55 protein-coding genes, 1 pseudogene and 1 riboswitch (1 of these 57 running past the window's edge) are annotated in these 57,671 nt (G+C 30.9%); of the genes and pseudogenes, 36 read left to right on the top strand and 20 right to left on the bottom strand.

Annotated elements, in window-relative coordinates; all coding sequences use genetic code 11:
* On the top strand, window positions 1–852 hold the 3' portion of the coding sequence (locus tag CD135_RS05960) for a LysR family transcriptional regulator (RefSeq protein ID WP_016998929.1). It extends 24 nt beyond the left edge of the window; 852 of the gene's 876 nt are visible here — the last part of the coding sequence; its start codon lies beyond the left edge, outside the window; the stop codon is at window positions 850–852.
* A 28-nt stretch (window positions 853–880) separates the two neighbouring features.
* Here CD135_RS05960 and CD135_RS05955 read toward each other — a convergent pair whose 3' ends face one another.
* On the bottom strand, window positions 881–1,519 hold the full coding sequence (locus CD135_RS05955; protein ID WP_016998930.1) for an MOSC domain-containing protein: 639 nt from the start codon (window positions 1,517–1,519) through the stop codon (window positions 881–883).
* 133 nt (window positions 1,520–1,652) lie between these two features.
* On the opposite strand from CD135_RS05955, the gene CD135_RS05950 reads away from it, so the two are divergent.
* Window positions 1,653–2,864, top strand: a complete 1,212-nt coding sequence (locus CD135_RS05950) for a sugar efflux transporter (RefSeq protein WP_016998931.1) — start codon at window positions 1,653–1,655, stop codon at window positions 2,862–2,864.
* A gap of 14 nt (window positions 2,865–2,878) precedes the next feature.
* Complete coding sequence (locus tag CD135_RS05945) at window positions 2,879–3,361, top strand: DUF456 domain-containing protein (RefSeq protein WP_103269004.1); 483 nt, start codon at window positions 2,879–2,881, stop codon at window positions 3,359–3,361.
* Between the two features lie 142 nt (window positions 3,362–3,503).
* Here CD135_RS05945 and CD135_RS05940 read toward each other — a convergent pair whose 3' ends face one another.
* Window positions 3,504–4,805, bottom strand: a complete 1,302-nt coding sequence (locus CD135_RS05940; RefSeq protein ID WP_064205074.1) for a PTS sugar transporter subunit IIC — start codon at window positions 4,803–4,805, stop codon at window positions 3,504–3,506.
* 115 nt (window positions 4,806–4,920) lie between these two features.
* On the opposite strand from CD135_RS05940, the gene CD135_RS05935 reads away from it, so the two are divergent.
* From CD135_RS05935 to CD135_RS05900, 8 genes are all read left to right on the top strand, one after another.
* On the top strand, window positions 4,921–6,015 hold the full coding sequence (locus CD135_RS05935; RefSeq protein WP_016998772.1) for a DUF871 domain-containing protein: 1,095 nt from the start codon (window positions 4,921–4,923) through the stop codon (window positions 6,013–6,015).
* Window positions 6,016–6,017: 2 nt separating this feature from the next.
* Window positions 6,018–6,320 (top strand): PTS sugar transporter subunit IIB, encoded by a 303-nt coding sequence (locus CD135_RS05930; RefSeq protein ID WP_064211402.1) that lies wholly within the window; start codon window positions 6,018–6,020, stop codon window positions 6,318–6,320.
* Between the two features lie 9 nt (window positions 6,321–6,329).
* A complete protein-coding gene (locus tag CD135_RS05925; protein ID WP_016998770.1) occupies window positions 6,330–6,644 on the top strand; it encodes a PTS sugar transporter subunit IIA in 315 nt (104 codons plus the stop codon).
* A 183-nt stretch (window positions 6,645–6,827) separates the two neighbouring features.
* Complete coding sequence (locus tag CD135_RS05920) at window positions 6,828–7,631, top strand: SDR family NAD(P)-dependent oxidoreductase (protein WP_245942492.1); 804 nt, start codon at window positions 6,828–6,830, stop codon at window positions 7,629–7,631.
* Window positions 7,632–7,808: 177 nt separating this feature from the next.
* Entirely contained in the window at window positions 7,809–8,651 is an 843-nt protein-coding gene (gene purU / locus CD135_RS05915; protein ID WP_016998768.1) for a formyltetrahydrofolate deformylase, read from the top strand.
* A gap of 244 nt (window positions 8,652–8,895) precedes the next feature.
* On the top strand, window positions 8,896–9,840 hold the full coding sequence (gene corA / locus CD135_RS05910) for a magnesium/cobalt transporter CorA (protein WP_016998767.1): 945 nt from the start codon (window positions 8,896–8,898) through the stop codon (window positions 9,838–9,840).
* A 41-nt stretch (window positions 9,841–9,881) separates the two neighbouring features.
* Window positions 9,882–10,745 carry an ROK family protein gene (locus CD135_RS05905; protein WP_016998766.1) on the top strand — a complete coding sequence of 288 codons (864 nt, stop codon included), beginning with the start codon at window positions 9,882–9,884 and terminating at the stop codon, window positions 10,743–10,745.
* A gap of 24 nt (window positions 10,746–10,769) precedes the next feature.
* Window positions 10,770–11,336 (top strand): GNAT family N-acetyltransferase, encoded by a 567-nt coding sequence (locus tag CD135_RS05900; RefSeq protein ID WP_016998765.1) that lies wholly within the window; start codon window positions 10,770–10,772, stop codon window positions 11,334–11,336.
* Between the two features lie 131 nt (window positions 11,337–11,467).
* Here CD135_RS05900 and CD135_RS05895 read toward each other — a convergent pair whose 3' ends face one another.
* Entirely contained in the window at window positions 11,468–11,662 is a 195-nt protein-coding gene (locus tag CD135_RS05895; RefSeq protein WP_369964520.1) for a hypothetical protein, read from the bottom strand.
* Window positions 11,663–11,746: 84 nt separating this feature from the next.
* Window positions 11,747–12,349, bottom strand: coding sequence for a nitroreductase family protein (locus CD135_RS05890; protein WP_016998763.1), 603 nt, complete (start codon window positions 12,347–12,349; stop codon window positions 11,747–11,749).
* A 181-nt stretch (window positions 12,350–12,530) separates the two neighbouring features.
* On the opposite strand from CD135_RS05890, the gene CD135_RS05885 reads away from it, so the two are divergent.
* Complete coding sequence (locus tag CD135_RS05885; protein ID WP_016998762.1) at window positions 12,531–13,247, top strand: tyrosine-protein phosphatase; 717 nt, start codon at window positions 12,531–12,533, stop codon at window positions 13,245–13,247.
* Between the two features lie 43 nt (window positions 13,248–13,290).
* On the opposite strand, the gene iadA is transcribed toward CD135_RS05885, so the two are convergent.
* Window positions 13,291–14,442 (bottom strand): beta-aspartyl-peptidase, encoded by a 1,152-nt coding sequence (gene iadA / locus CD135_RS05880; protein ID WP_016998761.1) that lies wholly within the window; start codon window positions 14,440–14,442, stop codon window positions 13,291–13,293.
* A 251-nt stretch (window positions 14,443–14,693) separates the two neighbouring features.
* On the opposite strand from iadA, the gene CD135_RS05875 reads away from it, so the two are divergent.
* Window positions 14,694–15,551, top strand: coding sequence for a helix-turn-helix domain-containing protein (locus CD135_RS05875; RefSeq protein ID WP_016998759.1), 858 nt, complete (start codon window positions 14,694–14,696; stop codon window positions 15,549–15,551).
* 59 nt (window positions 15,552–15,610) lie between these two features.
* Here CD135_RS05875 and CD135_RS05870 read toward each other — a convergent pair whose 3' ends face one another.
* Window positions 15,611–16,207: a hypothetical protein gene (locus tag CD135_RS05870; RefSeq protein WP_016998757.1), complete on the bottom strand. Its 597-nt coding sequence runs from the start codon at window positions 16,205–16,207 to the stop codon at window positions 15,611–15,613.
* Window positions 16,208–16,353: 146 nt separating this feature from the next.
* On the opposite strand from CD135_RS05870, the gene CD135_RS05865 reads away from it, so the two are divergent.
* Complete coding sequence (locus CD135_RS05865) at window positions 16,354–17,655, top strand: Na+/H+ antiporter NhaC family protein (protein ID WP_016998755.1); 1,302 nt, start codon at window positions 16,354–16,356, stop codon at window positions 17,653–17,655.
* A 342-nt stretch (window positions 17,656–17,997) separates the two neighbouring features.
* Here the strand turns inward: CD135_RS05865 and CD135_RS05860 are convergent, their stop codons facing one another.
* Window positions 17,998–19,188: an amidohydrolase gene (locus CD135_RS05860; RefSeq protein WP_070044986.1), complete on the bottom strand. Its 1,191-nt coding sequence runs from the start codon at window positions 19,186–19,188 to the stop codon at window positions 17,998–18,000.
* Between the two features lie 164 nt (window positions 19,189–19,352).
* Between CD135_RS05860 and CD135_RS05855 the strand changes: the two genes are divergently transcribed.
* The 3 genes from CD135_RS05855 (at window position 19,353) to CD135_RS05845 (ending at window position 21,744) form a co-directional block, all read left to right on the top strand.
* On the top strand, window positions 19,353–19,784 hold the full coding sequence (locus CD135_RS05855) for a MarR family winged helix-turn-helix transcriptional regulator (protein ID WP_017001145.1): 432 nt from the start codon (window positions 19,353–19,355) through the stop codon (window positions 19,782–19,784).
* A complete protein-coding gene (locus CD135_RS05850; RefSeq protein ID WP_064204618.1) occupies window positions 19,784–20,971 on the top strand; it encodes an MFS transporter in 1,188 nt (395 codons plus the stop codon). Before CD135_RS05855 ends, CD135_RS05850 begins: the two co-directional genes overlap by 1 nt.
* 326 nt (window positions 20,972–21,297) lie before the next feature.
* Entirely contained in the window at window positions 21,298–21,744 is a 447-nt protein-coding gene (locus tag CD135_RS05845) for a helix-turn-helix domain-containing protein (protein ID WP_017001147.1), read from the top strand.
* A 191-nt stretch (window positions 21,745–21,935) separates the two neighbouring features.
* On the opposite strand, the gene CD135_RS05840 is transcribed toward CD135_RS05845, so the two are convergent.
* From CD135_RS05840 to CD135_RS05810, 7 genes and pseudogenes are all read right to left on the bottom strand, one after another.
* Entirely contained in the window at window positions 21,936–22,304 is a 369-nt protein-coding gene (locus CD135_RS05840; protein ID WP_017001148.1) for an ester cyclase, read from the bottom strand.
* Window positions 22,305–22,683: 379 nt separating this feature from the next.
* Window positions 22,684–23,544: a GyrI-like domain-containing protein gene (locus tag CD135_RS05835; protein ID WP_017001149.1), complete on the bottom strand. Its 861-nt coding sequence runs from the start codon at window positions 23,542–23,544 to the stop codon at window positions 22,684–22,686.
* Between the two features lie 444 nt (window positions 23,545–23,988).
* Window positions 23,989–25,461 (bottom strand): catalase, encoded by a 1,473-nt coding sequence (locus CD135_RS05830; RefSeq protein ID WP_017000942.1) that lies wholly within the window; start codon window positions 25,459–25,461, stop codon window positions 23,989–23,991.
* A 332-nt stretch (window positions 25,462–25,793) separates the two neighbouring features.
* The gene (locus CD135_RS05825) at window positions 25,794–26,252 is read right to left on the bottom strand and encodes an NUDIX hydrolase (RefSeq protein WP_103269003.1); all 459 of its coding nucleotides are present in this window, start codon (window positions 26,250–26,252) and stop codon (window positions 25,794–25,796) included.
* A gap of 20 nt (window positions 26,253–26,272) precedes the next feature.
* Window positions 26,273–27,205 (bottom strand): DMT family transporter, encoded by a 933-nt coding sequence (locus CD135_RS05820; protein WP_017000944.1) that lies wholly within the window; start codon window positions 27,203–27,205, stop codon window positions 26,273–26,275.
* 6 nt (window positions 27,206–27,211) lie between these two features.
* Window positions 27,212–28,482: pseudogene (locus CD135_RS05815) on the bottom strand (D-serine ammonia-lyase).
* 162 nt (window positions 28,483–28,644) lie between these two features.
* A complete protein-coding gene (locus tag CD135_RS05810; protein WP_017000946.1) occupies window positions 28,645–30,084 on the bottom strand; it encodes a carbon starvation CstA family protein in 1,440 nt (479 codons plus the stop codon).
* A 213-nt stretch (window positions 30,085–30,297) separates the two neighbouring features.
* On the opposite strand from CD135_RS05810, the gene fdhF reads away from it, so the two are divergent.
* From fdhF to CD135_RS05790, 4 genes are all read left to right on the top strand, one after another.
* A complete protein-coding gene (fdhF, locus tag CD135_RS05805) occupies window positions 30,298–33,237 on the top strand; it encodes a formate dehydrogenase subunit alpha (protein ID WP_103269002.1) in 2,940 nt (979 codons plus the stop codon).
* The gene (locus CD135_RS05800; RefSeq protein WP_103269001.1) at window positions 33,237–33,707 is read left to right on the top strand and encodes a helical membrane plugin domain-containing protein; all 471 of its coding nucleotides are present in this window, start codon (window positions 33,237–33,239) and stop codon (window positions 33,705–33,707) included. Before fdhF ends, CD135_RS05800 begins: the two co-directional genes overlap by 1 nt.
* Before the next feature lie 153 nt (window positions 33,708–33,860).
* The gene (locus CD135_RS05795) at window positions 33,861–34,640 is read left to right on the top strand and encodes an N-acetylglucosaminidase (RefSeq protein WP_369917462.1); all 780 of its coding nucleotides are present in this window, start codon (window positions 33,861–33,863) and stop codon (window positions 34,638–34,640) included.
* A gap of 179 nt (window positions 34,641–34,819) precedes the next feature.
* Complete coding sequence (locus tag CD135_RS05790) at window positions 34,820–35,947, top strand: FAD-dependent monooxygenase (protein ID WP_103268999.1); 1,128 nt, start codon at window positions 34,820–34,822, stop codon at window positions 35,945–35,947.
* 216 nt (window positions 35,948–36,163) lie between these two features.
* Here the strand turns inward: CD135_RS05790 and CD135_RS05785 are convergent, their stop codons facing one another.
* Complete coding sequence (locus tag CD135_RS05785) at window positions 36,164–37,711, bottom strand: solute symporter family protein (protein WP_103268998.1); 1,548 nt, start codon at window positions 37,709–37,711, stop codon at window positions 36,164–36,166.
* Window positions 37,708–38,019, bottom strand: coding sequence for a DUF485 domain-containing protein (locus CD135_RS05780; protein ID WP_017000898.1), 312 nt, complete (start codon window positions 38,017–38,019; stop codon window positions 37,708–37,710). The genes CD135_RS05785 and CD135_RS05780 overlap by 4 nt, the downstream gene beginning before the upstream one ends.
* A gap of 262 nt (window positions 38,020–38,281) precedes the next feature.
* On the opposite strand from CD135_RS05780, the gene CD135_RS05775 reads away from it, so the two are divergent.
* From CD135_RS05775 to gmpC, 3 genes are all read left to right on the top strand, one after another.
* Entirely contained in the window at window positions 38,282–39,301 is a 1,020-nt protein-coding gene (locus CD135_RS05775) for a methionine ABC transporter ATP-binding protein (protein ID WP_017000900.1), read from the top strand.
* Window positions 39,301–39,960, top strand: coding sequence for a methionine ABC transporter permease (locus CD135_RS05770; RefSeq protein ID WP_017000902.1), 660 nt, complete (start codon window positions 39,301–39,303; stop codon window positions 39,958–39,960). The genes CD135_RS05775 and CD135_RS05770 overlap by 1 nt, the downstream gene beginning before the upstream one ends.
* A gap of 53 nt (window positions 39,961–40,013) precedes the next feature.
* Window positions 40,014–40,120, top strand: a riboswitch (SAM riboswitch).
* A 66-nt stretch (window positions 40,121–40,186) separates the two neighbouring features.
* A complete protein-coding gene (gene gmpC, locus CD135_RS05765) occupies window positions 40,187–41,029 on the top strand; it encodes a dipeptide ABC transporter glycylmethionine-binding lipoprotein (protein ID WP_103268997.1) in 843 nt (280 codons plus the stop codon).
* A gap of 36 nt (window positions 41,030–41,065) precedes the next feature.
* Here gmpC and CD135_RS05760 read toward each other — a convergent pair whose 3' ends face one another.
* From CD135_RS05760 to CD135_RS05750, 3 genes are all read right to left on the bottom strand, one after another.
* Window positions 41,066–42,364 (bottom strand): cation:dicarboxylate symporter family transporter, encoded by a 1,299-nt coding sequence (locus CD135_RS05760; RefSeq protein ID WP_017000905.1) that lies wholly within the window; start codon window positions 42,362–42,364, stop codon window positions 41,066–41,068.
* A gap of 228 nt (window positions 42,365–42,592) precedes the next feature.
* Entirely contained in the window at window positions 42,593–42,955 is a 363-nt protein-coding gene (locus CD135_RS05755; protein WP_037539434.1) for a DUF4870 domain-containing protein, read from the bottom strand.
* A 542-nt stretch (window positions 42,956–43,497) separates the two neighbouring features.
* Window positions 43,498–44,058, bottom strand: coding sequence for a CHAP domain-containing protein (locus tag CD135_RS05750; RefSeq protein ID WP_017000909.1), 561 nt, complete (start codon window positions 44,056–44,058; stop codon window positions 43,498–43,500).
* Window positions 44,059–44,436: 378 nt separating this feature from the next.
* On the opposite strand from CD135_RS05750, the gene nhaC reads away from it, so the two are divergent.
* Window positions 44,437–45,837 carry a Na+/H+ antiporter NhaC gene (nhaC, locus tag CD135_RS05745; protein WP_103268996.1) on the top strand — a complete coding sequence of 467 codons (1,401 nt, stop codon included), beginning with the start codon at window positions 44,437–44,439 and terminating at the stop codon, window positions 45,835–45,837.
* Between the two features lie 40 nt (window positions 45,838–45,877).
* Here nhaC and CD135_RS05740 read toward each other — a convergent pair whose 3' ends face one another.
* Complete coding sequence (locus CD135_RS05740; protein WP_103268995.1) at window positions 45,878–46,660, bottom strand: CHAP domain-containing protein; 783 nt, start codon at window positions 46,658–46,660, stop codon at window positions 45,878–45,880.
* 477 nt (window positions 46,661–47,137) lie between these two features.
* On the opposite strand from CD135_RS05740, the gene CD135_RS05735 reads away from it, so the two are divergent.
* From CD135_RS05735 to CD135_RS05685, 11 genes are all read left to right on the top strand, one after another.
* Complete coding sequence (locus CD135_RS05735; protein ID WP_103268994.1) at window positions 47,138–49,168, top strand: helix-turn-helix transcriptional regulator; 2,031 nt, start codon at window positions 47,138–47,140, stop codon at window positions 49,166–49,168.
* A 28-nt stretch (window positions 49,169–49,196) separates the two neighbouring features.
* Window positions 49,197–49,943 (top strand): transcriptional regulator, SarA/Rot family, encoded by a 747-nt coding sequence (locus tag CD135_RS05730; RefSeq protein WP_103268993.1) that lies wholly within the window; start codon window positions 49,197–49,199, stop codon window positions 49,941–49,943.
* Window positions 49,944–49,975: 32 nt separating this feature from the next.
* Window positions 49,976–50,524, top strand: a complete 549-nt coding sequence (locus CD135_RS05725) for a tubby C-terminal domain-like protein (protein WP_103268992.1) — start codon at window positions 49,976–49,978, stop codon at window positions 50,522–50,524.
* 27 nt (window positions 50,525–50,551) lie between these two features.
* Complete coding sequence (locus tag CD135_RS05720) at window positions 50,552–50,917, top strand: hypothetical protein (RefSeq protein ID WP_245942494.1); 366 nt, start codon at window positions 50,552–50,554, stop codon at window positions 50,915–50,917.
* Between the two features lie 161 nt (window positions 50,918–51,078).
* Window positions 51,079–52,128 carry an LLM class flavin-dependent oxidoreductase gene (locus tag CD135_RS05715; RefSeq protein WP_103268991.1) on the top strand — a complete coding sequence of 350 codons (1,050 nt, stop codon included), beginning with the start codon at window positions 51,079–51,081 and terminating at the stop codon, window positions 52,126–52,128.
* A gap of 2 nt (window positions 52,129–52,130) precedes the next feature.
* Window positions 52,131–52,484, top strand: a complete 354-nt coding sequence (locus CD135_RS05710; RefSeq protein WP_017000924.1) for a hypothetical protein — start codon at window positions 52,131–52,133, stop codon at window positions 52,482–52,484.
* Between the two features lie 452 nt (window positions 52,485–52,936).
* A complete protein-coding gene (locus CD135_RS05705) occupies window positions 52,937–53,287 on the top strand; it encodes a transcriptional regulator, SarA/Rot family (RefSeq protein WP_017000925.1) in 351 nt (116 codons plus the stop codon).
* Between the two features lie 70 nt (window positions 53,288–53,357).
* On the top strand, window positions 53,358–53,963 hold the full coding sequence (locus CD135_RS05700) for a C39 family peptidase (protein WP_103268990.1): 606 nt from the start codon (window positions 53,358–53,360) through the stop codon (window positions 53,961–53,963).
* A gap of 76 nt (window positions 53,964–54,039) precedes the next feature.
* Window positions 54,040–55,539, top strand: a complete 1,500-nt coding sequence (locus CD135_RS05695; protein WP_103268989.1) for a DUF6583 family protein — start codon at window positions 54,040–54,042, stop codon at window positions 55,537–55,539.
* An 18-nt stretch (window positions 55,540–55,557) separates the two neighbouring features.
* Window positions 55,558–56,724 carry an ABC transporter permease gene (locus CD135_RS05690; RefSeq protein WP_103268988.1) on the top strand — a complete coding sequence of 389 codons (1,167 nt, stop codon included), beginning with the start codon at window positions 55,558–55,560 and terminating at the stop codon, window positions 56,722–56,724.
* Window positions 56,721–57,641 (top strand): ABC transporter permease, encoded by a 921-nt coding sequence (locus CD135_RS05685; protein ID WP_103268987.1) that lies wholly within the window; start codon window positions 56,721–56,723, stop codon window positions 57,639–57,641. The genes CD135_RS05690 and CD135_RS05685 overlap by 4 nt, the downstream gene beginning before the upstream one ends.
* Window positions 57,642–57,671: the final 30 nt, after the last annotated feature.

Here is a 57,671-nt window from a genome sequence, read left to right as displayed (position 1 = left end):
TTAGTGACTTTAGAAGATGTAAAGACATTGAGGAAAGCTGCTGACATTCTCTATATTTCGCAGCCTGCCGTCAGTCAACGTCTCAAATCTATCGAAAACTTTTTTGGTATAGATATTTTTATAAGGACTAAGAAGCAATTAATAACAACTAATGAAGGTTCGCTCGTTATTGATCACGCTAGAAAAATGCTTAAAGAAGAGCGTCTATTACTGGATAGAATAAGTTCGAAAGTCGGGGAAGTTAATGGGAGTATCTCAATTGGCGTATCTTCGTTAATTGGACAAACAATTTTGCCTCAAGTTCTAGGGCAATATACTAAACTTTACCCTAACGTCGATATACAATTACAAATTGGCTCAAGTGAACATATTAAATCATATCAGAATGAATTTCATGTAACAGTAATTAGAGGTAATGAAGTAATGAATGTACAGAACGACTTATTATTAAATGAACAACATTACTTTATTTATCCTAAAAATAGAAAACATGATTTGCATTTATTACCGATGATTGAATTTCAAGCTGAACCAATATATTTAAAGCAAATTGAAGAATGGTATTCAGATTATTTCAAACAAGAATACCATGCTCTTATAAAAGTAGATCAAATCGCAACTTGTAAAGCATTGTTATTAAATGGTGTAGGCGTTACAGTTTTACCTGAATTAGTTATAGGTGATATAGATACAGACCTTTTTGAAATTAAAAAATTAAATATCATGAAAAAGCCTTTAAAACGGTCAACATATATTTGTTATGAACATAGTGTATTGCAATTACCACAAGTAAAATCATTTATTGAAGTGATTAAAAATTACATAAACCAAATTGATGTTAAAAAGAAGTAACCGATAGAGATTTGTACGATGTTATCATTTATTTTAATAATTTAATAAATATATTTCTTGTTTCTTCATTTATACCATCATGATTTAATACTGATTGTATGCGTTGTTTGTTTTTATTATCTTTAAAACGTGTTTCATTCAATTCAAGTATAGAAAGGGAAGGCTTTTTTTGTTCAATCAATACTAAATCGTCTCCTTGTGATACATAGCCTTCTTTGATTACGCGAAAATAACATCCTGTTTTACAACTGTCTGCCATTCTTTTAACTAAGTCTTTTATGCCATACCTTTGCGCGATTGTAGCGCAAGGTTGTCTTGGACAAGATACTTGTATAGTGGCTTCACCTAACTGATATGTATCACCGATATTTAAATCCGCTTCGGTTAAGCCAGAGACTGTTAAGTTTTCTCCAAAAATTGCATATTCAGGCAACAGGTGAATGATATCGTTCCAATATTGATAGTTATCTTTACTATAGAAACATATAGCTTTTTCAGGACCGCCGTGCCCTTTATATTGTTGTTCATCTTCAACAAACCCTGTTTTTGATAAAAACATACTATTTGAAATAGGGGTTTTATAAATGGCGGTCTTTTTTGTTTTTTGATTATCGAACGTAACGTTAGAAACTTTACCAGTAGAAATATAATCAATTTTAAATACCATGGCTTTTCTCCTTCTTAAATCATGTAAATTTATTTTATAACTTTAGAAAAATTATATCAATTTTAGCATTGACGTAACAGGGGTTTAGCTATAAAGTACAAGCATATAATAAAATAAAGAAAGATGTGAATTCATGTTTTTGAAACTGTTTCAAATCAAAAATTATAAGCTCTTTACAGTGAATATGGGATTACTCGGTATGGCAATCGCAATCACTACCCCGTTCTTAGTGTTATATGCGACACAACACTTAGGAATGACTAGTGGCCAATATGGTCTATTAATGGCTCTTGCTGCTGGAGCATCCTTCACTGTGAATTCTATAGTAGCTAGGTTTTCAGATAATGGTAAAATCAACCGTAAATATCTTATCGCAACAGCCCTTATAATGGGTGCTTTATGTTTCTCCATTTATTTCTATGTACATACTATCTGGATCTTCATTGTATTATACGGAATGTTCCAAGGTCTGGCAGCACCTGCAATGCCTCAAATGTATGCTTCTGCTCGTGAATCTATTAATGAATCAGAATATAAAGATAGAAGTATCTTTGCCAATACTGTTTTAAGATCAACTTTCTCATTAGGTTTCTTATTTGGTCCATTGATAGGTACTGTATTACTTTCACTATTGGGTTATGACGGTCTATTTGGTGGTACGGTTACTATATTCTTAACTGTACTCGTATTACTATTATTATTTTATAAGGAACCAAAGAAAATCTTAAATAATATAGTAGGGAATTTTCCAGAGAAAAAAGCTCCGAACTTAATTAAAGAACCGACTTTACTTATACCATTTTTAGCTTTCATTCTATTGCATATTGGGCAATGGATGTATACTTTAAACATGCCTTTATATGTAACTGAATATTTGAAAGATGACGAGTCTCATGTTGGTTATTTAGCAAGTTTATGTGCAGGCTTAGAAGTACCGCTTATGATTATTCTAGGAGCTATCGCAAGTAAATTCAGAACGAAAACTTTACTCATGGTAGGTTCAATATTTGGCTTTGGTTATTATTTCAGTATCGGGGTGTTTGATAGTTTTACTGCAATGTTAATTGGACAATTAGCTTTAGCATTTTTCTTAGCTATTTTGTTAGGGCTTGGTATCAGTTATTTCCAAGATATTTTACCAGACTTTCCAGGTTACGCTTCGACTTTATTTGCGAACGCTATGGTTATTGGACAACTAGGTGGAAATTTACTTGGTGGTGTCATGAGTGATATAGTAGGATTAGGAAATGTGTTCTTTGTTTCAAGTTTTTCGATAGCACTTGCGTTTGTTCTATTAATTTTCACTATAGAACATAAGGAACAAAACAATACACAAATTAGTTAGGAGTACTAAATTACATGACAACAATTAGTTGGTTACTTATCATTATAATGTTTGTAATTGCATTTATCGGTTTAATCAAACCAATTATCCCATCCGTTTTATTTCTTTGGATAGGGTACTTTATATATCATTTTGCAATAGATTCATCAAAATTATCATGGGTATTTTGGACGGTTATGATACTCTTTACAGTATTTATGATTTTGTCGGACATCATCATGAACAGTTACTTTGTGAAAAAATTTGGTGGTTCTAAATTAGGAGAGATAATGGCAGCAGTTGGTGTTATTATTGGTTGCTTTGTATTTCCACCTTTCGGTATTATTATCGTACCGTTTATCTTAGTATTCGTTTCAGAAATTATACAAAAGAGTGATATCAGTGCTGCACTTAATGCAAGTATAGGTTCACTATTAGGATTTTTAACAAGTACAATAGCAAAAGCACTTATCATGATCGTTATGGTTATTTGGTTCTTTATTGATATTATTTTTTAACATTTAAGAGCTTGAAACATAAATTCTAACTCAAAATAAATAAGCATATCACTTAACGGATTGTTTCAGTTTGAAAGTGATATGCTTATTTTTTATAAAAATCTTCGTGCATCTTTCATCCTTATTTATATCTTCTACATTATTATTTGTTTTCTTCTTCCATATCTTTTTCAATTTCTTCTTTAGATTCGCCACTTTCCTCTAAAATCATTTTACGATCATACATTTTAAAGAATGGGAAATAAATACCGACAGAAATTGCAATATTGATTAATACGAGTATGATAGCCCGCCAATCGCCACCAGTGGCTAAGTATGCACCAATTGGAGCAGGTAAAGTCCATGGAGGCATTACACTGGTCGCATTGACTAATCCTAGGGCAGTTGCGATATAAGTGATAATCGTTAAAACGATAGGTATTAAAATAAATGGAATGACCATAATTGGGTTTAATACAATTGGTAAACCAAATATAACTGGTTCATTGATGTTAAATAAAGAAGGGATGGCAACTGCTTTACCCATTTTTTTAAGGAATTGTGATTTTGCAAATATTAATATACAAATAACAAGACCTAAAGTTGCGCCCGCACCACCAATCCATACAAACCATTGGAAAAATGTTTCGGGTGCAATATGAGGTAGTGCTTCTCCTGCTGCATGTGCTTCACCGTTTTTAGCTAAATAAACTTCCCATAATGGTCGTTCTATCGTACCGACAATAGACATTCCATGAATACCAAATGACCAGAAGAATGTTGTTAAAAATACTGGCACTAAAACACCTGGTAGTGTGTCGCCTGCAAACACAAGCGGTCCGACAATTTTATCTACGAGTGAGTGTAAGTCTAGTTGGAATAGTACTGTAATGATACTCATAAACCCTAGAACAAAAACGACAGGTATAAGAGATTCGAATGAGCGACTGACGGAAGGTGGAACTTGTGGTGGCATTTTAATCGTGATGTTTTTAATTTTACAGAAACGATATATTTCTACAGAAAGAATAGCAACAATCATTGCGACAAATAAACCGTGCCCACCTAAATTTGTCATAGGTAAAACAAAACCTAATTTATCGTCCATAGTAGGTGCGATAGTTAATAGAAAAGCTGCGGTAGAAAGTTGTGCGGCAGATAATGGATCAAGGTCATAGGATTTTGCAAGATTATATCCTATACCAAAAACGATATACAAACTCATTATAAACATAGTCATTCTATAAGGTATTAAAATTTCTTCGGCATGTGCTGTTGCCCACTTAGTAATTGCCCAAGATTCTGGCAATGGTGGTGTTGCAAATATTAAGAAAAATGAACCAAATATAATGAATGGTAACGCTGAAATAACCCCATCACGAATAGCAAGTAGATGTCTTTGGTTTGAAAGCTTAGTCATTGGTCCCGAAAGCTTATTTTCTATCCAAGTTGCAAAATTATTCAATGTTAATCCCCCTTTGTTTGTAAGCGCTTTAATTTTGTTATAGTATAAACTAAATAGTAAAATTATTCAAAATTACAAAAAAAGAAATTAATTGAAAGAATTGTGAGGTTATATCATGAGAAAATTGGGGATATCTCTATATCCGGGGAAATCTAAGGAAGCTGATGACTTAAAGTATATAGAGAAAGCACATGAGTACGGTTTTTCTAGAATATTTACGAACTTATTACAAATTACTGAAGAAAACAAATCCGAAATACTTCCATCTATCAAAAAAATTATTCAATTCGCAAAGTCTTTAAATTTTGAAATATTTGTTGATGTAGCACCTAGAACATTTAAAGTATTAAATATTGAAACTAACGATTTATCATTCTTTTATGAAATGGGTGTAGATGGTATCAGACTCGACGAAGGGGTAGGAGCAAAAGAAACGAGTGATATGACTTATAATCCATATGGAATCAAAATAGAGCTGAATATGAGCGTAATGAATCATTATATAGACAATGTATTAGACTTTGAACCTAATCGAAATCGGCTCGTAGGTTGTCATAACTTTTATCCCCATCGTTATGCAGGTATATCTGAAGCCTTTTTTATAGAAGGCAGTAAGAAATTTAAACAATACGGCTTGAGAACAGCTGCATTTGTATCTAGTAAAGAAGCGGATTTTGGACCTTGGCCTATTACAGAAGGACTTCCTACATTAGAACAACATCGCGGTTTGCCGATTACTTCTCAAGCAAAATATTTATGGGCAACCGGCTTAATAGATGATGTTATTATCAGTAATTGCTATCCATCTGAAAAAGAATTAAAGGAATTGAGTGATTTAATCCATGAACCGATAACTTTTGATATTAAATTAGTGGGAAGCTATACAGATTTAGAAAAGAAAATTATTTTTGAAGAACCACATTTTTATAGAGGTGATGTAAGCGACTATTTGATTCGATCTACTCAAAGTCGAGTGAAATATAAACAAGAATCATTTCCACCTCATCATACAGTTGCTATAAAAAGAGGCGATGTATTAATCGATAATGATGAATATGGTCAATATAAAGGGGAATTACAAATTGCTTTAAAACCGATGCTCAACACAGGAAAAGTGAATGTTGTAGGAAAAATAGAAAATCATGACTTGCAACTATTAGATTACTTAAAACCTTGGGCATTCTTTAAATTTAAATTATGGGAGAGATAAAAATGAAAAAAATATTATTAGTTTGTTCAGCGGGTATGTCTACTAGTATGTTGGTTAAAAAAATGCAAGAAACTGCCGATAAAGAAAATAAAGATTATGAAATTGAAGCATTAGCTTTATCTGAAGCTGAATCGAAAATAGATGAAGTTGATGTCATTTTATTAGGACCTCAAGTGAGATTTCAAAAAGCTCAAGTAGAAAAAATAGCTGACGGAAAAGTTCCAATCGACGTTATAGGCATGCAACAATATGGCATGATGGATGGAGAAGGGGTACTTAAACAAGCAGAAAGTCTAATGGAATAAGGTGATTAAATGGAAAAGTACGAACAGATAGCTTTTCAGATTATAACGAATGTAGGCATGGCTAAAAGTACCTATATGCAAGCAATTCAAGAAGCAAAATCAAATAATTTTAATGATTCTTATGATTTAGTTGAAGAAGGCAACAAATATTTAACTGAAGGACATAAAGTTCATAAAGACCTCATCCAATCCGAATCTGCAGGAGAAGAGATTAAACTTAATCTGTTATTGGTACACGCAGAAGATCAACTTATTTCAACTGAAATTATAAAAGAGATGGCGAAAGAATTAATTTATGTTCATGAAAATTATATAAAAAAGTAATTTTAGAAACTAATCAGGCTGGGACATAAATAAATGACTCAGCCTGATTAGTTATGTTGGCAGTAGACATGACAAATCGATAAAAAATCTTATGAATATAAAGAGCGATTTTTCATTCTCATTTATGTTAATTATACATTTTTTCGGGTAAATATAACTTAATAAATAAAAGGAGTAATTATAATGTCGAATAGAATTCTAGCTATTACCGGGCCTACGTCTGGTATAGGCAAAAGCACTGTAATTGAATTAGCGTCAGAATATGATATTTTAATATTACTTTGTAGAAACGTTGATAAAGGAGAATCAGTTAAGCAGCTAATACAGGCACGACACCCTTATAAGCGTGTTGATATCATCAAATGTGATTTATCTGATCTAGCGAGTGTAATGCAAGCAGCAACTAATATTTTAAATCGTTATACACATGTAGATTGCCTGATTAATAATGCGGGTGTCGTTTCTTTAACAAGGCAAAAAACTGTAGATGGTTATGAGCTCATGTTTGGAACAAATTATTTAGGTCATTTTTTATTAACACATACTTTATTCGAAAAAATAATGGAAAGTGAAGATAAACAAATTATTGTTGTATCATCAGGTGCATACAAATATACAGCTATGGGGAATCATAATTTTGCTTACCCACTAAAATTTAACCCAGTTAAATCATATAGTAAATCTAAGTTAGCAGTACTTTACTTTATGCAGGAATTGGATGAACGTTTTAGTAAACATGGATTAAATGTATCGGCTGTACATCCGGGAGCTGTGTCTACTAATTTAGGCAAAACCAAATACAATAAAAAAATTGGTGACTTCATCTACAAAGTATTTGATTCATTTTTTATTTCGCCAGAAGAAGGGGCGCTCTCAACTATTAAAGTGACAAAAAATCGCACTTTATTTAATGGTAAGTATGTTTACGAAGGTAAAGTTGTTCCAGTTGAAAAATATGGATTAAATTATTTCCAAAGAAAAAATTAATAAGAGATACATTGGAAGAATTGCAATTGGATCAATTTATGTATTTAAATAATAATTATTAACTGAATTCGCTTACATTGGAATAAGTAGGCAAGTTTGATTGTGTTATCTCATATAAAATTTTATAATAGCTATTATCGTAAGAATTTTTACACAATTTATAAAAGGATGAGAAACATGAATAATCATTATATTTTACTTGCAGATTGTAAAGATGAAATAGGAATCACATCTTTAATTTCTACAACTATTAAAAATACAAACTCTAATATATTTCATTTGGATCACTATACAGATGTTCAAGAAAATGAAAATCATTTATATTTAAGAATAGTCTTCGATCAAAATGATGAAGTTAAAGGACTATTAGAAAAAGAACTAAATAGCAGAAATATACATTTCAAAATTTATGACGCTAACACGAAAGTGAAAACTGCGCTACTCGTTTCTAAAGAAGATCACGCTTTAAGTGAGATTATGTTACGAGCAAACAGACAAGAATTTCCTATCGAAATTAGTTGCGTTATAAGCAACCATGAGAATAATAGAAAATTTGTAGAAGACATGGGTATTCCGTTTCATCATGTAGAAGTTACAAAAGATACAAAGCGACAAAGTGAAGAGAAAATAACAGAAATTTGTGAAGGATATGGCGTTGATTTATTAGTATTAGCTAAATATATGCAAATATTATCTCCTGAATTTGTTGATAGACACCATTTGAAAATAATCAATATACACCATTCATTTTTACCTTCATTTATCGGAGCTAATCCATATAAACAAGCGTATACAAGAGGGGTTAAACTAATAGGTGCTACAAGCCATTATGTAACAGAAGACTTAGATGCTGGTCCGATTATCGAGCAAGATGTTGTAAGAGTAAACCATCGCTATACAGCACAAGATATGAAAAATACAGGTCGTCATGTAGAATCAGAAGTACTAGCTAGAGCGGTACAATGGCATTGTGAACATAAAGTTATTGTTAATGGAAACAAGACTATCGTATTTTCTTAATTAAGTATAAAAGGAACAAGACTAATTGTTCTGAAGTTATAATAGTATCAAATATAAACTGTAACGATTTTGCAAAGTGCTGACGTTGAAGCTTGTACTTTCAAAATCGTATACATACATAAATTCTCCTAATCTGTTAATTTAAACTCCAACGAATTAGGAGAATTATTTTGAACAATCAATTTATGTTCTAAACTTTAAAATAATATATAATGAATTTAAATCAATTCTAAGCGGTGAAAATATGATTAAAACTTATTACATAAATTTAAATGATGAGATAAAAGAAACTACCTTTCCTAGTGAAGTTCAAGAAAAGTATAAATGGATATGGGTTGATATGAACGAGTCAACTGAAGAAGAAACAAATGTACTCGCACAATATTTTGATTTTCACCCTTTATCTATTGAAGATGCAACATTGGTACAACAGAGACCAAAATTCAAACAATATGATGGTTATCAATTTTTAGTATTTCATGCTTTAGATTTAAAAACGCTAGAATCAGAAGAAATCGATATATTCATAGGCGAAGATTATATTGTTACTTTCCATAAAGAACGATTTGAGGAAATTGATACAATTAAAAGAAAACTTTTTAATCGTACGGTACAATATGAAGAACCAAAAGATATATTATTAAATATTTTAGATGATATAACAGATAATTTCTTTCCGTTTATATACGATATTGAAGATAAAGTCTTTAACTTTGAAGATCGGCATAATGTAGATAGTTCTACAAAGACTTTGATTGATGATACTTTTAATTTAAGACAAGAGTTGTTATTAATTAAGAGAACTGTTCAACCAATGAAAGATTTAGTTTATCGGATGCGTGAAGGAAAAGTATTAAATTTGAATGAACAACAATTGTTATATATCATGCATATTAATGATCATCTTATTAAACAGATGGAAATGGTTGATGCTTCACGGGAAATGACAAGTGATATAAGGGATAATTATATTTCATTGAATTCATTTAAAATGAATAACATTATGAAAATTTTAACGATTTATTCTGTCGTATTCATGCCATTAACACTTATAGCCGGTATTTATGGAATGAACTTTGAAAATATGCCTGAATTAAATTGGCACAACGGTTATTACATTGTATTATTCATTATGGTAGCAATAGCAGCAATCATGCTAGTTGTATTTAAAAAGAAAAAATGGTTTTAAAATTACAAAAATATTAGATAATGAGAAAGCGAGTGTCAATCATGCAATATTATGGAGCAATTGAAGCGGGAGGAACAAAATTTGTATGTGCAATAGGTGATGAAGCATTAAATGTTATTGAGCGTGTTTCTATACCAACTACATATCCTGAAGAAACAATGACTGAAGTTATTAATTTTTTCAAAAATTATGAATTGAAAAGTATTGGAATAGGTTCATTTGGACCTATCGATATAAATAAAGAGTCAAAAACATATGGATATATTACATCTACTCCGAAGACAGCTTGGAAAGATTTTGATTTTATCGGTTCAGTAAAAAAATATTTTGACGTACCTATAGCATTTACTACAGATGTTAATGCATCTTTATACGGCGAATATCAAAAAGGAATTGCAAAAAACGTTGATTCAGCAGTTTATTACACTATCGGGACAGGTGTAGGCGGTGGAGCTATGATGAATGGTCGTTACATTCAAGGACTAAGTCATCCTGAAATGGGTCATATGTCTATAAAACAGCATGAAGATGATGATTTTGAAGGTAATTGTCCATTCCATCATACTTGTTTAGAAGGATTGGCGTCTGGACCAGCTATAGAAAAACGTGCAGGTATTAAAGCTAAAGATATTGAAGAACAAGATAAGACTTGGGATATGGTAGCATACTATATAGCTCAAGCGGCTTATAATACAACGCTAATGTTATCACCTGAAAAGATTATTTTTGGTGGTGGTGTCATGCATCAAGATCATTTATTAGATAAAATTCATAAGCAATTTGAAATATTGAATAATGGTTATTTAAATTTACCACCAGTTGAAACTTATATTGTGAAACCTAGTTTAAATGATGACCAAGGCGTAATAGGTTGTTTAGCACTTGCACAAAGCGAATATAAATAAAGGTTAAAAGGGGGATTAAATAATATGGACTTACTAGTGAAATTAGCGGAATATCAAACAATGGAAACAGAAAGACTTATATTGAGACCTGTGTCTTTAGAAGATACGCAATCATTATTTGAATATGCTTCTAATATTGAAAATACAACGCATGTCTTTCCAACACATTTGTCTAAAGATGAAACAAGAGAAGTCATTACAAAGTATTATTTACAATCCCCGTTAGGAAAATACGGTATTATATTAAAAGAAAACGATAAATTTATAGGTACAATTGATTTACGATTGGAAGTAGATCATAAGAGGGCAGAAATTGGTTATGTGATTAACCTAAAGTATAGCGGAAATGGTTATGTAACAGAAGCAGCTAATCAATTGTTGAAATTATCATTTGAAGAAATGGGATTAAATCAAGTTAAAGGTGTGCATAGTACATTAAACCCCAAATCAGGACAAGTTATGAAAAGACTTGGCATGAAAAAAGTAGGCGTAATGCCTAAAAATCGTATTCATAAAGATAAAATAGTTGATGATGTAATATATGCAATAACAGATAATATGTATAAAGAAAATAATAAGCCTAAGACGTAAGAATTGTTTTAAGCAAGTATGCACTTTACAAAAACCAAAATAAATTCTCCTAATTCGTTCATAAAAAACGAATTAGGAGAATTATTTTGAGTGAAAGATTTGTACTCTATACTCACATGTAGTAAAGCATCTTATTTAGATGCTTTTTTTAATTGAGTTAGTACCTTCAATCCATATGCAAATATACCATATCCAATTAATGAACTAGGTAACCATGATTTCGTTAATTGAATATCTTTATTTTTGTTAAGCAAAGTATATGGTACTAACGTTGAAATTAAGTAAAGTAATAGAACTTTTTGATAACGTTTGTTCAATTTAAACACCTCACTTTGTTACTTTTATTATAATATAAATTTGAGGTGAAATATTATAATATTATTACAAAGTTTAGACATTATGTATTGTCTTTATTCAAATTTAGCAAATGATGATGCATCATGACGAGATGCTCTATCATTGGACATTTCGCCTTTACCAATTGTAATTAACATTGCTGGTACTAAATTATCATCAATATTAAAAGAATCGACAACAGCTTGTTTGTCAAAACCAATCATTGGGCAAGTAGCATAGCCTTCGTCCTCACTGATTAACATTAAATTCATCGCAAATAGTGAAGCACCACGCACCGCTTCATCTCTCTTATTTGTTTCATCTTCAAAGAAAGTATTAACACTTTGGATTAACCCTTCGCGTTTTTCAGCAGGTATATGATTATGCTTTATCCAGTCATCGGCAATATCACCAATTGTATTATGGGCATTTAAATCACCTAGCACGATGAAAGTAGCGCTGGATTCTTTAATTTTAATTTGTTTGTTCGCTGCTTCGTATAGTTTTTCTTTAGCTTCATCAGAATGTGCTACAATCACTTTCCACTGTTGTAAATTCCAAGCAGAAGGTGATAAAGAAGCTTTGTTTAATAATTTTGTTATCGTTTCACGATCCATTTCGTAAGGTTCGTATTGTTTTACTGAACGACGTTTGTTAATGACATCTTGTAATTCCATTAATAATTCACTCCTAAATGTTTATATATTAATCATGATTAAAGTGGTTGGACTTTTCAAATTCTTTGCTTATACATGAACACAAATCATTTTGATATATTGATTGAGTGAAAATTTGTTACAATAAAGGTAATAAGGATGATTTGTAGAAAAAGTTGATTCATAAAAAGGAGCTGTACATATGATAGATATACACAATCATTTGCTTTATGATGTTGATGATGGACCAATTGACGCTGACAGTATGCTTGAATTAGCTAGAGTTGCAGAAGGGTTAGGGATAACTGATTTAGTAGCTACACCACACTATATAGAACACAGATTTAAAAATGATGCTAATATAGTTAAAAACCGAACAAAAGAAGTACAGGCATTGCTAGATGAAAATGGCATAAATTTAAAAGTTTATCCGAGTCAGGAAATTCATATGTTTGGTAAAGAGCTGGAAGGCTTACAGTCCGGTGAATTATTACCAATAACTGAAGGTTCACGCTATGTATTAATTGAATTTCCGTTCTTTAGTATTCCAGAATTTGCAGATGAAACATTTGATAAATTATTTAATGCTGGCTATAGACCTATATTAGCTCATCCAGAACGAATAATTCCTATACAAGATAACCCGAAAATATTATTTGATTTAATTGAACGAGGTGCGCTATGCCAAGTTACAGCAGGATCATTAGTTAATAGATATGGAGAAGATGCTAAAAAATCTGCGGATTTCTTATTAGACAAAGATGCTATTCATATAATCGGAAGTGATGCACATAATACTTCGAATAGAACATTCCATTTACAAGAAGGTTACGATTATATTGAACGAACAAAAGGCGTCGAAAAAGTAAATGAACTTAAAGAAAATGCAAGGAAAATATTAAATAATATTGATATATAGAAATTAAGGGTCCGGAACATACATAATTGTCCCGGGCCCTTAATTATTCATACATACCTTTACGTATTACTTTGTAATCAGATAACATTTCTTTTCCTTTTGCTAGGACATTTTTAATCTTATTGCTATTCTTATCAATGATTAAAATATCGGCGTCATAGTTTTCATGAATATGTCCTTTATGATGTAAAGTTAATGCATTAGCTACGTTAGAAGTGAACAGTGCTATAATATCATCCCATTTATCTTGATGATAATGTTTGAGTAAATTAAAGAGTTGTTCTGTTAATGTATAACATTTAGCAACATCATACCCAACAAGTTGATTATTGTGGTCAAATTTAGGCAAACTACCGTGACCGTCAGATGAAATAGTGAGTTGAGCGATATCGCCATTATTTTGAAGGTAATAATCTACACAGTCTACAGTATTTGTATCAGCTGTTAAATCTATATAAACACCTTGATTACTTAAAGTGATGCCTTCTTTAAGTAAATCTAAACTTTTGTCGAAATGCGTAATGTATATTTTATTCGCTTTGACATCATAGTTTGCTAGTAAATTATGAATTTGATTTAAGTTATGTTTTCCAGTACCTAAATGAAAGTGAGTAACTCCTGCTTTACCACTCAACATTCCTCCAACAGTAGTTTCTGCAATAATTTTAGCCAGTTCATTTGTGCTAGGTATAGAAGATCTAAAGTCATTAATAGCGATTTCTCCAGTACCAATTACTTTGTCTATTAACATTAAGTCTTCTTTTATAGAATCAGTAATAGTAGTAACGGGTAAGTGATAGTTACCTGTATACATATATGTTGAAATTCCTTCTGCTTCAAGAGCTTTGGCTTTTGCATATAAACTTGAAAGTGTACGAGAAATACCATCTGTACCTATTAATCCTATTACTGAAGTAATACCGCACTCTATAAGTTCAGATAAATTCACCTCTGGCGTCCGCGTCATATAACCTGCTTCGCCTCCACCACCTAATAAATGAATGTGTGGGTCTATTATACCGGGTATAAGAATATTGTCTTCTGCATCAATTATATTCAAGTTTGGGTCGATATCTTTAAATTTTTCTATATCTATATCACCGATTTTGAGGATGGTTTGACCTTGAATAAGAATTGAATTTTGGCCAATATATTTTGGTGAATAAATATCACCATTTTTTATGATTGTGAACATGAGTTCTGCCCCCTATGAAATTGTATATTGTTACATATTTTAAATTACTTGAATCATTAAAGCAAAGTATCACTGATATTGTCGCAAATTTGTAATAGCTAAATTAATTGTATTTTCTTTCTAGCGAGATTAGAATGAAGAGACATAGTTAGTCTTTTTATATATAAAAGATGTAAGATTTATTAAGTGTAATAAGTTTAAACATAAAGATGTATGAAATAAAGACAATAGAATGTCGGGGAGCGTTATAGATGAAATTAGGAGAACGTGTTAAACAACGTAGGAGAGATTTAAAGTTATCTCAACAATCACTAGCAAAAGGTATTGCAACACAAAGTCAGATTTCTAAAATAGAAAAAAACGAATTGCAACCGGGATCGCAATTACTATTTAATATTTCTAGAAAATTAAATTGCAGTATGGACTATTTATATGTTGGGGAAGAACTAGATACACAACTTGAACAAAAGTTAAAAGTAATTGAAAGGTTACTTGAAGATAGAGATTACGATGCTTTAACACCTATTATTGATGGCAACTATTTATCAAATAGTTCCACTGACGAAATCGCAGCATCTAAATGGGTGAGATCTATCATAGCTTTTTATAAATATGAAGATATAAATCAAGCAATCTTATTAATAGAAGAAGCGTATAAGTTAATTGATTCAAATATGTTTACTAAATTACAAGTTTCAATTTGTAATACGAGAGCAATTTTCTATTATAGAGAAAGTAATAATCAGTTGGCTAAATCTTCATTAGAAGAAGGTTTGCAAATAGCTAAACGTTTTAACGTAGAGGACAACTATAAAATAAAACTATATTATACTTTATCGAATATTTATTTTAGTGAAGCATTATACGATAGATGCTTAGCATATGCTCAATCAGCATTGGATATTACGATTAATTCTAATAGATATATGCTGTTTAGTGAACTAGTTTATAATATCGTTCAATCGAAAAAAGAAATGAAAATTATTGATGACACAGATATTAAACAATTAGAAGTAGCTTTATATATAAGTAATTTATCAAAAAAACATAGTGTAACTATTCTTATAAGAGACTTGATGAAGTCTTTGAAAAATACACATGATGAATAAAAAATAAAGGAGTGGAGGTTGAGACGTATATATCTGTCTCACTTCCATTCCTTTTGAAGTTATATATAATGTAGTTCTTGTTCTAATTTTTGTATTTTATTATAATTTGAATCTGACATAAAAGGATAATTAATATCTAATTGCCGCATGATGCCTAAAGTTGCTATTTCTTCTAAAAGCATATTAGGGTATTTAATTTGAGTTTGTTCATTGAAGAAGTGTTGAATATACTCTGTTTGATGTATGTATAATTTAGTGAAGTAATAGGCGACCATTGCATATAAATCATCAACGCGTTCGGATAACTTTTCTATAAATAAAAATAATGTTGTTGAAGATTTTGTAGGGATGGTGCCAAAATCTTGATAGTCACCAATTAAAAAGTAGATATTAGGTTGCAAATAAACTTTATATTGTTTTAAAAACAGCAAACGAATATCAAATATAATGTGTACGAGCTGATCGTTTACATGTGATATATTTCGAATGTCATTTTCGATTTTTGGAATAGTATAAGGAAGAGCTGATACAAGATTATCAACATATTTACCAGCATTTGAGAATTCATTAAAATATCTCGTATAGTATAATTCAAATGATGATTTTGTTAATTGATGGTTGTGTATAAAGCTATTCACAGTATTGCTTATAATCATCGTATAACCCCTTCAATATTATTTAACCACTATTATATATGATATTGCCTAAAATAAATAATCTAATCATCAAAAAAATAATTTGACGTATAGTATGATGTCATGTAATCTTTTGAAGTATTAAAGTTAACAATAAGGAGATTCCAATGGAACAAATAAATAAAAAATCATCGTTTTGGGCACTATCACCTTTAATAGTATTTGTTGCTTTGTTTATAGGTACAGGTATTATTACAAGTGATTTTAATTTTCTACCAATAAATGTTGCTTTATTGATTTCAACCGTTTTTGCATTTATTATTTATCCAAAAACTAATTTAACGAAAAAAATAGACATATTTACAAAAGGGGCAGGCCACCCTAATATTTTATTAATGGTATTTGTATTTTTATTTGCTGGAGCGTTTAGTGAAACGGCTGAAGCAATGGGAGCGGTAAGTTCGACTGTAAACCTTGGTTTATCATTAATTCCACCTCAATTTTTACTAGCTGGTTTATTCATCGTAGGTGCTTTTATCTCAGTTGCGATGGGTACATCCATGGGGACAGTAGCAGCATTGGCCCCTGTAGGTGTTGGTATTTCTGAGTCAACAGATATCTCAATTGCCTTATCGATAGCAACAGTTGTAGGTGGCGCAATGTTTGGAGATAACTTATCGATGATATCTGATACAACTATTGCAGCTGTTAGAACTCAAAAAACTAAAATGGGTGACAAATTTAAAGTGAACTTTTTCATTGTCTTACCCGGAGCGATTATGACAGTTGTTATTCTTTGGTTTCTAACTAAAGATTTAGGTATAGCAGAAACAAGTCAAGGCGGCTATTCTTTAGTTAAAGTGATACCTTATTTATTTGTATTAATCGCCGCTTTATGTGGTATGAATGTTTTAATGGTGTTAGTGTTAGGTGTTGTAATTGCAAGCTTTATCGGATTGACCACAGGATCCTTTACAATTAATGAAAACTTAAAAGCCATATCTGACGGTTTAATAGGTATGCAAGATATAGCGATGATAGCTCTATTCATCGGAGGTATTATCGGAATGATTCAATATCAAGGCGGTATTCAATGGTTGCTCAATACTGTAACAAGTCGAGTTAAAACTAAAAAGGGAGCAGAGTTTGGTATAGCAAGTTTAGTAACTACAACAAACTTCGCTACAGCTAATAATACAATTGCTATTATAACTGCTGGACCTTTAGCAAAAGAAATCTCGGAAGATTATGAAATTGACGCCCGGAAGTCTGCCAGCATACTAGATATATTCGCAAGTAGTGTGCAAGGTATCATACCTTATGGAGGCCAAGTGTTAGCAGCAACAAGTGTTGCAGGCATTTCAAGTGTCTCATTGATACCATATTCATTTTATCCTTATTTACTCGTCGTTTGTGGCATAGTATCCATAATCGTTGGGTATCCTAAAAGAAAAGATAAGAGTGTGTAAATAAAAAGAGCTAGGGCATAAATCCTTAGCTCTTTTTTGGATGGGATTAATCAAAAGGCAAGAGTTGATATTATTGTTGGATTTACTAAGACAATAATCCAAGTAGACACCTTCTTATTGGATTTATTAAGACAATAATCCAAGTACAGACACTCTTATTGGATTAACTAGAACAATAATCCAAATAGACCACTCTTTATTGGATTAAGTATGACAATAATCCAAGTAGAGCACCCTTTATTGGATTAAGTAAGACAATAATCCAACTACAGACGCCTTTATAAGATTTACCATGACAATTATCACCCAGGTTGCTTTATTGCTAGTTTTATCATAACTAAATTATTTTTCACCTAAATAATCTACTGTAGCAGCAGCAACTGTTTTAGCTGCAATCAGCATTGCGCTTTCATCAATATCAAATTTTGGGTGATGGTGGGCATATGTTTCTTTATCTTTTGGACTTGCTCCGACATAGAAAAATGTAGACGGTAACTCTTCAGCATAGTATGCAAAGTCTTCTGAAGGTGGCTGTGGTTCACATCTTATAACTTCATTAACTTCGGGAATATTTGCTGATTCAATAGATTGTACAACTTGTTTTGTTAAACTTGGATCGTTATATAATACTGGGTAATCATTTGTATATTGTAAGTCACAGTCAACGCCATACATTGCCTCTAATCCATGGGCTATTCTTTTAATTTCATTTTCCATTAATTCAAGGGCATCATCATTCATTCCTCTAACATCACCTTCTAGTTCAACCTCATTTTTAATGATATTAAATTGTCCTTTTCCATCAAATGATCCTATTGAAATAACGCCCATATCAAATGGATTCAACCTTCTTGATACTATTGTTTGTATTGACATAACGAAACTACTAGCAGCGACAATTGGATCGTTAGCTAAATGTGGAGAAGAACCATGTCCACCTTTACCAGTGATTTTCAATTTGAAAAAGTTGCGTCCAGATTGAACATTTCCTTCTCGGTAATAAACGTTGTTAGCAGGCATAGTACTCATAACGTGTACACCTATAACATTATCTACGCCATCCAATATGCCATCCTTAATTAAATATTGTGCGCCACCTGGAGGTTTTTCTTCAGCTGGTTGATGTATGATAACAATTTTTCCGTTCAATTTATCTTTCATTTCTATTAAACATTCTGCAAGAATCATTAAATACGCTGTATGCGCATCATGCCCACAAGCATGCATGATACCCTCATTTTTAGATGAGAATTCTAAACCAGTATCTTCTTTAATAGGCAGGGCATCGAAATCCGCTCTTAACGCAAGTGTCTTGCCAGGATTACCAGAATCAATCGTTACTTTAATGCCATGTATATTTTCTCCGCTTATATTTGTCTCTACAATAGCATCTTTATCTTGATAAAAGTCAGCAATATATTTAGCTGTTTGTTCTTCTTCAAAAGATAATTCAGGGTTCTCATGTAAATATCTTCTGATGGCTATCATTTCTTCTTCTTTATCATTTAACTTATTAAATAAATGTTCTAGCATCTTTTCTCCTCCTATTAATCATTTAATTCCATTATAGTAAAAATTGCTTATGTAATGTTGTAATTAGAAAAGCATGTTGACATAAATATTTGAGAGGAGTAGAATAGCGTAGTATTAGTTAGCAAAGCTAACTTTATTTTTATGAGAAAAGGCGGTATAAAAGAATGAATAATTTTTTTAATAGTTACATAAACGTTTATAGGCCATATATACATCACATTAATGTGATTTTAGAGCCATATGATTTATATGCAGCTCAGTATAGAGTCTTACGTGATATTGCAGGGAATCAACCTACAACACTCGTACAAGTGTCCAAGCGTTCTTTTATAGAAAAACCTACAGCTCGTAAAATAATCAAAAAGCTTATTGATTTTAACCTTGTTCAAGCCATTAACAGTAAAGAAGATAAACGAGAAAAGTTTTTAACATTAACTGAAAAAGGCGAAGCAATGCATAAAGAAATTTATGAACAAGTCTTAGAATTTCAGAATAAATGTTTTGAAGCAATAGGTGCAGATGAACAAGAGTTATTAAAAGCAGAGGAATTGTTAAACCAATTTCGAAATTATTTAATTGAGGAGGCAACGGAGTAGTGAGTAATCAAATTAAACATCCTATATGGACAAAAGATTTTATATTTAACTTTGTTATTAGTTTCTTTATCTTTTTATCTATGTATTTATTATTAGTTACAGTAGGTGGATATAGTAAAGAAACTTTTCACGTTTCCGATAGCTTAGCAGGACTAGCATCAGGACTATTTATTGTGGGTTCTTTAGTTGGTAGATTTATAACTGGTAAATATATCAACATATTGGGAACGAAAAAAGTATTAGTAATCGGAGGTTTATTATTAGTTATTACTAATGGATTATATTTAGTTTCTGCATCGTCATTCGCATTACTATTAATTGTACGTATTATTAACGGAGCTGCCAGCGGTATTGCAAGTACTGCAACAGGGACAATAGCAGCTTATATAACACCTGCGGATAGACGTAGTGAAGGTATAAGTATGTACAGCTTAAGTATGGTACTAGGGACGGCTATAGGGCCGTTTATAGGGCTGATCTTATATCAACACATACCAATGGAAGGATTATTTATAATTTGTACAACTTTAATTGTTATCGCATTTGTAATGTCAATATTTATGAAGATAGAAACACCGGTAGCAGTACAAAATGAAACTAAAAAAGGATTTAAACTAACGGACTTCTTCTCAGTTCATGCATTACCGATAGCAATTGTTGTTGTTATTGTGAGTATTGCATATTCTTCAGTACTTTCATTTATTCAATTCTTCGCACAAGAAAATAATCTAGTAGATGCAGCAAGTTTCTTCTTCGTTGTATACGCTATTGCAATTCTACTAACACGACCATTTACAGGTAGAATTATGGATCAAAGAGGGGAGAATATTGTAACCATCCCAGCATTTATTTGTTTAGTATTAGGACTATTCCTCATCAGTATAGCAAACAGTGGATTAGTATTATTAATAGCAGGCGCATTTGTAGGATTAGGCTTTGGGAATTTACAATCAATCTTCCAAGCGTTGGTTATCAAAGTATCTCCAATAGAAAAAATGGGATTAGCAACTTCAACATACTTTATAGGTCTAGACTTCGGATTGGGCTTTGGACCATATGTATTAGGTAACTTTACAAACTCAATAGGATATTCAGGACTATACTTCGCAATGGCTATTGTAGCCTTAGTAGGATTAGTAAGCTATTACTTCCTACATATGATTAAGACACAAAAAGCAGTTAATTAAAAAAGAGAAGGGAGCGGAACAGAAATCTTTTAGTGAAATGAGATTCTGTAACGCTCCCTATTTTATTCTGTCTATTAAAATTTTAAATCTTGAGTTTTTGAGTATAATCAAGTAACATCAAAATATAATTAAATTATTTAGTTAGTAAGTCGTTCTCTTCTTTGGTCGGAGGTGGAACGACTTTTTTTTAGGGTTTTATTTATAACTTTATTCACAAATATATTTGAATTATCCTAATGCTACTTTACGGTTACATACTGCAACTATAAGATTCTTACAAAACACTTAAAGTATATTTAAAATATTTTAACAAGGAGGTTATAATAATGGATTTTCATAAAATACTAAAAAAGAAAAGAATAGAAGCCCATTTATCTCAAGAAGAATTAGCAGAACAATTAAACATAAGTCGACAATCAATTTCGAAATGGGAAAACGAAAAAGGGTATCCAAATATTGAAACACTCCTAAAAATAAGTGAAATATTCAATATCACAGTAGATGAGCTTTTAAAAGGAGATGATTACTTGAAAAATAAAATAATTCAAGACAGCAAAAAATTAAAATACCCAAAATGGAAATCTTTCTTTGATATTTTAATTTTTATAGGTTTGATATTCATAATTGCAAAAATAATTGTATTTATAATTACTAAAGTAACTGGTAACGAAATTGTTTTCTTATCAGGGTCTATAATTTATTCATTCGGGCCACTATTTTTAATGATTATTGGAGCTATTGGTACTGATATATTAAGCAAAAAGTATAAGTAATGCTTTATTGAAGTTGAGTCTCCAAACCCTTAATAATCCCAAAACTTAATTTTGGTAGGGGTGTAAGCAACTTCTTTTTATTTTGTTAATAATAAAAGACTATCAAAAAACTTGGTCTAATTAGATCAAGTTTTTCTATTGATCTACAAAGCTTTTAATTGTTTCATAAAGCTTATTTCGTTTGAAGAAACCTAATAGTCTTTTATCTTTTCATTCTCTAAATAAAAAATATCTGTTCCATCAAAACTTATCTTTGTCCCTTCTTTTGCTTTCGCACCTTCCATATTACCATTATAAATACCAGTAAAATTCCATCTAGCTGAAATATAATTATCTTCACTAATAGGCCCTATTACTAATTTCATTTTATATTCTCTAAAATAATATCTACTTGTATTAATCATCTCTTTTAACGCGCTAGGGCCTTTAAGTATTTCTGAATCTTGTTCATCAATTCTTGATTGATGAACTGTACAACTATCATCAGCAATTTCATCTAATAAGTCTATATCGTTATTCCAAGCTTCAATCCATAAATTATATATTTCTTTACCATTCATATTCACCACTCCTTTGATTTATTATATAACAGTATAATATTTCATTATCCCATTTCCAAAGTATATATTACTAAATATTACTTTATTGAAGTTGAGCCTCCAAAACCTTAATATTCCCAAAACTTGTAGACGAATGGTCGGCATAGCAAGAGCTATGAAGCCGACCATTCGTCTACAAGTTTTGTTAAGAGTTTCTTCTCAACGATCAATAAATTTTCTCAGCATAAAAGCTTGTTATAATTTAATAAGCATCTTTTATCTTTTCACTTCTAAAAATAGAAATAGTGAATGAAAGTAGTCACCAAATTTTATTGGTGGATTTTTTATTTTGTTAAATCTTAGGTACTTTATTGAAAATCATAAATCAAAATACTAAAGATTAATTAATAACTGCAACCCAAATCTCGCTATAAGCAATATTTTTATTTGAATCATTAAATTTAGTAAATGAAAACATTGGTATATCAGCTAACTTATATTCTGTTTCTGGTAACCATTCAGAATAAATTCTAGCGTATGTGTCTTGTAATTTCTTTGGGAATTCACCTTCGTTTTCAAAGACTATCCATTTACTTTTATCGATATTGATAACATCAAGTTGATCACTGATATTATTTTCAGTAGTTAATACACCAATCATATGAGTTAAATGTCCTTCTTCTTTAACAAAATCTTCATCAGCATTATAAGAAACATTTACGATTTCTTTAGGTTCAATATTCTGTAAATTATGCATTTCTTTCTTTTGCATATCAGTAATACTATTTGCTAATTTTTCAATTTCGTCATTAACACCTTCAAATTGCATAGGCACACGTTTTTGAACACCTACTATATTAATTTTTGGCAACTCTACAATTCTAGTTTTCATGTTTAATCCTCCTTTAACATTAATAGCAAATGAAAGTTTTGGATATGAAATCAAAACTTGGTTTTCGTATATTTGAGATGGTAAATATCCACTCCACTCTTTAAAAGATTTTGTAAAACCGTCAATCGAATATCCATATTTTATAGCTACATTTGTTACAGTTTCTTTATTTAATAAGTCTTTGTTAGCAAAATATAATTTTCTCTTTTTTATATATTCAGATAAGCCTACGCCAGTAAGAAATATAAATATATTTCTATAATGCTGCTCGGGTAACCCAACAAAGTTTGCTATATCGAATAAACTCAAATCATTGGTTAAATTCTTATCTATATAATCTATAGAATCGTTTAGATCTTTTAATATCATATCCATCACCTTTCATCTTTATATTAATTAATAACAAAACAAATGACTCGATAATCTATGTATAAAAATTATCGAGTCATTTGTTTATTTCCAAAACTTAAATTCATACTGTCAAAAATCAATCTGCTTTTGCAATTGTTTTCCTTCTTCATTAATTAATAAATACACCATAGCTTGCTCTTTAATATTACTTAATGTAGAGCAGTGTTGCAAGAGATGGTCCCCAAGCATCCACACTTTTCGGCTTTATCTATTTATATGTATAAAAAAGGGAGTGGGGCAGAAATCTCATTTTAATAAATAGATTTCGTAGTCCCACCCCGGGAAGGATGACTAGGATTGGAAAAAGCTTGATATAAGCGCATTTTCAATCCAGTCAGCTACTGCCATTATAATAAATGAGGCTGAGACATGTATTTATGTCCCAGCCTCTTTATCTTTATATTATCCTTCTAAATCAACTGAGTTAATGTCAATGCCTAATGCTTCAGCTACACCTTTACCGTAATCTGGATCTGCTTTGTAGCAGTTACGGATATGACGGTGTTTAACTTCGTCAGTAGTACCTTGCATTTCATTTGCAGTGTTTTGGAAGATACGTTGTTGTTGTTCTGGTGATTGTAGACGGAATAATTTACCTGGTTGCTCGTAGTAGTTATCGTCATCTTCACGGAAATCGTGTTCGTATAATTGTCCTTCTACTTCAAGACCTGGTTTTTTATATTCAGGTTGTGATTCGTGTTTGCTATAACTATTTGGATAATAGTTAATTTCGCTACCAAAGTTACCATCAACTCTCATTTGACCATCTCTAGAGAATGGGCATACGTTTTCCGCAGCTTTAGGAGAGTTAACAGGGATTTGCCAATGGTTAACGCCTAAACGGTAACGTTGAGCATCTCCATATGAGAATAAGCGACCTTGTAACATTTTATCTGGTGAGAAATCAATACCAGGAACGATGTTAGTAGGTGCGAATGCAGCTTGTTCTACATCTTGGAAATAGTTCTCTGGGTTACGGTTTAATTCGAATTCACCAACTGGAATAAGTGGGTATTCGTCTTTGAACCATACTTTAGTTAAATCGAATGGATTGTCTTTATGATTTCTAGCTTGTTCTTCAGTCATAACTTGAATGTACATTTTCCATTTAGGGAAATTGCCTTCTTCGATTGCGTTGAATAAGTCTCTTTGACTTGATTCACGGTCTTTAGCAATAACTTGTTCCGCTTCTTCAGCAGTGTAGTTTTCAATACCTTGTTGAGTTCTGAAGTGGAATTTAACCCATACTCTTTCGCCTTCATCGTTGTACATTGAATAAGTGTGAGAACCGAAACCATGCATGTTACGGAAACCTTTTGGAATACCTCTGTCAGTCATCAAGATTGTTACTTGGTGTAATGCTTCAGGTAAAAGTGTCCAGAAGTCCCAGTTTGATTGTGGGTTATGCATGTTTGTTTTTGGATCACGTTTAACAACGTGGTTTAAACTTGCGAATAATTTAGGATCACGGAAGAAGAATACAGGTGTGTTGTTACCAACTAAGTCCCAGTTACCTTCTTCTGTGTAGAATTTAAGTGCGAAACCACGGATATCACGTTCTGCTTCTGCAGCACCACGTTCACCAGCAACTGTAGAAAAACGTGCAAACATTTCTGTTTGTTTACCGATTTCTGAGAAGATTTTCGCGTTTGTATATTGTGTAATATCATGTGTTACTGTAAAAGTACCAAAAGCACCAGAACCTTTAGCGTGCATACGGCGTTCTGGAATAACCTCTCTATCAAAATGCGCCATTTGTTCTAAGAAATAAATGTCTTGCATTGAGATAGGGCCACGACGACCAGCAGTCATAGTATTTTCACGATCTGATACAGGTGCACCAAAAAGACCTGTAAGTTTTGAATTGTTAGTCATAATTGTCCTCCTATGTTTCCTTAATTATAATAATTCTAATTTCATACTTATTATAATTTAAACTGAGCAAAGAGACAAGTAAAAGAATTATTATAATTAGAAAAAATATAAGTAATTGTGAACATGTTGTTCACTTTAACTACCCTATAGGTGAATAAAATAAACATTTTACAATAAAAATGCTGTATTTTTAAAGTTTTACTTAATATTTATGATAATGAATAAGAATAGTAAAATTTAGCTGAGTGAGAAAATATAACCACAATTGATTATAAAGAATATAAATAATTAAAAAAGAGTACATGAAAATGTACTCTAAACGAAAATTACTATTATTTAGTAGAATTTCTATCGATAAATAATGGTTGTATGTCAATTTGTTTTAGTATGATTTCTTTTGCTTTTTCAGGTCTAATGTCTAACTCTGGAATATCCGTTAAATTAACGTATACATAATCGATATTATTTTGATTATTAGGAATATTTTTAATATGTTCGTCTAAATCAAGTTTGTACATAAATAAAATTTCATGAATAGACGTATTTTGGTATTCAAAGAAATTTTGTATTGTAGTAACGAATTGTACCTCATTACATTCAATGCCTAACTCTTCATTAATTTCTCGCTTAATTGCCGAATCTGAGCTTTCGAAATATTTAACGCGCCCACCAATTAAGGCATAGTAATTCCTTTTTTTATCATAGTGAAAGTAATAGTGATTATTCGATTTAATGATAGCACCAACTCTAATATTTAACATACCATCCCCAGATTGTAATGTTAAGTCCATATCATTCACCCCTTAATGAATTAAAATAATTTCAATATTATTATACCGATAAAGACTAAAGATGCGCCAACAGCTCTTCTTAAAGTAATTCTATACCTTGGCGTGTTAAACATACCGAAGTGATCGATGATTAATCCCATTAGCATTTGTCCAAATATAACAACCATTAATGTTAGTGCAGCACCCAATTCTGGCATTAGTAGAATATTAGTTGTTACAAATACAACTCCTAAAGGTCCACCGATGAAATAAATAAGTTTGATTCTACCTTGCCCTTCCTGGTTTAATTTAAAATGTACTCTTCTAACTATAATAAGAGATAGTATTAGTAATACTATCGTACCAATCGCGAAAGAAATGAGCGATGATAAATAGAAAGATTGAACTTCATATCTTAATGCACTATTGATGGCGGTTTGGATAGGTGGTAAACAACCAGTAAACAAACCTAAAATCATCCAAAATTTTGTGTATTGCGTTTCATTCGTAATAATTCTTGCAGATTTCTTTTTATAATTCATAAATATTATACCAATTAACATCAGCAAAACGCCGCTAATTCTGCCTATATTAATAGTATGAACTTCTGCATCGAATAAGCCAAATTGGTCGATAAATAGTCCCATAATAATTTGACCTGATACTGTCATTACTACTGTCAAAGCAGCGCCAATTCTTGGCAAGAGCAATAAATTTCCTGTTAAGAAAACTACGCCTAGCATACCACCAGTAAACCATACATAAGAAAATTCTTGGTTCATAATGAAAGACGGTGTTAATTTTTGAGGGTTCATTATTAAATTAATAATGATTAATGTTAACGTACCAATTAAAAATGAATAAAAAGAAGCAAGGATAGGCGATTTTGTATAACTTCCTAATCTCGTGTTTATTGATGTTTGAAGTGGTACACATAGACCAGCTACAACACCTAATATAATTAGTAATATCAAGTTAGCTTACTCCTTATCTATTATTTCTTCAGCTTTTTGATAATATAATGCCTGTTCTTTATCAGGTACCATATTACCTCCAGTAGACCACACGAGATGGATTGCATTTTCTGTATCTTTATTAATTTCTATTATATTTTTTACACCATGGAAGCCTGATGTTGCAGATGGTTCTATAAAGATGTTTTCTTGATCTTTTAAAGTTTTTAAATAAAGATATAGTTGATCATCTTCTACAGTACAAGCACCATATAACAATGATGTCATTATATCTCCAACTAGTTTTGAAGGCCTGCTAACAGCTAAACCATCTGCTACAGTCTTACCAGTTAAACCGATATCTTGTACGCTAATGGCATCATGTAATTTAGTAACCATACCTAAAGTCATACAAGGTGCTTCCGTAGGTTCTATAAATACGGGATGAACATTTTTCCCAAAAATCATTTTAAGGCCAAAAGCTACGCCTCCTGGGCCACCACCAACACCACATGGTAAATAAACAAATAGAGGATGATTGTCATCTACAGTGATATTACTTTCCTCAAGTTGTTTATAAACACGAAGTGCACTTACTGCATATCCTAAGAATAAATCACTTGAAGATTCGTCATCTACAAAGTGACAATAAGGATCGTTTTGAGCAAGTTGTCTGCCTTCTTTAACAGCATAGCCATAATCTTGAACGTGTTCTACAACTTCCACACCTTTAGATTTTAATAAAGCTTTTTTCCATTCTTTTGCGTCTTGTGACATATGTACTGTGACTTTAAACCCTAATTTCGCACTCATAATACCTATACTTAAGCCTAAGTTTCCTGTGGAACCTACAGCTATGCGATATTGTGAAAATAAATTTTTGAATTGGTCAGTTGCTAAAATACTATAATCACTATTTTCAGTGAAGTTAGTATTTTTAATAGCTGTTTCTTCTGCAAATTTCAAAACTTCGTAAATACCACCGCGTGCTTTAATAGAACCTGAAATAGGTAAGGCGTGGTCGCCTTACCTATTTCAGGTTCTATATTTTTAAATGTATCTAATGAAAAAATTTGAGACTCGATTTTTCCATTGTTTTCTTTTGTCTCTGGAAAAACTGTTTTTATATATGAAGAAAAACGGCTCAATCTTGCTTCCGCATCTTTAATATCATCAATTGTAAAAGGAAGCGAGGAATCGGACTGATAGTCTGGGTTTTGCCAAAAAATTTCTTCATGGTTTACCATTTTAGAAATGATGGGATTTTGATTTTTAAGTGTTTGTACGTTGAAAGTCATATAATACGCTCCTTTTTATAAACTGTTTTAATCATATCATACAGCTATACTTCAACTATAGATAGTCATGATTTAAAAATAAAAAATCTATACATAACACATTATCCAGGCTAGGTTTGCTTAGAATAAGTTTAGTTATGCATAGATAGATTTAATCTCGAATTAAGATGTATATAAATCTTGAGTTGGCGATGTAATTGGTTCGGTTTGTTTAAGTATTGCTCTCACATATAATATTGAAACAATAATAAATACTACAGCGCCACCAATTAAAGCAGTGTTATAAGGGAGGGATAATCCTTCTGGTGCATATAACACATATACGCTGACAGCTCCTGTCATAAACAATGCTGGAATCCCAGCAACGAGATGTGCTTTATTATATCTAAGTAAATAACTCACACTAACCCATAACATGACAGTTGCGACAATTTGATTTGTGAAACCTACATATCTCCATAAGAATGAATAATCGATTGTAGATAGAAAGAAAGCAGGAATACCAACAGCAAAACTTGCAGCGATCATTAAAGCTTTAGAATTTATGCTCACTTTATCTTTAACAAAATCTTCTATAATCATTCTAGAACTTCTTAATGCAGTGTCACCGGTAGTAATCGGTAAAATAATAACACCTAGTAATGCTAATACACCGCCTACAGGTCCTAGTAATTGAATTGAGATTTGATCTACAACACCTGCTGGTCCTATTGATTGTAACTGACTTGCTAAACCTTTAGTACCACCAAAGAAAGTCATACCAGCTGCTGCCCAAATAAGAGCAATAATACCTTCGGAAATCATGGCACCATAAAATACTTTTCTGCCTTCTGATTCATTTTTAACAGTTCTTGAAATAATAGGGCTTTGAGTACAATGGAAACCAGAAATAGCACCACATGATATTGTTACCATAAGAAGGGGCCATACTGGGATGCCACTAGGATGTAAGTTTTGAACTGTAATTTCTGGAATTGGTTTTCCACTAAATATCAACGCAACTGCTACGCTAACAGCCATCACAATTAAAATAACACCAAATATTGGATAAATACGACCAATTATTTTATTAATAGGAAGAATAGCAGCAAGAATAAAGTACGCAAATATGATAATTAATGCTACCAAGAATGAAATAGGTGTTTTTGATGAAAGTAGTTGTGCTGGACCAGCTACGAAAGCAGCAGCAACTAACACCATAAGCACGACAGATACAATATCTGTAAATACTCTAATAAACTTACCTAAATAATGTTGTACAAGTTTAGGAAACTGTGCGCCACCATGTCTTAAACTAAGCATACCTGAAAAGTAATCATGCACGCCACCTGCGATAATACATCCTACTACTATCCATATAAATGCGACTGGACCATATAATGCACCTGAAACTGCTCCAAAAATAGGTCCAAGCCCCGCTATATTTAATAATTGTATCATCCAACCTTTCCAGGCAGGCATTGGTACAAAGTCCATGTTATCTTGCTTACTATAAGCAGGTGTTTCTTTATCTGGATAGATTTCGAAAACACGCTCTATGTATTTTCCATAAAAAACATAACCTAAAATCAATATGATAATGGAAGAAATAAATGTAATCATCGCTAAAACCTCTTTCAAAATAGAATAACAATAGATTAGCAAAGTTCCGTATACTTAGCAATAAGATTTCAGAAATTTCAGATAATTAATATTGTTAAATTCTACAAATGTTTGCATTAGTAAAAATGTAAAATTATAATTAAAATAAGTCATTTAAAAATATTGGGTAATATGACTTTTATGGGCAGAATTGAATAAGAGGGGGACAATGATATGCAAGAACATCAAATATTAACAATTGATGGTACAGATTATCTTGTAGAAGAAGGTATGAGACTTTTAGATTTTATAAAAGCTCAAGAGTTGTCTTTTGTTCCATCAATTTGTTATAACGAATCACTTGGTCCAATCGAAACGTGTGATTCATGTATTGTTGAAGTAAATGGACAACTTCAAAGAGCATGTAGCACAATGATTGAAAACGGTATGGTTGTAAATACTCAAAAAGAAAATGTTAAATCAGCACAAAAACAAGCACTAGATAGAGTTCTTGAGCACCACGAACTATATTGTACAGTATGTGATTACAATAATGGTGATTGTGAAATTCATAATACTATGGGCGAATTTGGTTTGGAACATCAATCAATACCATTTAAATCTAAAGGTTATGAAGAAGATTTTGGTGCTTTTTATAGATACGATCCAGACCAATGTATATTGTGTGGTAGATGTGTAGAAGTATGCCAAGACGTTCAAGTAAACGAAACTTTAACGATTGATTGGAAACGTCAACAGCCAAGAGTAATTTGGGATAATGATAAAGCAATAGATGAGTCAAGTTGTGTGAACTGTGGACAATGTGTCACAGTGTGTCCTTGTAACGCATTAATGGAAAATGACATGCTCGGACAAGCAGGTTATATGACGGACCAAAAACCTGGTCTACTGCGTTCAATGATAGAGTTAACTAAAAAGGCAGAAACAGGATATGGACCATTGTTTGCTATATCAGATTCTGAAGCGGCAATGCGTGAAGAAACTATCGAAAAGACAAAAACAGTTTGTACATATTGTGGAGTGGGTTGTTCATTCGACGTATGGACTAAAGGTAGAGAAATTCTAAGAGTATTACCACATGAAGATTCTCCAGCTAATCACATTTCAACATGTGTGAAAGGTAAGTTTGCTTGGGATTACGTCAATTCAGAAGACCGTTTATTAAAACCACTTGTACGTAAAGAAGGTTATTTCCAAGAAGTAGAATGGGAAGAAGCAATTGAACTTGTTAGTAAGAAATTCTCTGAAATCAAAAACGAATACGGTAAAGATGCATTAGGATTTATTTCTTCATCTAAATGTACAAATGAAGAATCTTATTTAATGCAAAAGCTATCTAGACAAGTAATTGGTACTAATAATGTAGATAACTGTTCCCGTTATTGCCAATCTCCAGCAACTCAAGGTTTATTTAGAACAGTTGGTTATGGTGGAGACTCAGGTTCAATTGAAGACTTAGAGAAAGCAAATATGGTTATTACTATTGGAACGAATACTGCTGAAGCGCACCCAGTTATCGCAAGTCGCATTAAGAGAGCGCATAAATTACTAGGACAAAAATTATATGTGTTTGATATTAGAAAACACGAGATGGCTGACCGTGCAGATAAGTTTTATCAACCTACACCAGGGACAGATTTAGTATGGTTATCAGCATTGTCCAAATATATTATCGATCAAAATTGGCATAATGAAGCCTTTATTTCTGAATATGTTAATGATTTTGATGAATACTATGAGAGTTTGGCACCATTTACGCTCGAATATGCTGAAGAAAGAACAGGTATTAGTAAAGATGATTTAAAAGCGCTTGCTAAAGAAATTGTTCAAACAGAAGCCGTTTCAATTTGTTGGGCTATGGGTGTAACACAACATCGCGTAGGTAGTGACACAAGTACAGCTATATCTAACCTTTTACTAGTGACTGGTAACTATATGAGACCAGGAACAGGAGCTTATCCATTAAGAGGACATAATAACGTTCAAGGATGTAGTGATATGGGCAGTATGCCTAATACATTACCTGGTTATCAAGATGTTACTGATGCAAAAATACGTCAACCATTTGAAAAAGCGTGGAATGTAGAGTTAGATAGTGAAGTTGGATTAGACAATCATGAAATGATAGATAGTATACATGAAGGTGAATTACGTTCACTATATATAAAAGGTGAAGATACAGGGGTAGTCGATGCTAACCTTAACTATGTTAGATCTGCTTTTGAAAAAATAGACTTCTTAGTTGTGCAGGATCTATTCTTCTCAAAAACAGCAGAATTTGCAGACGTTGTTTTACCCGCGTCACCATCATTAGAGAAAGATGGGACATTTACGAATACTGAAAGACGTATTCAAAGAATTAATAAAGCATTAGATCCGCTTGGAGATTCCAAACCAGATTGGGAAATTATTCAATTGATTGCTCAATCATTAGGAGCAGACTGGGATTATAAACATCCTAGTGAAATTTGGTTTGAAGCACAAAGTTTAATGCCGTTAGTAAGAGGCGCAACATACGATAGATTAGAAGGTTATAATAGTTTACAATGGCCGATGAATGAAGATGGTTCTGATACACCATTACTATATACTGAGCAATTCCATTTCCCTGATGGTAGGGCGAGATTGTACCCATTAGAATTCAATGTAGAATCTAAAAAGACTGAAGAAATGTCACTTCATGTTAATAATGGGCGAGTATTAGAACATTTCCATGAAGGTAATATGACATATCAAGTACCTGGTTTAGCTTATAAATTACCAAAGAATTTCTGTGAAATTTCAAAAGAATTGGCAGAAGAACATGGTATAGAAAGCGGTGCACGAGTGAAAGTCACATCTAAAGCTGGTACAACAGAATTGAATGTACAAGTTACAGATAGAGTGTCAGGTAATCATATTTACATTCCATTGAACGACCAAAACGAAGGTGCACCAAACTTTGTTACAGATAGTGACGTTGATAAGGATACGAATACACCAGCATATAAAGATAACTATGCAAAGCTTGAAGTCATTACAAAAAATGGTCGTGCGCCAATACCAAAACACAATTATAGATTTGGTACGAGAAATCCACAAATCAGTGTTAGAGTTCAAGATAAATGGGAAAGACCAGATTATACATTCCCAAATAAAGGTGGCGAATTATAATGGGTGAGAGAATTAGAGTCATTAAACGAATGGAAGAGCCGAAAGAATACAAAATTGAAAAGGATATGGAAATCCTGCAAGAAAGATTGAGCGATAAAAAAATTGCTATTGAAAAAGGAATAGATATACTCGATGCTTTAGAAAAAGCAGAAGCATTAGATGCTGTACATGCAGCTATCGTTCAAAGAAAAGTTATAACGGGGAACATTGTAACAGAATTAAATAAAGAACAGTATGAAGGTATATTAGATAATATAGGCAACGTATTGTTTATGTTTGGAGATTTAGATTTAGAAGAAGCTTCTGTATTTGTGAAAAAGATAAATAACGGAATGAGAGTAGCAAATAGAGCCAATTCGAATAATAAAACTTCAGTTAAAGATTTATTAGGCGCATTAAAAGACCCAGAAATAAATAGCAGTATAACAATGCTGTTGAATTTCTTAAAAGGTATGAGCAGAGAAGAATAATGAAATGAAGGAGAGTCCGGGACATAAATAATTGTTCTGGGCTCTATTTTTATATTATTTAAAAATATAAAATAAACGGTTTTATTGATATTTGTTATATTTTAAGATAAGTTTATAACGTAATATGGTTATATTAAAAGAAAAGGTGTGAGAATCATTAACTTTTTGAAAGATAGATTCACCCTAATATTAGGACTCATTATTATATTTGTATTTATTATTTTATTAATTATTTTCGAGTCTCCTTTTTTCAAGAATCATCAAACACATACTTATGAAGAAGCTTTGGAAATTCAGACAAAGAGTGATTCACCAGCTGTGACACAAAAAGATAATAAATTTGTGTATGCAGATAAGAAAGATATCGATAAGTATATGGATATTGATAAGAGTAAAACAGATTTACAATTCATGGATATATCTGAAAAAGTTGATATATCTGAAAAACAAGTTAAAGATATTTTAAAAGATAAAGGTGTTTTGAAAGGTAAAGAAAAAGCATTTTTAAACGCACAAGATAAGTATAATATTAATATTATTTATTTATTAAGTCATGCTTTCATAGAAACTGGAAACGGCAATTCTGAGTTGGCTAGCGGTGTTAAAATGTCCAATGGAAAAACTTTTTATAACTTTTATGGCATTGGTGCTTTTGATCAAGACGCAGTTGAAACAGGAAGCAGTTATGCGCGTAAGAAGGGGTGGACTTCACCTGAAAAAGCAATAGATGGTGGCGCAAGATTTGTAAGGAAAGATTATCTAGATAATGGACAAGATACTTTATACAAAATGAGGTGGAATCCTTACAATCCAGGACAGCATTTATATGCGACTGATGTGAACTGGGCGACAAGTATTGGTAAGATTATGGAAAGTTATTATGATAAACATGATTTAAAGAAAGCTGAAATATATAAAGATTATTATAAATAATAGATAACTCTAGTTCTTAATATTGATAATAAGAACCCCGAAAGTTACTAATAATTTAACTTTTGGGGTTTATTAATTGAACTGGGGTTATTTATCGTAATGACTTCATGTTAAAATATAGTTATATTAATTATAATTGAGAAGTAAAGATTTTTATTTTAAAGAAAGTAGTGAACAAAATGAAAATAGCAGTAATTGGTGGGGGAATAGGTGGCTTAACTGCTGCTGGTTTACTTTATCAAACGGGGCATGATGTACAAGTTTATGAAAAAAGAAATGACTTGAATCAAGTAGGTGCTGGGATAGGCATTGGAAGCAATGTACTAAAAGCATTAAAGCCTTACAAAATGACATATGCAATTGAACAAGAAGGACAAGCCCTTAACAAAATCGAAATTCGAACTAATTTAGATTCATTTTTAAACACTTTAAAAATGAACCAAGATGAAGAACAAAATATAACAATTCATAGAAGTGTTTTGCATGAAATATTAAAAACACATGTACCTCCAGAACGTATAAATTTAGATTATAAATTAAAAGAATTTAAACAAACTCCAGATAATATAAGGTTATATTTTGAAAATGGGCAAGAAGCAGAAGCTGATTTAGTTATCGCAGCAGATGGCTTGAATTCAAATATTAGGAAACAAATTCAACCAAAATCTGAACCTAAATACGCAGGGTATACTTGTTTCAGAGGCGTTGTAAATGAAAACTTGAATATTGATCGAACTACTGCATTAGAATATTGGGGACATAAAGGTAGATTTGGAATTGTACCTTTAAAGGATGACGAATTATATTGGTTCTGTACAATGAATGCCAAAGAGAACGATTTACAGTTTAAATCATTCGAAAAGCCTCATCTTCAAGCATATTTTAATCAATATCCTGATAAAGTACGTAATGTATTAGACGCTCAAGAAGAACTTGGTATTTTGCACCATGATATGTATGACCTTACACCATTAAAATCATTCATTTCAGGAAGAGTAGTATTATTAGGTGATGCAGCTCATGCAACGACGCCAAATATGGGACAAGGAGCAGGACAAGCTATTGAAGATGCTGTTACTTTAACCAACTTATTAAAAGAAAAAGACGTTGATGCAGCATTAAAAAGATACAATAAACTAAGAGTTAAGCACACTAGAAAAGTAATTAAAAAATCTAGGAAAATTGGAAAAGCTGGACAGGCATCCAATACGATGAAAATAAAAATGAGAAATAAAATGCTGAAATCTATGTCTTCAAAATCATTAAGTAAAAAAGTTAAATTTTTACAAAAAGCGAAATTAAAATAATTTATGAATAGGCTAATTAAAAATTAAGAAAGGGAGTGGGACAGAAATCTCATTTTATTAAAAAGATTTCGTAGTCCCACCTCGGCAAGGATGACTAGGTAAGAAAAAAACTTGTTATAAGCGCATTCTCATACCAGTCAGCTACTGCCAATACAAAAAGAGAGTCTGGGACAATTATTTATGTCCCAGACTCTTTTAACATAACTGAACTGATTTTTAATGTGAAATATCTGAAGTTGAAATGCCTGTCGCTGATTTAACTTGCACTTCTTGGAATTTATCATGAGATTCTGATTTGCCTAAGAAAGTCCCTAAAAATGCACCAATAAATCCTGCTGGAACTGATATGATTGCAGGGTTTGATAATGGGAATATTGGTGACATTGTAATAAATGCTGTTCCTTCTGGGTTCATGACATTTGGACTTAATATTACGAGTACAAGTGACACAATTAAGCCAACAGCTATACCAGTAATTGCACCATGAGTATTAAATCTCTTCCAAAATATTGTGAATATAATAACAGGTAAATTTGCGCTTGCTGCGACACAGAATGCTAATGATACTAAGAACGCTACATTTAAATTCTGTGCAAATAAGGCTAGTATAATAGATACAACTGAAACCGCTAATGATGCTAATTTTGCTGCTTTCATTTGCTCACGCTCACTAATTTTCCCTTTTTTTATAACTTGCCCGTAAATATCATGCGCGAAAGCAGATGCTCCAGTCAATACTAATCCAGCTACTACTGCTAATATCGTAGCAAATGCTACGGCTGAAACAAATGACATTAAGAAGTCTCCGCCTAACTTTGCAGCTAATAATGGGGCTGCCATATTACCAGCAGGGTTAGCGTTTATGATTTCTTCACGTGTTAATAATGCAGCCGCACCAAATCCTAGTAATATCGTTAAAATATAAAATATACCAATAATCCATGTTGCCCACATTACAGAAGATCTTGCTGTTTTGGCATCTTTAACTGTAAAGAATCGCATCAGTATGTGAGGTAAACCTGCTGTACCAAATAGTAAAGCAATAATTAGTGAGATATTATCTAAAGGCGGTTTACCTTGTGAGCCAGGGTTGATAAATTCACTTTTAAAAGCAGGTGATTTAATATTGTGCATTTCACCAAACATAGTAGAAAGATTGAAATTAAAATGTAATAGCACTAAAAATGAAATAATAATAGTACCAATCATAAGTAATACAGCTTTAACCATTTGAACCCAACTTGTTGCAGTCATACCACCAAACAATACATAAATTGTCATCATGATACCGACCAAAATAACAGCAAGTGTATAAGGTATACCGAATAGCAATTGAATAAGTGCACCAGCTCCAACTAATTGAGCTAACATATAGAAAATAACAATAGTAATGGAAGATACTGCTGCCATTGCTCTAACTTTTTTTAGCTCAAATCGTGCAGCAATCATATCTGCTAAAGTATATTTACCTAAGTTTCTTAAAGGCTCTGCAACAATGTATAACACAATGAGATACGCGGTTAAATAACCGATACTATAGAAGAAACCATCAAATCCCCATAATGCGATGGCACCCGCTATACCTAAAAATGATGCAGCTGATAAGTAATCACCAGCAATTGCTAACCCATTTTGCCAACCTGTTAACCCGCCTCCAGCAGTATAAAAGTCATTTGCTGATTGCGTTCTTTTAGATGCAAAATATGTAATAAACAATGTAATACTAACAAATAGTATAAACATAACGACGACAATTACATTCATTTGTTTTGCCCCTCTCTATGCGCCATTAATAATGCTTCAGCATCTTTATCAAAAGATTTAGCTTTACGCATATATAAAGTGACAAGAGTCCATACCATAATGAATAATAATAATGCGTAAATCCATGCCCAAGAGATATTCCAAAATGCAATATTATTCAAGATATTTGTATATCCAGTCAATACTGGAAATAGCAGTGTAGCAAAAATAAAGAATATAGATATAGGAAATATAAAGTTATTTCTTTTTTTCACAAGTTCTTTAAACTTTGGATCTGCTGCTAAACGCTTGAAATCATGCTCAGCCATACTTATAACCCCCTTGTTTTTTGGATGTAAAAATACATCTTAAGTTTCATTTTATTGATTGTTCACAAAGTTGTCAATATTTTATTGATAACGCTTACATTAATAAAAATTCATCAAGAAAATGTGAATAAAGTATTTAAGAGAAAAAATACAATATAGATATATGAATATTTAGAAAAGTTTGATTATAAGTATTGACGTTAAAGGTAAACATCAATATAATTCTTATCATAATAATAAGAATTCGGAAGGGATAAATGTTATGATAGAATTTAAAAATGTGAATAAAATTTTCCAACAAAAGAATTCTGAAATACAAGCACTTAAAGATGTAAGTTTTAAAGTAGAAGAGCAAGATATATTCGGTGTTATCGGATATAGCGGTGCGGGGAAGAGTACTTTAATTAGGTTAGTGAATGTATTAGAAGAAAAGACATCTGGAGAAGTATTAGTAGACGGTCATGATGTGAATAAATATTCGAAGAAAAAGTTACAAGTCATTAAGAAAAATATAGGAATGATATTTCAACATTTTAACTTGTTAAATTCAAAGACAGTTTTTAATAACGTAGCTATGCCTTTAATTTTACAAGGTAAAAATAAAAATGACATTAAAGATAAAGTGAATGAATTGCTTGAATTTGTTGGTTTAGAAGACAAAGGTAAACAATATCCAAATGAATTATCAGGTGGTCAAAAACAAAGAGTAGCAATTGCTAGAGCATTAGTTACAGATCCTAAAATCTTATTATGTGATGAGGCAACAAGTGCGCTTGATCCTGCAACTACAGATTCAATTTTAAAACTGCTAAAGAGAGTTAACGAACAATTTGGAGTCACAATATTATTAATTACACATGAAATGAGTGTTATCCAACAAATATGCAATAAAGTAGCGGTTATGGAAAATGGTGAAGTTATTGAAATTGGTCCTGTATTAGATGTGTTTAGTCACCCCCAAACATCAACTGCTAAAAACTTTGTATCAACTGTGATAACTACAGATATATCTTCAAACTTAAGAAAACTTATTCCTGAAGATAAAACTGCTACAGACATTAAATTATACATAGATGGTGAACAAGTGACACATAGTATTATCAATGATTTAATCACTAAATTCCACGTACAAATAAATATACTGTTTGCATCAATGTCAGACATTCAAGGTACACCAGTAGGTTATTTAACACTACGTCTGAATGGAGAACAAGAAGCAATTCAAAATAGTTTTCAGTATTTAACAGATTTAAATATTGAATATGAGGAGGTTGAAGCATAATGTTTGGATCATCTTTAGATTCATCTCAACTATATGACGCTATATACCAAACGCTATACATGGTTACTGTTTCTTTAGTAATCGGTGCATTAATTGGTATTCCTTTAGGTATTTTACTTGTTATAACTAGAAAGAATGGTATTTGGCCAAATGCTTTTATATATCATGTGCTAAATCCAGTTATTAATATATTCCGTTCGGTACCGTTTATTATTTTACTTATTGCTATTGTACCTTTTACTAAAATGATTGTGGGTACATCTATTGGAACTTCTGCAGCAATAGTACCTTTAACAGTCTATGTTGCGCCTTACATTGCAAGATTAGTAGAGAACTCACTGTTAGAAGTGAATTCAGGCGTCATAGAAGCGGCACATTCTATGGGAGCATCACCGTTTCAAATTATTCGACATTTCTTATTACCTGAAGCACTAGGGTCTTTAATTCTAGCATTAACAACATCTATTATCGGTTTAATTGGTGCTACAGCGATGGCCGGTGCAGTAGGTGGAGGCGGTATTGGTGACTTAGCTTTAGCTTATGGTTATCAACGTTTTGATACAATTGTTATTGTTATTACGGTCGTTATTCTAGTCATTATGGTACAACTTATCCAATCTTTAGGTAATGTATTGTCTAAAATTGTAAGAAGAAGTTAAAAAAGTATTGACTTAGAGTAATATGATAGGTATTATCAGAATTAATCAAATAAAAATTATCAAGAGAGATTGAGGGATATGGCCCGATGAAATCTCAGCAGCGGACTCTATAAAGAGAACTGTGCTAAATCCATCAAGTTTTAAACTTGGCAGATAAAGTTAATCCCTTTTGAGCTAAGCTTAAAAGGGATTTCTATTTATATACATAAGAAAAGGAGCGAATAAAATGAAAAAAGTATTAACATTATTAATGACATTAGTTTTACTATTAGCAGCATGTGGTGATAAAAAAGATGATAAAAAGGTAACAGTGGGTATCGCTTCAAATGATACTGCTGTATGGGATAAAGTAGCAGAATTAGCTAAAAAAGAAGATATTAATGTAGAGGTTAAACAATTTTCGGATTATAACGTTCCCAATAAAGCATTGTCAGACGGTGATATTGATTTAAACTCATTCCAACATTTTGCATTTTTAGATCAATTCCAAAGAGCAAATAAAGGAACAGAAATCACACCAATTAGAACAACTGTGTTCGCTCCACTGGGTATTTATTCTAATCAAATAAAAGATATTAAAAATTTAAAAGACGGTGCTAAAGTTGTTATACCAAACGACGTTTCTAATCAAGCTAGAGCTTTAAAATTATTAGAAAAAGCAGGGTATATTAAATTGAAGAAAGACTTTGGATTAGATGGTGGTCCTAAAGATATAGTTGAAAATAAAAAGAATTTAAATATTAAAGCAGTCGATGCTCAACAAACAGCTAGAGCGTTAGATGAAGTAGATATCGCTGTTATAAATAATGGTGTTGCATCTAAAGCAGGATTAAATCCTAAGAAAGACCCTATCTATTCAGAAAACCCAGATGCAAATGCTGCTAAACCATATATCAACTTTATAGCTGCAAATACAAAAGATAAAGATAATAAAACTTTAAAAAGAGTTGCTGAGCTATACCATTCAGAAGAAGCGAAAGAAGCTCTGAAAGAAGACACTAAAGACGGAGAAATTGTAGTTGATTTAAAACAAGAAGAAATTAAAGAAATACAAGATTCATTAAAATAAAAAAGATTCGGCTCCCCCAAGCCGAATCTTTTTTTGTTATTTTTTTAGAGAATTTAAATATAGTTGACCTTTTTCATGGTCATATTTATTTTCCCATTTTGAAATAACGACTGTAGAGAGTGCGTTTCCTACTACGTTAACACACGTTCTCATCATATCTAATAATCTATCGATACCAATGATTAATGCTAAACCTTCTGGATTTAATCCCATCGATCCTAGAGTGGTAATTAATACAACAATAGAAGTACCAGGAACAGCAGCCATACCTTTAGACGTGATCATTAAAGTGAACATTAGAATAAGTTGTTCTACTAGACTTAAATGTACGCCATACATTTGAGCAACAAATAACGCTGCTATAGATTGGTACAAAGCAGAACCATCTAAGTTAAAAGTATATCCTGTAGGTACTACAAAGGATACGATATCTTTTGGTGCACCGAATTTTTCCATTTTTTCCATCACTGAAGGTAAAACAGTTTCAGAACTTGATGTTGAGAAAGCAAGTAATAAATCATCTTTCAATATGCGAACAATTGAAAAAATGTTAATACCACAAATTTTGGCTACTATGCCTAAAACAACAACAATAAAGAATATCATAGCACCTACAACAACAGCTAATAGCTTAACTAATGGAATTAATGCAGATAATCCAAATGTCATAATCGTTACACAAATAAAAGCAAATACACCATATGGTGCAAGTCGTAGAATTCTATGAATCATCCAAAATACAGCTTCTAGTGCACCTCCAAGAACATCCTTAACAGGCTGTCCTTTCTCTCCAATTGCAGCAATAGCTAATCCGAAGAATACAGCAAAGAATATAATTGGGAGTAACTCTCCTGCAGCTAAAGCTTCGAATATATTAGTAGGAATAATGCTTACAATTGTATCTATTATATGATTTCCATAAGTAGATTTTTCTGCTGCATCAGCAGTGCTTTCATATGTAGAAATATCGCCTTTAGGCAATTTATCTGCATCTAATCCTAAACCTGGTTTAAATAAATTACCGAATATAATACCTAAACCAATAGCAATAGTTGTAATGATTTCAAAGTAAAGTAATGTTTTCCAACCATATCTACCGACTGTATGCATATCGCCAACATTAGATATTGATAATGCTAATGAACAAAACACAATAGGAATTACAATCATTTTAATAAGGTTTAAAAATACATCACCGACTGGTTGTATAAATTTAATAAGTTGATCTTGTCCATTTAAAAAATAGCCTACAACAACACCTAATATTAAAGCAATTAATATTTGAGTAGGTAGACTTATATATCTTCTTCTTGGTTTTTTAAGGTTTTCTTTCAAAAAATTTCCTCCTTTAAAGCACTATAGTTTTTAATACAAAAAAATTATGCGATTCCATCTTAGGAATTGCACAAATGATGTTTAAAAAGGGGACGTATAAATATATGTATTCTTGAGTGTAAAAGAATACAAGTTATTTTATCATGATTAATAATTAAAGTAATGAGCCTCTTTTATCTTTAAAAAGAAAAAAAACACTTTTTTATACAAAAAGTGTTTTAATTATTTCTATTTAATGAAGCGAATAGATAATGGTGGTAAATAAGTTTCACCTTGATAAGCTTTAACTGCGCCAATAATGGTGAAGATAAATACTAAAATTGCTAATATTGGAAGTAAAATAATGCCAATAATAATCAAACATAGTACTCCAGCAACTATTCCCCATATTGTATAAGAAATAAAGAAGTTTAAATAATCTTTACCAATTCGATCTACAAAAGAAGATTCATCTCTTTTAATCAACCATATAATTAAAGGTGCAATTAATGCAGTAAATAGACTCGTTAAATATATGAGCATCCCGAATAAACGTTCATCATCATTAGTAGATGTTTGATTATCAATATTTATATTATTTTCTTCATGAATTGTAGATTCTTGAAAAGGGTTCTATTCACTGTTCGTCATATCATTTCCTCCTCGCTTAACTATTGGTATTATTATACATGTTTTAGCGGTGAACTACTAATCTTTAAGGGATAATAATGAAAAATATTCGATTTTGAAAGTGCATGCTTTCCTATAGTATCTTTCTAACGTGCTTGTTTAAAAACTCTAGCCCGTTAGAAAATGTAACGTGCAAGACTAAAATATCTAGCCCTTTAGAGCGATATATCAAATAAATTCAATATAAAATCACATTAAAAATAGGGGGAATGAAGCTCTAACGTGCTTGTTTATGTACTCTAGCTCGTTAGAAAATGTAATGTGCAAGACTAAAATATCTAGCCCTTTAGAGCGATATATCAAATAAATTCAATATAAAATCACATTAAAAATAGGGGAAATGAAGCTCTAACGTGCTTGTTTATATACTCTAGCCCGTTAGAGCTTTAAACATCCCTTTTTCATCGCATAAAAAAGAGTCCAGACATTATTCATGTCTGGACTCTTTAAAAAGTATTCAAATTTTAGTGAATGTAGTTGTAAGAACCAGCTTCTGAAGCTGAGATAGTACGAGAAGATACAACACCTTCGCCTTGGTAGTTCATTTCAGAAACTTCGATTGAACCGTCTGAGTTTACATTTTCAACGTATGCTACGTGACCAAATGCACCAGCAGATGATTGTAAGATTGAACCTTCTTTAGGTGTATTGTTTACTGTGTGTCCATCAGCTGCTGCGTTTGAAGCCCATTGGTTAGCATTGCCCCAAGTTGAGCTGATAGGATCTCCATCTTCCATTTTTTTATCGAAGATATAATAAGTACATTGTCCAGCTGTGTATAAGTTAGCTGATGAACCTGTAGTTTGTGTTGCTGTTTGAGTGAATGAAGAATTAATTGATCCATTCATGTTTGAAGTATTGAAATTTTGGCTATAGTTACTAGTGTAGTTGTAATTATAGTTTTGAGTTTGAGTTTGTTGTACATTTTGGTTTTGGTCAAATGTATCAGCAGAAGCTTCTCCATTCCCTATAATTGTTGTAGCTAATCCCGTAGTTAATACTGCAATCGTTGTTAATTTTTTCATTTTAAATATTCCTCCGTAAATTTCGTATATGTTTAATTTTATAATTTATATTTTAAGTGTGTGTCGTTTTCCGACGACAAAATATACTCTAACAGATGAAATTGAGTTTGTGTGTATTTTCATCGAGTTGTTACTTAATCATAACCTTATAAAATCTTTTAGTAATATTTAAATAGAAATATGACATGCAGTAATATAGGATATAGCCCATCAATATAGGGTTTTTTAATGAATTGTGAGAATACTTATGTCATTTTCTTGTAATAATTCATTTATATCACATGTAAAACAAAAGAAGTAGTTGGTAAAATATACAACTACTTCTTTTATTATAAAAAATTGTAAGAAATCTTCATTTATTAGAAAGGGGTTTGATATATGAAGAGGCTACCAACACTTTTTGAAGCAGTATCAACTATTGTGGTCATGGGGATAATAGTTTTAATAGGTTTTGGAATTTTACAATTCCCAATACAACCATTGCTTATTTTAGCAGCTATATATGCTGGCTTTATAGCAATAAGAGTAGGCTTGAGTTGGGAAGAAATACAAGATGGTATTACTAAAAGATTAGCTACTGCTATGCCTGCAATTTTTATTATTATTGCTGTAGGTATATTAATTGGTACTTGGATGTTTTCTGGCACTGTACCTGCACTTATTTATTATGGTTTAGAAATGATAAATCCTACATATTTCTTAGTAACAGCTTTTATTATTACAGCAGTAACTTCTGTAGCGACTGGAACTGCATGGGGATCAGTAGGTACAGCAGGGATTGCATTGATGGCTATAGGAAGTGAAATGAATATACCAGCAGGCATGATTGCTGGTGTTGTTATAGCAGGTGGCGTGTTTGGTGATAAAATGTCGCCGTTATCTGATACTACTAATTTAGCCGCCCTTGTAACTAAAGTAAATATATTTCACCATATAAGACATATGATGTGGACTACAGTTCCAGCATCAGTAATCGGCCTTGTAATATGGTTCTTTGCAGGTTTACAATTTAATGCTGAAAATGTTGAAAGTAAACGTATTAATACTTTATTAGCCAATATTGATACAGCTTTTAATTTAAATTTTTGGGTTTGGGTACCTGTAATTGTCATTGTTATAGGCATAAGTATGGGTAAGCCAACAGTGCCAATGATGCTATTATCAAGTGCAGTAGCTATGGTTGTTGGTATATTTAACAATGGTTTTGATTTAGTTGATGCTTTTAACGTTACAATGAATGGTTTTGATATAAGTATGACATCTTTATCAAATAATGATGCATCAAATTCTATGGTAGAACTTGTAAAACGTGGTGGCATAATGAGTATGACAGAAATAATTGTTACAATTTTTTGTGGTTATGCTTTCGTGGGAATTGTAGAAGCTTCTGGCAGTTTAAAAGTAATACTGTCAACAATATCTAGTAAAATAAGTAAAGATTCACATCTTATATTTGTAACTATTGCTGGTAGCTTAATTTTAGTATTTGCTGCTGGTGTAGCATCAGTTGTTATTATTATGATTGGTGTATTATTAATGGATGTGTATGATGAAAGAAGTTTAGACAGAGTCAATCTGTCACGAACGCTAGAAGATTGTGGAACTATGGTATTACCATTTATTCCATGGGGTACATCTGGCATTTATTATAGAGATTTATTACATGTATCGTTAGGAGATTTCTTCTGGTGGGCAGTACCATGTTATCTATGCGTTATCTTCGCGGCATTTTATGGTATGACAGGTATTAGCATAAAAAAAGTAGATACTAAAGCATAAAAAAGAGCAATCATTATGATTGCTCTTTTTTTTAAATATCTTAGTGAATGTAGTTGTAAGAACCTGCTTCAGTAGCTGAGATAGTACGAGTAGATACTACTCCAACTCCACCTGCATAGTTCATTTCAGAAACTTCAATTGAACCGTCTGAATTAACATTATCAACATATGCTACGTGACCGTATGCACCTGATGTTGATTGTAATACAGCACCTGATGAAGGTTTGTTATTTACAGTGTAACCTGATTGAGCAGCTGCGCTAGCCCAGTTATTTGCGTTACCCCAAGTGTTACCTAAGTCAGGACGCTTGTCGAATGCATAGTATGTACATTGACCAGCTGTGTATAAGTTAGCGCCTCCGCTATTTGATGGACGAGAAGTTGAAGTAGTTGTAGTGCTAACTTTTGAACTTGAGCTTGAAGTTGTAGTTTGGTTATCTGATGTTGGTGCTTGTGTAGTTGAAACGCGAACGTTATCTTGGTTTGAAGAAGCAGTATTTGTAGCTCCTAAACCTCCACCGTTTGGTGCAGCATTGAATGCTGGTTGTGAATAATTTGTATTAGAAGAAGCTTCAGTATTATTTGAGCTAGTATTGTTAGCTACTTGTTGTTGAGCTTCGTTACCGTATGATTGAGTTGAAGGGTTCCAGTTCCCTTTCCAAGTGTAGTGATAGTTACCTTGTTGATCAATTGTGTAGCTGTATTCATAAGAATGTGGATCATTTGGGTTATAACCTTGGTTATTTTCTGCCGCATCTGCGTCATGTGCCATAAATGTTGCAATTCCTGCTGTTGCAATTGCTGCTGTTGCTATTTTTTTCATAATGTAAAAATCCTCCTAGATAATTTAAAAATGTTTTCGTATATGTTTTGTAATTTATAAGTTTTTTTCTCTGCTGTTTATCAACAAAATCTACTTTAGCAGAAATTGAATGCTTTGTGTTGAATGTTAAAGCTTTGTAATTTAATTTAAATATCTTAAGATTTCATGTAATAATTCTGAACACTTTTATATGAGTTTGAAATGCTTTAATAACAGTATTTATAAGCAATTTTCTATTTAAAAATTTTTTATTGTTACACGATTGTAATATTTAAGACATAAATAAATATTTGACTTTATAAATTTATATCAACTGATTCATACTACCTTACTAAAAAATATTGATTTTAACGAAATTAAATAAGTACAAAATTTCATAATAAAAAGTCAGAAATAAAGTATTTTTATCAATAATTTTTGAATTATAATTACTTTACTTATTAATAAGGTTTTGCAAGTTAAATAGAGGTGTTAGTTATGCTACATGATTGTAATTTGAAAATTTATCATCCGTTGAATATACAATATGAATTTAATTTAGGAATTATTGTCCTATATATAATAGAAGGAAAAGCAAGTATTTCTATTAATCATTCTAAAAATGAATATAAAAGTGGCGATGTCATTATCATAAATGATCTTGAACTTTTTGGTGTCATCACCAATAAAGATACAATCATCGCCTGTCTTACACTCTCGAGGATAGAATTAGATGAAATATATCATTTTAATAAGCGTTATTTTCTAAATCCAAATAAAATAGATAATGCTTTATTAAAGGCGCGCATGATTAAACTCATTTCTAATTATTTAAATAGGGAAGGTAGGGAGAATAGGAATGTTTTAGAAAGTATATTTGGAAGTATTAATGATGTAGCAAAATTACTCTTCGATTCAAGAGTTATTGACGATAATTACTTAAATTATGGCCGAGATAAAGTATATTCTGATATAGCGAATACTATAGATTATGTTTATAAGAATAATAAAAATAAAATAACAATAGCAGAGGTAGCCAGGACCAGCCTATATTCAAAAAGGAAACTTTCAAATAAATTAAGGCAACATACAGGTAGGAAATTTACCGATTTATTAAAAGACGTAAGATTGATTTATAGTAGTTATGAATTAATGTACACTGCTCACACTTTATCTCAAATTGCTATAGATAATGGATATAGTAATGAAAGTAGCTTTATAAAAAATTTTAGAGAGCGATACGATATTACACCGGGGAAATTTAGAAAACAAATGTATCAAGATGAATATTTTTCGTTTCGTAATGATAAGACATCTTTAATGGATGATTTTTCAATGTTACGGGAATTCATTAGAGAATCAGAAATGAGTTTAATTGTAGAGGATAATATAGAAATTGATATGAGAGATGTTCAATCATCAAATGTATTATCACCTGATTTACTTGTTTATGTTACTCATAAGGAAACTTTAACAAACCAGTATCACCAATCTAAGTTATTATGCATGCGTAGAGAATACGGTAAATATTGTTTATTGTTCTCACATGCATTACTTTGTGAATTTTACGAACTAGGTTTTGAAGATAACAAAATCATTGATCAAATATTTTCATTTTGCTTAGAAAACCAATTTGATATTTCATTTGAAATTCAATTGAATAAGCATTCTAGTTTAAATAACTTTTTAATTTATTTTGAAAGGTTATTAATTTATTTGACTGAATGTACATATTATTACGGAATGCAATCGTTTAAGTTTTATATTGATACTTCTTATCAGCAATTCAATATTATAACTGAGACAATTTCTAAATATTTAGTAGATGCAACCATGATTCTCATTTTAAACACTCGCAATGATTATTTAGCTCATCGAATGTCTCACAAATTGGACTCGCATTTTCTTATATCATATAAAATAAAAAATGAAACTGATATTAACAAGGAAATAAGCGAAAAATTTAAAGATATCCCTTCGTTCAACATTTTATACCAACCTAAATTTCCTAATAGAATTACATCACTTGTTTCAATATTTAAATGGAGTGTATTTCATAATGAAAAAGTAACGATGCTTATAAATGACATATGGATAGATAGTATGATCCCTTCTCAAAGCAGCCATTTTATGATTAAAGAAAAACAATCAAACATTGAAAGCCAAAGACAACTGTTTGAATTGATGTTAACACTGAAAAGATTAAGAGGAGAAATTGTTTATTTTAATGAGCATATATTATTAACGAATTATTTTTATGAATATCAATTACTCGTGTTTCCAAATACACATAGTTTTAAAATGATGCATCAAAGAATAAAAATGAAAAATATAGAAATAAATAGTTTTGTATGTAGGCCAAATAATATCATCATAAGCGAAAACACTAAGCTAGGTAATAATGAATTGTTAACGAACATGGATTTAGAATTGAGAGAAGTAAGTATTGTGAAAGAACCAAATAATCTAATTGTTCAATATTATTCATCACCAAGTTTTATTAAACATATCTATATAAAAATAAAATAAATTTAATTAATTAAGGTGGTTTTTATAAATGAATAAGCAAATTAATGATTTATTAAGAATGAATTATGTAAATAGCCAAGTAAAGAAGTACTTAAAAAAAGAATTTGAAATTAATATGTATCACTTGAAAATATTAAAATATATGTATAATCGTAAAGAACAATCATCTTTTACTACAGGAGAACTTAAAGCATTGCTAAATATAAATCAGACAATGTTAACGCATGTCATTTCATACTTAGAAGATTTAGATTATTATGAAAAGCAACGTGCAAAAGACGATGAGAGAAAAATACTTATAATAGTAGAAACTCGTCACAGAATAAAAATTGAAACTTTAATTCATCAAGTAACAAAAGATTTAAAAACATTATTAATTGAAAGATATGACACTATCAATACAAATCAGATAATAGAAGTTACGCTTTATATAAATGACCAATTAGTTTCAATAAAAAAAGATATTGTAGAGGGATATCGTTTAAGTATGGATCAATTAATGTTATTGATACTTATTCAACAATATCAAAATGAAGTATGCACATTGAAAGCAATAAAACTTAAATTTAATTGGGATATGGTGAAGATTAATAAAGCTGTTAAAGCATTAGTCAAACTAAACTATGTTATGAAATATAGAAATGAACAAGATGAAAGAATGGTACTTGTTTCAATAAAGAAGAGTGCTGAAGAGGAAGTAAATAAAATAATTAATAAGTTATTTATATTAAATACATTCGATTATAGAGGAAGGGATAAGGCTATGATAAAATGAAATCAATAAATACTTATTGAAGGAGATAATGTATGAATCGATTTCATTTTAAAGAAAACTTCTTCGGATCTTCTACAAAGCCCATCGACGTTTTCAATCAGTATGAAGAACCAGTTTATAAATTGAGTTTATATTATACATCAACGCATCAAGAAACTTTTGCGATTTTAGGAAGAAAAAAACATAATTTTATCATTGAATTTCAAGGTGGAAATTATTCTGTACTCCAAGAGAAAAGTTTAGAAGGTAAACTTAAAACGCCTTTTAAAACAGTATGGGAAGTTTTTAAGAACGATAAAAAAATAGGTGTTGTTGAAACTAAAATAGGTTGGAAACCTAAAATGATATTTAAAGGTATAAACAATGATGAATTAGTATTTGAATCTGGATTTATCTCTAGATCAGTAAGAGTAACAAATCAGCGAAACCAAGTTTTGATGGAAACAAAGTCTGAAAGGTTTAAAATTGCTTCGAATCATCAAATTGATATTCAAACGAATGATTATCATCCTGCTATGCTTATTATGTTATTCCAAGTATTTTTTGAATATCAAGAATATCAACGTAGTAAATCAAATTAGAATATAAAGTTAAAGGAAGATAACAATATGTTTAAATTTCTTAAAAAAAGAAAGAATGTCTCGACAGAAACGCATGTTACATCCATACCTAAACATATAGAAGGCATGACACTTGTAGATGCTTATTATATACAAGACGATCAAGTAGCAGAATATATTAAAAATCGAGAAAGATATCGAGATGCTCTCATTTATGTATTAGGTCTCTATTTTTCTACCGTAGAAGTGATGTTTGAAGGAAGTGTTGATGGGGAGGCAGTAGTAGCTTTTGAAAATAATATCCCTATTAAATGTATTTATTTAGATCCTATGACAATTGATGATATAAGGAATTTGGAAATAACAAAACCTTTAAAAGAAGCATTACTAGAATATTGTAAATTGAATGAATAAACAATCTCTAAATACGCCCTTAAAAGTTTTCATTTTTAATGTTTACTTTTAAGGGCGTATTTAAGTATAGAAATTTAAATCTTTATTTAACAAGAACCTTGACATTTATTAAAATAGTATTATAATTATATCTAGTATAAATAGTATATCGAGGTGAGAATATGAAGTTTGAATTAGGTCTTTCCTCTTTTGCAGAGTTATCTCCTGTCGATGGTACTGATAAACCTTTCACAGCATCAGAAAGAATCAATCAAATTGTAGAAGAAATTATTTTAGCTGATAAGGTAGGATTGGATATATATGGTTTAGGTGAGCATCATCGAGAAGATTATGCAGTATCTGATCCAGTATCTGTGTTAGCAGCAGCAGCTCCTCAAACAAATCGAATAAGATTATCTTCTGCCGTGACAGTCCTTTCTTCAGATGATCCAGTGAGAGTTTACCAAAGATTTGCAACTCTAGATGCATTGAGCAATGGTAGAGCTGAAATTATGGCTGGGAGAGGTTCATTTATAGAGTCATTTCCTTTGTTTGGATATGATTTGAAAGATTATGATATTTTGTATAAAGAGAAACTAGATTTATTGTTAAATATTAATGAGAATAAAACTGTTAATTGGCAAGGATCAACAAGACCATCAATTAATGGATTAGATGTTTATCCAAGAGCTGTACAAGAGAAATTACCTATTTGGTTGGCAACAGGAGGAAATCCAGAATCATCTATGAGAGCGGGGGAATTGGGCTTGCCTATTACTTATGCTATTATAGGTGGTGCGCCAAGTCGTTTTAAACGCAATGTAGCGATGTATAAAGCGATAGCTGAATCTAAAGGACATGATGTAAGTAAGTTACCTATTGCTACGCATTCTTGGGGTTATGTAGCAGAATCTGATGAAATAGCTAAACAAGAATACTATCCTTCTAGTGCTTATGTTATTAATCAATTAGGCATAGAAAGAGGATGGCCGATGTACTCAATCGAAAAATTTGAACAAGAAATTGTTCATGGCGCATTATTTGTTGGTAGTTCAGAAACAGTTGCAGCCAAAATCATTAAGCTTCATGAAGATCTTGGTATAACAAGGTTTATGCTTCATTTACCAGTAGGCTCTATACCTCATGAAAAAGTGATGAAATCTATTAAACTATTAGGCGAAAAAGTTAAGCCAATTGTTGATGATTATATGAAAAATAAGGAGGAAATTTAGTAATGTTAAGATATTTATTAAACGTATATGTAGGTAAAGAGTTATTTAAAGCTAGTCAACCGAAAGTAAAAAACGATGACGGTATGGCTCAACAATTTGAAGAAGGATTTGGTCTTTCTAGAAACGCAATGAAATTAACTGGTGGACTTGAAGTATTAGGTTCAGCATTTCTATTCTTAAGTGCATTCAGCAAAACATTCTCAAGATTAGGATCGTTAATTATTGGATCAGTATTATCAGTAGCAGCTTATAAACACTATGAAGCGGGCCACGGTTTTAAAGGATCTAAGCATGCATTACAATTATTAGGTTTATCTGCATTAAGCTTTATCGATACACTAGGTAAGAAAAAATAATTATTAATCATAATAATGAACAGGTTGGGACTACTAAATCTTTTTAATAAAACGAGATTTCTTTCCCACACCCAATTTAAAAGTAGTAAAAATTCTTGATTCGTTAAGAGTTTTTACTACTTTTTTGTTTGAAAACAGGTTTAACTACAATTTCTATTTTTATATTTTAAAAGTAATTATTATTAAAATATTAAGAACTTTAAAATAAAGACGATAGTAAATATTTTAGTTTCTATTCCATAAAAGTATTGATATTAAAGAGATTTATAGGATTTAATGGAAGTTAATTTCCTGTTTTTACAAATTTTGTTGAATGTTTTTAAAACTTATTATAAAATAATAAATAAATAAAAATTCATTGTGTTGAAAAGGAAAAATATGCTATAAGAAAGATAAAATGCTTAATCGACCAATTCAACAAATAGCTATTTTAACTTGGGGAGTGGTAAGCAATGGAAGCCGTACAAATTAGAAATGTAGTAGAATTAGTTACAGTTAGCAAGAAAGCCAAAGAACATTTAACAAAAATAAAAAGCCAATTTGTATTAACATTTGAAGAACTATATATATTAGTTTATATATATAAAGGTGAAAAGGATTGCTATAATGTTAAAGATATTATAAAAAATTCAAAGTTTAAGCCTTATTATATATCTAAAGCAGTTCAAAATTTAAAAGAAAAAGGTTTAATTTCTAAAAAGAGAAACGATAAAGATGAAAGAACTGTAGCAATTGAAGTCTCAAAAATACAACATCGAAAAATTAAAAATTTGCTAATGGAAATTGAAGGAGAAGTTTTATAAAAATCGAAAGTGTGCCTTATTAGGGACACTTTTTATCTTTATTAAATAAATTTTAAGGAGTTATGAAATTATGAAAGTGTTGTTATCTGTAAAGCCAAAAAGTCAGTTGTTTCCTATACCGATGGTTATGGGGTGTGAAGGTGTAGCAAGTTCAATGTTACTGAATTATTATTATAAAAAAATTGATGCTATAACTATAATGAAAGATTGGCCAACCCATATTGATAACCCTAAAAAAGGTTATGTAGGCAATCAATTTTTAATTAGCTTTTTAAGACACCAAAGTATATTTCCTAATGTTTTAGCACCTTACCTTAATAAGTTTGATGCAGATTTGGTAGACGGTACAGGTACAACACTGTATGAATTAGAGAACATATTAGCAAAAAAACATCCGGTTTTAATTTATCATACAAAATTAGGTCAATCGCCTGTTTGGAAAACATTTAAAATAGGAAGAAATAATAAAAAGTTAGTTTCAAATATACATGTAACACTATTAATAGGATTTGATGAACATTATTATTATTATATTGATCCTCTATGGAAGCAATATAATAAGCTAATATTACCAGCTTTTTGGCCTTCTAAAGCTCAAATCATTAAAATAGAAAAAAATAAGATGGCTGAAAGTTATAATAAACCAGGAAAAATGTGTATTTTTAAAAAAATATAATTAATTTCAAAATAATATGTTATAAAGTTGTAACATTTGATATGATAATGTTATCAAATCAAAAGAGGTGTAGAATATGTCTACTAAAATTAAAGTGCTTATTATAGCAATAGTAGTTGCATTTGTTGCTGTTGTAGGGATTGGTGGGGCAGCGACTTATTATTTTTTAACTAACACCCCAAAGAATACATATTTATTAAGTGAGCAAAAGTCAGCAAGTTTATGGAAAGATTATTTTAATGACAGATTTGAAAATGAATCTAAGTTTCAAGACAAAATGAAAGATGAGTCTTATGAAATGTCTTATAAACTGGGAGTTGAAGTTCCGGATAGTCTATTATCACAAATTGGGCTACCAAAATCAGTTATAGATTCAACTAATCTTATATTTAATGTAGGACATGATCCAAAAAAGAAAAACTCTAAATTAGGTATTGAACCAACAATTGCAGATAATAAAATTGGTAATTTCCAGTGGAGTGCTGATAAAAACAATCAGTATTTAGAAACACCATTATTTGATAGTATTTATAAAGTGAAAAATGATGAAATTAAAAAAGGTATTGAAAAAGCAACTGGAGAATCACTTGATCAAGGTGAAAGTAATAATGTTACAAATGATTCATTAAACTTAAATACAATTTTATCAAGTTCTCAAGTTTCACAAGACCAAATAGATAAAATATCTAAACGATATAGTGATCTTATCGTAGATCAATTAGATGACGATAACTTTAAAAAAGATAAAGAAAAAGTTAAAATCTTTGGTGACGAAAAGAAACTAAAGAAAGTTACGATGAATTTAAGCTCTAAAGATACTAAAAAAATCACTGTTTCAGTATTAGAACAAGCGAAAAAAGATAAAGACATCAAAGAAATTGCTGAAAAACAAGGTAATGTTAAAGAATATAATAAAGAGATTGATGATTTATTAAAAGAAGCAAAAGACGAAGATGAGTCTAATTATCCAAAAGTGAAGTCAATTATATTTGTAGATGGAAAAGAAATCTTAAAGCGTGACTTAACAATCACTAATAAAGATGACGAACAAGTTAAATTAACAGGAGCAAACGTTATTGACGATGTCGTTCAAGTTGATTACAAACTATCAGTTCCTGACAACGAAGATGTAATAACATTAAAAGGTAAATCTACTGATGGTGATAACATTAGTGATAAATACAAACTTAATGTAAAAGAAAATGAATATAGCAATACTATGGTTCAATTAGATAATAAATCTAAAGTTGATGGAGATAAACGTACTGATAAAGGTACAGTAACTTTAACACCTTCAACTGGTAGCAAATTTGATTTAAATTATGAAAATAATTTAACAACTGATGTTAAAAATAATGAGCAAAAACAAAAATTTAATATAAGTTTTGAACAAAATGGTGAGCCAATTAAATTAATGATTGATGGCAAAACTGAATTGAAGAAAGATATTAAATTCAAAAAAGACGGCGCAGTAGACTTTAATACTTTATCATCTTCAGAAGTAGATGATATTGGCGACGAAGTTCAAGACAAATTTGAAGATATCGTAAAAGATGTAACAAACGATATTAATTAATATGGAAGGAGTGGTTATATGTCGACTTTAAAATTGTTCAACATATACCACTCTTTTTTAATTAAAAAGTGGTATTTGCTTGTATATATTTTATTATTATTTATCGCATTGCTTGGTTTAATGATAGGGATTCAACATTTTAACCAAAAAGACGACAGCTTTACAATTGGTATCGTAGATAAAGATCAATCTAAAGAAACAAAGTTAATATTAAATGCTGTTGGTGATGGACAATCACTTGGAGATAATCTTAATATTGAGCATTATAATGAACAACAAGCAGCAAAATTATTAAAAAGTAAAAAAATAGATGGTTATTTCTTATTTAAAGAAGGCATGACAAAAGCTTTTTATAAAAATGGAGAACTTCCAATTGTTGTTAATACATATGACACGCAGTCCATCGAAAGCATAGTTATTATGCAATTAACAGATTCTGTATATAGTAGATTAATGTTATCGATGGGAGGAGCACTATCATATACACATGTATATGAAGATGCTTCTGATGAAGAATTGCTTACTATGATGACTGATATGTTATTTACAGGATTAAATAGAAATGGTTCTTTCGAAGAAGAACCAGTAAAAGTATACGATACAGCAAGTTATTATATTGTAGCATTTTACTTTGTATCCATTTTTTTCTTTTTCTTTTCTATATTCAGTATATTAAAAATGAACCAAAAAAATGCCTTAAAGGAAAGACTTAGTATGTTTCATTTCTCTTATGAAAAATTAACTATTGTGAGAGGGTTATTCAGCTTAATTTATACAGCTATATGGAGTTGCTTTGGTTTATGGTTGATTCTAAAATTTTTGAATCCTGATTTTGAAATGTATAACTGGCCAACTTTGTTAATATATATTGTATATTATCTTTTTGCATTGACGGCTATATTTATTTTTATTGATATAACAGCAAGACAAGCATTTAATTATGTTTGGAAAATTGTTTTGACTGTCGTTATACTAATATTTTCTGGGGCAACGATTCCTGTTGTTTATTTAAAAGGGCTGTTTAATAATATTATAGATATGTCGCCTTTTACTATTGTAATGAATCAATTATTAGAATTAATACTTAACAATTATATATTAAATGTACACCCTATGTTTTATTGGAATATATTAATAGTTATGTGTTTATTGGTTATTTCTTTAGTTTGGAGGTATCGCCAATGAAACCTATATTCAATTTAGTCGTATTAAAACAATGGGTACAATATATCATTTTAATACTTTTTATTATTTTAACTGTAAGTGTAGTTTTTATGGTTGAAGCTTCTTCAAATAAAGTATTTAAAGTCCCTATAGCGATTCAAGATATGGATCAATCTAGTGAATCTAAAAATTTAATTCATACTTTGGAACATACTAAATATTTGGAAGTAATTAAATTACAAAAAGATGAAGCTTATATTGAAGATGTTATTCAAAAAAAGCAAGCTATAGTGAGTATGCAAATACCTGAAGGTTTTAACAAAAAGCTATCTAATAATAATTTAAGAGATGCAATACCTTTATATTATAAAGATGATTTTATTGGTGAGATTGCATTAGAAGTAACTAGTAAAGCACTATATGAACAACAAATTCCAATTATTATTCAAAAACATTTAGACAAATCAGGACAGAATGTAAGTCTAGAAACAATCAAAAAAGAATATAAAAAAGATACGCCAAACTCTAAAATGGAACAACATGCTGTAAATAAAAATTCCGACGTTTCTATAAGCGCAGGATTAATTATTGCATTATTATTAGTTATCAGTACAAGCCAGATTGTGTTACATCAAAGGTTGAAGCAAAATGCAGCTCTAGAAAGATTACTAATGTTTAATAACACTAAAATGAAACTATATTTGACATATATTTTAACACATACTTTATTATTATTTTTTATCATTTTCATAATAGGATTATGTTTATCATGGTCATTAAGTTTCAAATTTTACTTGATAACGTTTTTAATATTGCTAATCTATGAATTTGGACTTTCGGTATTATTATTCAAAATAAATACATTAAGTCATAAAATATTTATGGCTTTATTATGGGCAATAGCTATAAATATTGTATATGTATTTATACAAATATAGGTGGTGTATTGATGATTAAGATTAAAAACC

This window comes from Mammaliicoccus lentus (genome assembly GCF_002902755.1).
In the GTDB taxonomy this organism is placed as follows: domain Bacteria; phylum Bacillota; class Bacilli; order Staphylococcales; family Staphylococcaceae; genus Mammaliicoccus; species Mammaliicoccus lentus.
Note: the sequence above shows the minus strand (reverse complement) of the source record. Positions and strands in the feature narration are given on the sequence as shown.

What these genes read in the sequence shown, in the direction of transcription:
- CD135_RS05955 (WP_016998930.1), bottom strand. Translation starts at nt 1,519, where the DNA reads ATGGTATTTAAAATTGATTATATTTCTACTGGTAAAGTTTCTAACGTT.
- CD135_RS05950 (WP_016998931.1), top strand. Translation starts at nt 1,653, where the DNA reads ATGTTTTTGAAACTGTTTCAAATCAAAAATTATAAGCTCTTTACAGTG.
- CD135_RS05945 (WP_103269004.1), top strand. Translation starts at nt 2,879, where the DNA reads ATGACAACAATTAGTTGGTTACTTATCATTATAATGTTTGTAATTGCA.
- CD135_RS05935 (WP_016998772.1), top strand. Translation starts at nt 4,921, where the DNA reads ATGAGAAAATTGGGGATATCTCTATATCCGGGGAAATCTAAGGAAGCT.
- CD135_RS05930 (WP_064211402.1), top strand. Translation starts at nt 6,018, where the DNA reads ATGAAAAAAATATTATTAGTTTGTTCAGCGGGTATGTCTACTAGTATG.
- CD135_RS05925 (WP_016998770.1), top strand. Translation starts at nt 6,330, where the DNA reads ATGGAAAAGTACGAACAGATAGCTTTTCAGATTATAACGAATGTAGGC.
- CD135_RS05920 (WP_245942492.1), top strand. Translation starts at nt 6,828, where the DNA reads ATGTCGAATAGAATTCTAGCTATTACCGGGCCTACGTCTGGTATAGGC.
- purU (WP_016998768.1), top strand. Translation starts at nt 7,809, where the DNA reads ATGAATAATCATTATATTTTACTTGCAGATTGTAAAGATGAAATAGGA.
- corA (WP_016998767.1), top strand. Translation starts at nt 8,896, where the DNA reads ATGATTAAAACTTATTACATAAATTTAAATGATGAGATAAAAGAAACT.
- CD135_RS05905 (WP_016998766.1), top strand. Translation starts at nt 9,882, where the DNA reads ATGCAATATTATGGAGCAATTGAAGCGGGAGGAACAAAATTTGTATGT.
- CD135_RS05900 (WP_016998765.1), top strand. Translation starts at nt 10,770, where the DNA reads ATGGACTTACTAGTGAAATTAGCGGAATATCAAACAATGGAAACAGAA.
- CD135_RS05890 (WP_016998763.1), bottom strand. Translation starts at nt 12,349, where the DNA reads ATGGAATTACAAGATGTCATTAACAAACGTCGTTCAGTAAAACAATAC.
- CD135_RS05885 (WP_016998762.1), top strand. Translation starts at nt 12,531, where the DNA reads ATGATAGATATACACAATCATTTGCTTTATGATGTTGATGATGGACCA.
- iadA (WP_016998761.1), bottom strand. Translation starts at nt 14,442, where the DNA reads ATGTTCACAATCATAAAAAATGGTGATATTTATTCACCAAAATATATT.
- CD135_RS05875 (WP_016998759.1), top strand. Translation starts at nt 14,694, where the DNA reads ATGAAATTAGGAGAACGTGTTAAACAACGTAGGAGAGATTTAAAGTTA.
- CD135_RS05870 (WP_016998757.1), bottom strand. Translation starts at nt 16,207, where the DNA reads ATGATTATAAGCAATACTGTGAATAGCTTTATACACAACCATCAATTA.
- CD135_RS05865 (WP_016998755.1), top strand. Translation starts at nt 16,354, where the DNA reads ATGGAACAAATAAATAAAAAATCATCGTTTTGGGCACTATCACCTTTA.
- CD135_RS05860 (WP_070044986.1), bottom strand. Translation starts at nt 19,188, where the DNA reads ATGCTAGAACATTTATTTAATAAGTTAAATGATAAAGAAGAAGAAATG.
- CD135_RS05855 (WP_017001145.1), top strand. Translation starts at nt 19,353, where the DNA reads ATGAATAATTTTTTTAATAGTTACATAAACGTTTATAGGCCATATATA.
- CD135_RS05845 (WP_017001147.1), top strand. Translation starts at nt 21,298, where the DNA reads ATGGATTTTCATAAAATACTAAAAAAGAAAAGAATAGAAGCCCATTTA.
- CD135_RS05840 (WP_017001148.1), bottom strand. Translation starts at nt 22,304, where the DNA reads ATGAATGGTAAAGAAATATATAATTTATGGATTGAAGCTTGGAATAAC.
- CD135_RS05835 (WP_017001149.1), bottom strand. Translation starts at nt 23,544, where the DNA reads ATGATATTAAAAGATCTAAACGATTCTATAGATTATATAGATAAGAAT.
- CD135_RS05830 (WP_017000942.1), bottom strand. Translation starts at nt 25,461, where the DNA reads ATGACTAACAATTCAAAACTTACAGGTCTTTTTGGTGCACCTGTATCA.
- CD135_RS05825 (WP_103269003.1), bottom strand. Translation starts at nt 26,252, where the DNA reads ATGGACTTAACATTACAATCTGGGGATGGTATGTTAAATATTAGAGTT.
- CD135_RS05810 (WP_017000946.1), bottom strand. Translation starts at nt 30,084, where the DNA reads ATGATTACATTTATTTCTTCCATTATCATATTGATTTTAGGTTATGTT.
- fdhF (WP_103269002.1), top strand. Translation starts at nt 30,298, where the DNA reads ATGCAAGAACATCAAATATTAACAATTGATGGTACAGATTATCTTGTA.
- CD135_RS05800 (WP_103269001.1), top strand. Translation starts at nt 33,237, where the DNA reads ATGGGTGAGAGAATTAGAGTCATTAAACGAATGGAAGAGCCGAAAGAA.
- CD135_RS05790 (WP_103268999.1), top strand. Translation starts at nt 34,820, where the DNA reads ATGAAAATAGCAGTAATTGGTGGGGGAATAGGTGGCTTAACTGCTGCT.
- CD135_RS05785 (WP_103268998.1), bottom strand. Translation starts at nt 37,711, where the DNA reads ATGAATGTAATTGTCGTCGTTATGTTTATACTATTTGTTAGTATTACA.
- CD135_RS05780 (WP_017000898.1), bottom strand. Translation starts at nt 38,019, where the DNA reads ATGGCTGAGCATGATTTCAAGCGTTTAGCAGCAGATCCAAAGTTTAAA.
- CD135_RS05775 (WP_017000900.1), top strand. Translation starts at nt 38,282, where the DNA reads ATGATAGAATTTAAAAATGTGAATAAAATTTTCCAACAAAAGAATTCT.
- CD135_RS05770 (WP_017000902.1), top strand. Translation starts at nt 39,301, where the DNA reads ATGTTTGGATCATCTTTAGATTCATCTCAACTATATGACGCTATATAC.
- gmpC (WP_103268997.1), top strand. Translation starts at nt 40,187, where the DNA reads ATGAAAAAAGTATTAACATTATTAATGACATTAGTTTTACTATTAGCA.
- CD135_RS05750 (WP_017000909.1), bottom strand. Translation starts at nt 44,058, where the DNA reads ATGAAAAAATTAACAACGATTGCAGTATTAACTACGGGATTAGCTACA.
- nhaC (WP_103268996.1), top strand. Translation starts at nt 44,437, where the DNA reads ATGAAGAGGCTACCAACACTTTTTGAAGCAGTATCAACTATTGTGGTC.
- CD135_RS05740 (WP_103268995.1), bottom strand. Translation starts at nt 46,660, where the DNA reads ATGAAAAAAATAGCAACAGCAGCAATTGCAACAGCAGGAATTGCAACA.
- CD135_RS05735 (WP_103268994.1), top strand. Translation starts at nt 47,138, where the DNA reads ATGCTACATGATTGTAATTTGAAAATTTATCATCCGTTGAATATACAA.
- CD135_RS05730 (WP_103268993.1), top strand. Translation starts at nt 49,197, where the DNA reads ATGAATAAGCAAATTAATGATTTATTAAGAATGAATTATGTAAATAGC.
- CD135_RS05725 (WP_103268992.1), top strand. Translation starts at nt 49,976, where the DNA reads ATGAATCGATTTCATTTTAAAGAAAACTTCTTCGGATCTTCTACAAAG.
- CD135_RS05720 (WP_245942494.1), top strand. Translation starts at nt 50,552, where the DNA reads ATGTTTAAATTTCTTAAAAAAAGAAAGAATGTCTCGACAGAAACGCAT.
- CD135_RS05715 (WP_103268991.1), top strand. Translation starts at nt 51,079, where the DNA reads ATGAAGTTTGAATTAGGTCTTTCCTCTTTTGCAGAGTTATCTCCTGTC.
- CD135_RS05710 (WP_017000924.1), top strand. Translation starts at nt 52,131, where the DNA reads ATGTTAAGATATTTATTAAACGTATATGTAGGTAAAGAGTTATTTAAA.
- CD135_RS05705 (WP_017000925.1), top strand. Translation starts at nt 52,937, where the DNA reads ATGGAAGCCGTACAAATTAGAAATGTAGTAGAATTAGTTACAGTTAGC.
- CD135_RS05700 (WP_103268990.1), top strand. Translation starts at nt 53,358, where the DNA reads ATGAAAGTGTTGTTATCTGTAAAGCCAAAAAGTCAGTTGTTTCCTATA.
- CD135_RS05695 (WP_103268989.1), top strand. Translation starts at nt 54,040, where the DNA reads ATGTCTACTAAAATTAAAGTGCTTATTATAGCAATAGTAGTTGCATTT.
- CD135_RS05690 (WP_103268988.1), top strand. Translation starts at nt 55,558, where the DNA reads ATGTCGACTTTAAAATTGTTCAACATATACCACTCTTTTTTAATTAAA.
- CD135_RS05685 (WP_103268987.1), top strand. Translation starts at nt 56,721, where the DNA reads ATGAAACCTATATTCAATTTAGTCGTATTAAAACAATGGGTACAATAT.